The following is a 57,671-nucleotide window of genomic DNA, read 5'->3' on the forward strand; positions in this document are numbered from 1 at the left end:
GGAGTGCAAGCACTCCATCAAGTCCGCTCGACTTGCATGTATTAGGCACGCCGCCAGCGTTCGTCCTGAGCCAGGATCAAACTCTCCAATAAAGTGTTTGACTTGCTCATTTCAAAACTGACGAGAATTATTCATTCTCTATTTAATACTCACTCGTTGTTCAGTTTTCAAAGATCAACTTCGGTTCTTATTTCGTTACCACCTCATCAGCGGCAACTTTTATAATATATCACGTACTGCGAATCAATGCAACAACTTTTTTTCAAACAAGCTATTGAAAGTAATTTTATCCGTCGTTCTGCGCTTCGCAGCAGTGAATATTACTATACCTTATTCCTATAGGCAAAAGCAACCCCTAAGTCAAAACTTCTTCAATATAAAGATGCCTTGCCTGGGTCAAATTAATAATCTCGCCTTGAACCGCAACCATAGGTCTCGTAGGATATTGGCGATCGGAGAATACAATTTCACCAATCTTATCGTTGCTCAGTCTTACCCGCATTCCGGTATGGAATTGCGTCACCTTGTCAACAAAGGTCTGGACGATTGCCGGATCCAATTTGCCGAAGGCTTCGGATTTGATCTGTTCCAGCACCAAATAAGGCGATTGCGCCTTCTTATATCTCCGATTAAGTGTCATCGCATGGAAGATATCCGCCACCGCAACGATTTTGGCATAGATATGAATCTTATCTCCGTTCAGGCGGAACGGATAACCCGTGCCGTCCATCTTCTCATGATGCTGCAAGGCCGTTAATCGAACGCCTTCATTGATGGCGGAGGTTTTGCGCAGCTGCTGATAGCCATAGGTTGTGTGCATTCGCATCTCTTCCCGTTCTTCATCGGTCAAGGGATTTGGCTTGTACAATATGGCAGGATCAATCTTCGTATTTCCGATATCGTGAAGAAGGCCGGCAAAAGCAACCTGCATCCAATCCTTCTGAGGCAAGCCATGCCACTGAGCGATGCAATAAGCAGTTAAAGCAGAGAGAATCGCATTATGGAATAAATAATCATATTCGTTCATGTTCCGGGGAATGAAGGTGAGCACATTATAGCTCTTACTTTGCTTCAAGAGCTGTTCCAATTGATGGCGGAGCTCATAAATCGGCAGCTCTGCTGCCAACACCGACTGAAATGCGCTCTTAAGCAGATGAAGCATCCGCTCGTATTCCTTATGAAATTGGGCCGAGTTCGGCTGCTCTATTTCTGAAGCTCTGGAAGCGGCAGTATGATCCTCTGTTTCCTTTGACGATTTGCGGGCATCCAGTATCGGGGCTGAATCCGCTGAAAAATCAATCTCCACTTCATGAATCATAAAGGCCTTCAGAATATCGAGATCTCTTGGCAGCAACACCTTTCCTTTTTGCAAAAGGACACCGCCCAAGGGAGTATGTACATGACTTGCAGTCTTATAGCCTGGCTTTAATTCGATTACAGGGACGCTGAGCATTTTCTCCCTCTCCTTACTTTCCTTAAATCTAGAATGGTCTCTATTTAGTGAAAAAGAACTAATAGATTCATTATATTACGAGTCTTCGTACCCAACAATCTTTATATAAAAATAAAAGCAACCATCTGCCGTCTATACAGACTGGCGGCAAATGATTGCTCCATTCAAACAGGTTCTCTATTCTTCGGATTCGTTAGAGTCAGAAGGAGCATCCAATATTTCCAATGCGTTCTCTTCTGCTCCTTCCAAAGCATTCTCCGGCTCTTCCTCACTCTTGTCCGAGCGGCAAACTGTAGCTACAGAATCGTCCTCACGGATACTGATCAGCTTCACACCCTGGGTATTGCGGCCCATGGTAGAAATGCCGGACATGCTCGTCCGAATCAGTGTTCCACTGGAGGTAATGATCATCAGGTCCTCTTCATCCTTCACAACCTTAAGACTAACGACAGCCCCATTCTTGCCGGTGACATTAATTGTCTTGATGCCTTTACCTCCGCGGCTTTGAATCCGGTACTCGGACGCCGGGGTCCGCTTGCCGTAGCCATTCGTGGTTACAATCAGGATATCCTGCTCTGGAACAATAACATCCATCGCAATAACCTGGTCGCTGGCATCCAGCGTGATTCCCTTCACCCCGGTCGCAGCTCTGCCCATCGAACGCACATCGCTCTCCGAGAAGCGGATTGACATGCCTTGCGCTGTACCCATGATCACTTCCTGTTGACCATCTGTCAGCTTCACATCAATCAACGTATCATCCTCGCGCAAATGCACCGCAATCAAACCGCCCTTGCGGATATTGATATAATCCTCGATCGGTGTCTTCTTCACTACGCCGGAACGGGTCGCAAAGAACAAATATTTGTCTTCATCAAATCGTTCCACCGGAATAACCGCATTCACGGTCTCTCCTTGCTCGATCTGAATCAGATTAATAATCGGAGTTCCCCGCGCGGTACGTCCAAGCTCCGGAATCTCATAAGCTTTCAGACGGTACGCCTTCCCTCTATCGGTAAAGAACATCAGATAATGATGGGAGTTCGTCACGAACAGATGCTCCACGAAGTCATTATCCTTGGTGTCCATCCCGATAACACCGCGCCCGCCGCGTTTTTGGCTGCGGTAGGTGGTCAGCGGCAGGCGTTTGATATAACCGGTGTGAGTAATCGTAATAACGACTTCCTCTTGCGGAATCAGATCCTCGTCAAGGATGCTCTCCTCGCCCACGATAATTTCCGTACGGCGATCATCGGAGAAGCGGTCACGGATCTCTTGCAGTTCCTCGCTAATGATCTGGAGGACAAGGCCCTCATTAGCCAGAATCTCGCGATACTCTGCAATTTTAGCCAACAGTTCCTGATACTCGTTCTCGATCTTCTCACGTTCGAGACCCGTCAGGCGTTGCAGGCGCATATCAAGAATCGCCTGAGCCTGCTCATGGCTAAGCCCGAAGCGCTCCATCAAGCCATTACGCGCAATCTCGGTGGTCTGGGAGGCACGAATCAGGGCGATGACCTCATCCAGATAATCCAGGGCGATCCGCAGACCTTCGAGAATATGAGCTCTGGCCTCAGCCTTCTTCAGCTCAAACTCTGTCCGGCGCCGAATAACCTCAATCTGATGCTGGAGGTAATGGTGCAACACTTCCTTCAGCGTCAAAATCTTCGGTTCGTTGTTCACGATCGCGAGCATATTGATGCCAAACGTGCTTTGAAGGGCGGTATGCTTGTACAGATTGTTAAGCACCACGTTAGGATTTACATCCCGGCGCAGTTCGATGACAACCCGCATCCCGTTACGATCCGACTCATCGCGTAAATCGGTAATCCCGTCGATTCTCTTCTCCCGCACCAGTTCAGCAATCTTCTCAACCAGACGCGCCTTGTTCACTTGGTAAGGCAGCTCGTCCACGATAATCCGGGCTTTATTATTGTGCTCTTCTATCGTTGTCTTGGCCCGCATCGTAATCGAGCCGCGGCCTGTCGTATAGGCTTGGCGTATGCCGGTGCGCCCGATGATATAACCGGCTGTAGGAAAGTCAGGCCCTTTAATATAATCCATCAAATCCAGCGAATCGATGTCAGGGTTCTCAATCATGGCTTGAACCCCGTCGATCACTTCGCCGAGATTATGCGGAGGAATATTGGTCGCCATCCCGACAGCGATCCCGGATACTCCGTTGACCAGCAAATTCGGATAGCGGGCCGGCAGAACTACCGGTTCCTGTTCTTCCCCGTCATAGTTCGGCATAAAATCGATCGTTTCTTTATTGATATCTCGCAGCATTTCCATGGCTATCTTGGATAAGCGAGCTTCCGTATATCTCATTGCAGCCGCAAAGTCGCCGTCAATTGAACCGAAGTTGCCATGACCGTCGACCAGCATATACCGCATCGAAAAATCCTGAGCCATCCGCACCATCGTCTCATAGACCGCCGAATCCCCGTGAGGGTGATACTTACCGATCACTTCGCCGACGATTCTGGCCGATTTTTTAAACGGCTTGTCAGGATGCATGCCAAGCTCATTCATCGCGTACAAAATACGGCGGTGAACCGGCTTCAGTCCGTCCCTTACATCCGGCAAAGCACGGCTAACAATAATGCTCATCGCGTAGTCCATAAAAGATTCGCGCATTTCCACATTAATGTCCCGGTCTATGATTTGCGACATTTTTTCTTCCGCCATGCTGGACCTCCTTCAATAATCAATCCAAATGCCTATGTAAAGGGAACACTATATTACTTGCACAAAATCCGAACAAATAAACGTGCTCTGCTTACATCCCATTTTTTTACGATGGAGACAAAATAAATGGGGATACGTCCATTCCCATTGCAGACTTAGGTCATACACTAGGAATATAGGCATTTTGAGAGGTTGTAGTTAGGTTCGTTCAAAAAACTTATAAAATCCCCATATCTTATAATTATACCATTGTTTTTCTCTTCTGTCCTATGTTTTTCATACCTGCATCTATCCGCAGCCGGGATTTTCAGAAAGGATGATATTGGAGTTGGCGATCCAGCGTATCCAAAGCAAGTGGGAAAAAACACTCCTTTTAAACCAAAGGGAGAGCCTGCGTCCGTACCTTCCCGACACTCGCAAATATACGTACAATCACCTGCAGGATATGGTGGAATTGTACGGATTAGTCTTCATGAAGCCTGACCGCGGAACCTATGGCAACGGCGTGATGAGCATGGAGCCCTGGCAGGATGAGCTTGACCCTGACAACCCGCTTCGCTATAAGCTGAGGTTCGGAATAGAAAGCAAATATTTTACTACCTTGGAGGAGGCACATCAGAGTATTCAGCCTAGAATCGGCCAACAGACCTACCTGATCCAAAGGGGAATTCATATGCTCACCTACCGCCGCCGAAAGTTTGACCTCCGTGCCCTCGTGCAAAGGACCCCTTCGAAAAAGTGGGAGACGACCGGGTTCATCGGCCGAGTAGCCGCCCAGCAGAAGATTATCACCAACTATCATGGAGGCGGCATGATCAAGCCTATCGAGGAACTGCTCGGCCCGTACCTGGATCCGTATCAATTTAGCTTGCTGTATAAAGAAATGAAGACGATTGGAACAAGAACAGCCGCGCAAATGGCCCGCAAATTCCCGAATCTGAAAGAAATCGGTCTGGACCTGGCTATTGATGAACAGCTGCGCCCCTGGATTCTGGAAGTGAACACCTTGCCCGCACTGTTTCCCTTTAAGTATCTGAAAGACAAGGAAATCTATAAGAAAATTCGCCGCTACGCCGTTGCCTACGGCAGATACAAAAAGTAACGCCTTCCCCTCATAAAAAAAACTCCATGAAATTAACATCGTTCAAGATGCTTTCTTTCATGGAGATTCCTTTATTTATTTTATCGATTCTGCAATTTTTATAAGCTCTTCCTTGTTCAGACTCTGTCCTGTCTTATCTGCTGCTAAACTATAGAGAACCCCATCGGATTGCCAGTCTATCGAGGAGTTCCCGATCAAGGCGGCCGGCTGGCCGTTGATTTCGATTTCCTCTACCCGACTTTCCGTTGATAATCCATAGGCCGTTTCTTCGCTCGCTTCACGTTGAAACAACTTAAGTTCCTGACCTTGCGTATTTCGGTAGTACAGGTTGATATATTCAGGTGCAGGCAGCCCGTCGTCATTATTATATTGCTCCGCCCGTTCAAATTGGTACCCTTCCGGCAAATAGGCCGGAACCTTTACCTCAAAATTCGTATGATCGTTTAGCTTGGCAGCATCATGAATGGTTGTCATTCCGATTTCATTCAAGTCTCTTTCTGCATCCTGCTTCGTAATGATCACACCATCGCGATACTCCTCGATTTCTTCTCCATCGGCTGTGTAAACTTTTTGGGTCGACACTGACATTTGCGTCAACGCATTTCCATGCTCATCGAAAATCTTCCCTTGTAATTCATAAGGTACAGAGATATTTTCTCCTTCGAGCTGAGGCTCTACCTGTTGGATCTCAATGTAACCTAATGACAATGTTTTAATAATCTTTCCCATCCATTCACCGGCGATTGCAGGCGGGGAGAACATGACTCCTACAAAGAGGGAGACCGCGGCGGCAGCAATTGCCCCCTTGATGAACCAACGCTTCTGCCAGTTCGTTGCGCTGTCTGAAGCAGCTGAGGCGGCAAATACCTCTTCTCTAGCTTGTGCCTTATAAGCCTTGGCATCAAAATCTATCTCGGACAGCTTCTTTCCCAAAGCCAATAAATCTGCAACCTCCGGATCGTGCATTTCCGTTTCGGATGGCATTTTTCCGTGATTCAGGTAATCGTCCAAGCTATTCGTAAAGGCATTGGCTGAAGTGTTAGGCTTCATTGTAATCCTCCCTTTCCAGTTCCTTTTTTAATTTTTTCATAGACCTAAATAAAATGACGCCCACATTCGATTCGGAGCTATTCATGATCTTGGCGATCTCAACATTCTTAAGCCCGGCTCCAAACCGCAGCGCAATGATCTGCCTTTCTTTATCCGTCAATACGGATAAGGCCTGAATCAAGCTGAGTTCGGACTCCTTGTTGATGACAACCGCCTCAAGTCCGGATTGCTTCGAATCCTTCTCTTCGATGGCCTCCAAAGAACAAGTATTGTGTCTTTGAGAAGCTCGAAAGTGGTCAGTTAACGTGTTTTTGGCAATCGTGAAAATCCAGACTTCCAAAGGACGCCGGCCTGGCTGAAAGGTATGATATTTCGCCACGATTTTTTCAAAAACTTGACTGGTGATATCCTCCGCCGTAAAACGATTGCCGGTTCGGTAACTGACATAATTGAAAATTCGCTCGTAGTAGGCCTCAAAGACCTCGGAAATACTTATCTTTGATTGTTGTTTGCAAGTCATCTCGGGATTTGCAGCCTCCGTACGGAACCATGCGCGCTGCTGGTGCATTTTTTGCCTCCTTTGTTGCAAGGTGAGGGATTTGATCAAATCGCCAACACCTGTAAATACGTCGGCGGTCCCCGTTCATTACACCCAAGTATAAAAAAAACCGCCATATCGGCGGTTTCTTGAACTGCAAGTATGATATTAAATATCCAGATTCCTAACGTTACGAGCATGCTCGTTGATAAAATCGCGCCGCGGCTCGACATTGTCGCCCATCAGCGTATCAAAGATGGCATCTGCTTGAATCGCGTCCGAGATTGATACCTGCTGCATGGTGCGGCTCTCCGGATCCATAGTTGTCTCCCACAGCTGATCCGGATTCATTTCGCCCAGACCTTTATACCGCTGTACATTAAACTTGGCATTCTCGCCAAATTCAGCAATGATCTCGTCGCGTTCCTTCTCGGAACCGGCATAGCGGACCACCTTGTTGCGCTCTACTTTAAAGAGCGGCGGCTGTGCGATGTATACGTAGCCTGCCTCGATAATCTTGCGCATGTAGCGGAAGAAGAAGGTTAACAGCAAGGTACGAATATGCGCGCCATCGACGTCGGCATCCGTCATGATAATCACTTTGTGATAACGTGCCTTGGAGATATCGAACTCTTCGCCAATCCCTGTACCAAGCGCTGTAATAATCGCCCGAATCTCGGCATTGCCAAGGATCCGGTCCAGACGCGCCTTCTCTACGTTCAGAATTTTACCCCGCAGCGGCAAAATCGCCTGGAAATGACGATCACGGCCCTGCTTGGCGGATCCGCCCGCAGAGTCCCCTTCGACGATGTAAAGCTCACTGATGGAAGCATCCTTCGAGGAACAGTCCGCCAGCTTGCCCGGCAGGGCGCTGACTTCAAGGGCACTCTTGCGCCGTGTCAGTTCCCGCGCTTTACGAGCAGCTTCGCGCGCCCGGGACGCCTGAAGCGCCTTCTCAAGCACACGTCGCGAAACGGCCGGATTCTCTTCCATGAACTCCTGCAGCTTCTCTGCGAACAGCGATTCAACGACACCGCGTACTTCACTGTTGCCAAGCTTCGTCTTCGTCTGTCCTTCGAATTGCGGCTCCGGAATCTTCACCGAGATAATCGCGGTCAGACCTTCACGCGCGTCATCCCCGGTCAGGTTGGAGTCATTTTCCTTGATCATGTTATTTTTACGCGCATAATCATTAATAATCCGCGTCAGCGCACTCTTGAAGCCGGATTCATGCGTCCCGCCCTCATGCGTATTGATATTATTCGCAAAGGAGAAAATATTCTCCGTGTAGCTGTCATTGTATTGCAGTGCAATCTCTACTTGAATCATGTCCCGCGAGCCTTCAACATAAATTGGATCCTCATGAAGCAATTCGCGGTTCTGGTTCAAGAACTTCACGTATTCCTTGATGCCGCCCTCGTAGTGGAAGGACTCGGAGGTGCCGGTACGCTCATCGGTCAGCGAAATATTGATTCCCTTGTTCAGGAAAGCTAGCTCCCGAATCCGGCCCAGCAAGATATTGTAATCGAATACGGTGGTCTCTGTAAAAATTTCTTTATCCGGGTAGAAGGTGGTTGTTGTACCCGTCAATGTGGAATCGCCCACGATTTTGACATCGTACTGCGGAATTCCCCGGTGGTACTCCTGCTGATAAACATGGCCATCGCGTTGTACCTTGACCACGACCTTCTCGGACAGGGCGTTCACAACCGAGACACCTACGCCGTGCAGACCGCCGGACACTTTGTATCCGCCGCCGCCGAATTTCCCCCCCGCGTGAAGTACGGTCATAACCACTTCAAGGGTGGACTTTTTCAGTTTGGGATGCTCTCCGACCGGAATTCCCCGCCCGTTATCAATGACGGTAACGCTATTATCATGATGAACGAAAACATCGATTTTATTTGCAAAGCCTGCCAAGGCCTCGTCAATACTGTTATCGACGACTTCCCATACCAAGTGGTGCAATCCACGGGCACTGGTAGAACCGATGTACATACCAGGACGTTTGCGGACGGCCTCCAGGCCTTCCAGCACCTGTATCTGGCTCTCATCATAAGATTGCTCGTTCATAGACATGCCTTCACCTACTTCTCTATTTTCTGGTTCAACAGAATTACATCATCGACTGGATGCTGCTTTTCTTCTTCAATGTGGCCGAAGATATGGGCGAATAATAGACCATGGTCGGAGTCACGACGATGGATTTGGGCTCTTCCTCTCCGATTCGGAGCACCTGCTTCTCCTTCACTGCATGACTTACAAATAGCTTGGATACCTTCGAGGATTTCTCAATAGACACATCGAAAATGGCTATAACCTCGGAAGACAACACAACCTTCTCTCCGCCCAGATGAATGTACACCCGCAGCCCTCCATTCCTATCGATGAACTTGTCCTTCTTGAACATGAAAAATGCTGGCGTCCTGAAGACGACTGGCATTCAAACTCTCAATGCCGGTCGCTGTAATGAACGTCTGCACTTTGCTTTGAAAGGTCTCAATCAGTTGAGTCTGGCGATAGGGATCAAGCTCTGACAATACATCGTCAAGGAGCAGAATCGGGTATTCACCGATCTCCTCATGAATCAGCTCGATCTCTGCCAGCTTTAGTGACAATGCCGTCGTCCGCTGCTGCCCTTGGGAGCCAAAGCTCTGTGCTTCATTTCCATTGATATAAAAGGCCAAATCATCACGATGCGGCCCCGCAAGCGTCATTCCGCGGCGGATCTCCTGATCTCTCATCTGTGATAACTTTATCATAAATTGCTCCAATAGGACAGCTTCATCTTCTTCATCCGCAACTCCGAAGGAAGGCAGATAGGACAATTGAAGGGCTTCTCCGCCGCCGGTGATCCCCTCATGAATCTGCTGTGCCCACCGTTGCAGTTTTCTTATAAATTGTTTCCTTTTTCTGATAATTTTAACACCATGCTCTGCCAATTGCTCGTTCCATACCTCCAGCATGACCGTTAAATTGGAGCCGGAATGGAACGCTTGCTTAAGCAGATTATTCCGCTGGATGAGCACCTTCTGATACTGCTGAAGATGATATAGATAGCTGGGCTGCACCTGTCCGATCTCCATATCGAGAAAACGGCGCCTCACTCCGGGCGTTCCCTTCACGATCTCAAGGTCCTCCGGTGCAAACATGACCGCATTCAGGCTGCCGACAAAGTTGCTCAGCTTCCGTTGCTCCAATCCGTTCAGACTAGCCCGCTTGCCTTGCTGGGAGAAGCGAAGCTCCAGCTGGATTTTGCCGTATTTGCGCTCCACCTCAGCTTGAACGGAGGCGGAGTCCTTGCCGAAGCAGATGAGCTCCTTATCCTTCGACGTCCGGTGCGACTTCGTCAAGGCCAATACAAGTAATGCCTCCAGCAGATTTGTCTTGCCCTGGGCATTGCGCCCAATCAATAAATTGACGCTGCCGAAAGATTCCATGGACAGCGTCTCATAATTGCGGTAATTCGATAAGGTTAGTGAATTGACATACACGCGATTCCAAAGCCTCCTTCAGACACCGTATGCGACTTCGGATCCGATCTCTTATGCTTCCTCGCTGCGAACGACTTGAAAGGCTCCGGCATCTTCCACTTCTACCACATCACCGTTATAGAGCTTCCGGCCGCGGCGCAGCTCAGCTTCGCCATTTACTTTAACAGCACCATCCTGAATGAGCGCCTTAGCCATACCGCCCGTAGAAATGCAATCGGCCAGCTTGAGAAATTGATCCAGTTTGATATATTCGCTTGAAATTTGTACGCTCTGCATTGATGCCAGCTTCCTCTCTTAGTTGGTCGTCCGATAAGGGAGAATGAGATACAGGCTCTGGGTATCATCCATCGGCTTGATAATAATCGGGCTCATTGCCCCGGTAAATCCGATATGGAGCTGCTCGCTCTCTACGACCTTAAGCACATCCAGCATATATTTGGAGTTAAAGGAGATTCTTACCTGTTCCCCTGTGAACTCCGCCAGATCCAGTTGCTCGGTTACCTTGCCCAGCTCTGAAGAGCTTGAAGAAATCTCAACGGATCCATTGTCCATGGTCTGCAGACGAACGATATTGGTCTTCTCTTCGCGGGACAGGAGGTAGGCACGGTCGATCGAATCGCTTAGCTTCTTCGTATCCAGAACCAGTTCTGTCTTGTAGGTCGTCGGAATAATCTTGGAGGTATCCGGATAGGTTCCGTCCAGAATACGGGTATAGAACAGGACGCGGTCAATTTTGAACAGCACCTGGTTGTCGGCCACGACGATATCCACAATTGTATTTTGATCCGGAACGATCTTGCTCAGCTCATTGAGTGTTTTGCCGGAAATGACAATGTTGCTGAATCGAACCTGATCGTCATTGCTCAGTTCAGCGGTTCTGCTGGCAAGCCGGTGGCGGTCTGTAGCCACGAACTTGAACTGATTCTCGCTTAGGCTCCACAGGACCCCGGTCAGAATAGGGGAGGTCTCATTGGAGGAAATCGAGAAGACGGTCTGTTTGATCATATTCTTGAGCAGATCGCCCGGCATCGAAATGACTTGGTTCTCTTCAATGCTTGGCAGCACAGGAAACTCTTCCGGGTCCAGACCAACCATTTGAATATCGGTAGAGCCGGAACGGATTTGCGTCTTGAAGCCTTCCTGAACCTCCATCTCGATTTCGGCTGAAGGCAGCTTCTTAATCATTTCCACGAAAAACTTCGCAGGCAACACAACGCTACCCGGACGCTCTACTTGGACGATTTGTTTATTCTGGTCTTCCGCAGGAATAAAGGCTTGAATGGAAATGTCGGTATCGCTGGCTGTAAGCGTCATTCCCTGAAAATTAACCTCCAGCTTGATCCCGGTCAGAATCGGAATCGTTGTCCGGCTTGAGATGGCCTTGGCCACATGCTGGATGGATTCATTTAAATCATGCTTTAGTACGCGGATCTTCATAAATTCAACTCCTAAACATAATCTTATTCAATTTCCTCATAATTGCCGAGTGCCCGGCATAAGATGAAATATGTACTCAGGCTGGAGGCTTGTCCCTCCGTTTTTTTAGAGTGCGGCGAAAGCCGTGTTCTCATGATGATGTATATCTTTTAATTAATAGAAGAAGTAGTAGGGGCCCTGAATATGTGGATAAGAGGGCAGACTATATGAAATGAAGCCTATCCACATGTGAATATCATGTGCATAGGCTTATAGCTTATTCAGGATGAGTTTTTGATTTTCTCCGTCAAGTTGTTAATAACTTTATAGAGATCCTGATCGGATTTCAACTGCTGAGATATTTTCTCATGGGCATGAATGACGGTCGTATGGTCGCGCCCCCCGAACGCATCGCCAATCTTGGGCAGCGAGAAGTCCGTTAATTCCCGGGACAGATACATCGCAATTTGCCGCGGGAAGGCGATAGCCTTGGTTCTCTTGCGAGCCTTGAAGTCTTCCAGCCGCAGGTTGTAATATTCTCCGACGCGCTGCTGGATATCCTGAATGGTGATCATCTTCGGCCGGCTGGATGGAATAATATCCTTAAGCGCTTCGGCGGCCAGATGGGTCGTAATATCCTGATTGATCAGGGAGGAGTATGCGACGACGCGGATCAGCGCGCCTTCGAGCTCCCGAATGTTGGTATCGATCTGGTTCGCGATGTACATCATCGCTTCATTCGGAATGTCCAGATTTTCCGCCTTGGCCTTCTTGCGCAAAATGGCAATCCGCGTCTCCAGATCAGGAGGCTGAATATCGGTAATCAGTCCCCATTCAAACCGGGATCTGAGCCGCTCCTCAAGGGTTGGAATTTCTTTTGGCGGACGGTCACTGGAGATGATGATCTGCTTGCGTTCTTCATGGAGCGCATTGAAGGTATGGAAGAATTCCTCTTGCGTCGATTCTTTGCCGGCAATGAATTGAATATCGTCGATTAATAGAATATCAATATTGCGGTATTTGTTGCGGAAGCTCTCAGCGCGGTTATCTCGAATGGAATTGATGAATTCATTAGTGAATTTCTCGGATGAGATATAAAGGACTTTGCTGCTTGGATTGTGCTCAAGAATGTAATGCCCGATCGCATGCATCAAGTGAGTCTTGCCAAGACCTACGCCTCCATACAGGAATAACGGATTATACGCACGCGCAGGCGCCTCTGCGACAGCCAGGGAAGCCGCGTGAGCGAACCGGTTGCCGGAGCCGATGACGAAGGTATCGAACGTATATTTCGGATTCAGCATATTGGAACCGTTTTCCTCTACCTGGACGGGTGCAGGAGGCTCTTTGAATACGGGAGTTTGCTCAGGAATAGCGGATTCCTCGATCACAAAGGAAACCTCTACCTGCTTGCCAAGGTATTCAAAGACAGTGGTTGCAACAAGCTTCGTGTACCGGCTCTCCAGCCATTCTACCGCAAAGGTGGTGGGTGCCGAGATGACGATCGAACGGTCGTTTAACGAGACGATCTTAGTTGCTTTAAACCAGGTATCGAAGCTCGGCTTGCTGAGTTTGGTATTAATGATGGATAAAATATGCGGCCATATATCAGACGTATGGCTATCCACAGACGGTCACTCCTTTTACATCTTCCACTTGTGGCATAAGCCATGCAGAAAAGGGTCGAAAAAACAACAATAATGGGGATATTTATCCCCATAAGTCAGAAAAGTGGAATAATTATAAACATGGATAAACTCGAATTGTTCACAATCTTATCCACAGCCTGTTAATAATTATTCCGCTTTAATTTAGATATTCACAACAAAAGCAATATAATCATAGCAAAAGAAGGCCTATATTTCAATGAATTGCTGAACTTTATCCACAAATTCAATAACTTGTGTACAATTTTAATTCACACCACTACATATTGTTTATAAATTGTTTAATATTCGACAGAATCACTTCGGTTCTCAAAAATATTATGCACAGGTTGTCCGGAATTGTATAAAAAGAGGGAAGAACGATCCCAAGTACACCCGGGATGCGTTCTTCCCTCTTTGCTAGATCTACTAGCCGTTGGAGCTGCGCCGTTGAAATTCGGCGATCGCTTCATATTCTTCTTCCAATTTGCGTGAAATGCGGATAAAGATCGGCAGCAGCTCCTTATAGATCGCTGCGTGTTCCTTAGCCGGAATATGCTTGTAGGTGCTGCCCACCATAGAGGTGACGACATCCAGTGAATCGATATCGCCGAGGGCATAAAGGCCGAGAACGGCCGCTCCCAGGCAGGAGCTCTCAATTTCCTCCGGCACGGTGACCTGTTGATCGAAGATGTCCGCCATCAGTTGACGCCATAAGGGGGATCTCGCAAAACCGCCTGTGGCGAGAATCGCTTGAGGTCTGCCGATGATTTCCTCCATCGCAAGGAGAACGGTATATAAGTTGAAGATGACGCCTTCAAGCACAGCCCGAATCATATGCTCCTTATGATGATGTAGGGTGAGGCCGAAGAAGGACCCGCGGGCATCAGGATTCCATAAGGGAGCGCGTTCACCGGCGAGAAAAGGGTGAAATAGCAGCCCCTCGGAGCCGTGAGGAACATTTTCCGCAATTTTTGTAAGCACGTCGTAAGCACTGATGCCAAGACGTTTGGCCGTTTCTACTTCGGCGGAGGCAAATTCATCGCGAAGCCAGCGGAGCACGCTGCCGCCATTGTTCACCGGACCGCCGATCACCCAATGCTTATCGGTTAAGGCATAGCAGAAGATTCTGCCCTTCGGATCGGTCCGGGGTTGATCGACAACCGTTCGAATCGCTCCGCTGGTACCGATCGTGACCGCCACTTCTCCAGGACCAATCGCTCCGACTCCCAGATTGGACAAGACGCCATCGCTTGCACCGATTACAAAGGGGGTGGAAGGGAGAAGTCCCATTTTTTCCGCAAAAGACGGGTCGATGCCTCTGGAGATATGGGTAGTAGATACGATTTCGGATAAATGTCCGGCTGTGATTCCAGCCATATGCAAGGCCTCTTCATCCCATGCTTGCTGCTCCAGATTCAGCAGCCCCGTACAGGAGGCGATCGACAAGTCCACCAGATACTGTCCGAACAGCTTGAACCAGATATATTCTTTTAAGGAGATAAATTTGGAGGTCTGGCTGAAGAGCTCGGGAAGCTCATGACGCAGCCAGATCAGCTTGCACAGCGGAGACATGGGATGGATCGGTGTCCCTGTCCGCAGATATAGTTCATGCCCCTCCGGATTGTTCCTTAATTGCTTCGCCCAGGCGACACTGCGATTGTCCGCCCAGGTGAGACAGTTCATCAACGGTTTTCCGTTTTCATCCATAGGAATAACGCTGTGCATGGCCGAACTGAAGGATACGAGCCTCAATTGCTCGGGCGAAGCGCTGCTTTGCGCCATAACTTGACGTATGCAAGTCACTACAGCGCTGAATATGTCCTCCGGATCCTGCTCCGCCACGTCGGAAGAGGGGGTATGAAGCGGATAGCCCTCATTGGCAGAGGAGAGGATGGCTCCATTGACCTCGAATAAGACCGCTTTTGTGCTGGTTGTGCCGATATCTACACCGATCATCAACGAACGCTCATCAATCATATGTTTTCCCCATTTCTAACGGATGTTTCTTTAATTTATATAAGTTGAACTATTGAATTTTACGTTTTGAGGGCAACGTGTGAAGTGTTCTTACGATCGCTGTTGTTCGCGGATTTCTCTAATTGAACTAAGATATTATAAGGCAGAAATCCACTCACAAAGGCGAACGCTTGCGCTTCTACAGCACACTTCACACTTATGCCCTTTCTACGTAGTTTATATAGTTCAACTTATATAGCGATAAATGAATTAGAACATACTCTTTTTTTCTAATCCAATCATACCCAATTTCATCTTAAAATCCTCTTTATATAAGTTGAACTAATAATTGTATGCCGGTAGCAACGATCCGGCGCTTCAGAATATCTCCCGCTTATGCCCTTCTGCTTAACTTATATAGATCAACTTATTTTGCCAATGCTCATGCTTGTATACAAGATGATTCACCTTCATCATAAAGGCTTTATTAACAGGTGTAAACCGCGGAGAAGAGCATATTTTTACTTTTCCACATGTGCATAACTGTATATTATGAATGAAAACACTAATTAAGCTGTGGAAAACCTGATTTTTGACTATCCACAGAGGTTTTGGAGAGGGAGAAGATATGCCGGGATCAGTTGACTTTTTATGGGGGTTATGATTAAATGTATAAAGGCATTTTCTGTGGATATGAAAATGGTAAATATACAGTAAGTGATTCCTGCTTAAGGGGGTGCAATAAATGAAACCGACTTTCAAACCAAACGTGAGCAAGCGCAGCAAGGTTCATGGTTTCCGCAAAAGAATGAGCACGAAAAATGGCCGCAAGGTTCTCGCTGCTCGTCGTCAAAAAGGCAGAAAAGTATTGAGTGCGTAAAGCGTACGTGCATGAAGACCACTGCGGTGGTCTTTTTTTACATTATTAGAGGTAGTTCAAAAAGTCAGCTTTTGATCACGAAGTGTTCCAAGGGGGTGATTCAACATCGAATCTTGCGTTCACCCTCGAAGTCCGGTACTCATGTAGGGTCTGCCTACACTCCGTTCCTCCTTCTTCGGGTTCTCGCAACCTTCTCGGTGCTGAAAAGCTGATTTTTTGAACATTTACTGAAAAGAGGCAGTTCAAAAATGTTAATTTCCCCGGGGTCTTACGCGGCGTCGCATAAGGAATTGGTTTACCGGCCTATGCCGTTGGTCAATAATGATGGAAGGACGATCGGGCCGGCGGGTTGGGGTTGACTGACTTGAGGAGAATGACCTGTGCATAGAAAGCTCAGATTAAGGAATCGATCCGACTTCGGCCGGGTATACCGATACGGGAAATCGTTCGCCAATCGTCAGCTTGTTGTCTATTATTCGTCCAGGCATGATGTTGAACGGTTTCGGCTCGGGGTATCCGCCAGCAAGAAAATCGGCAATGCCGTGGTTCGGAACCGGATGAGACGCGTCCTGAAGGAGATTGTAAGATTGCATCAGCATGAGATTAAAGACCATGTCGATCTGATCTTGATTGTCCGGAACGGGGCTGTAGGAATGGAGTTCAAGGAGTTGGAAAAAAGCGTGCTGCACGTACTGCGAAAAGCCTCGCTGCTCAAGGCTTTCAGGCAGTAAGCATGCTTGTTTCTTTGTCCATGTAAATATGTTATGATTTACGAGTAATGGAAAGGTTAAGAGAGGGGTTTTCAAGTGTCGCGTATTTTGAAGAGCAACAGGAAGTGGCTTCTGCTCCTGCTTATGATCGGCCTGGTAGTTATGTTGTCGGGTTGCGGTCAACCTGCTGATTATGTCTCAACCACAGCAGACATGAAAGAAAGTACTTCATGGTGGACATCTAATGTAGTGTACTATTTTTCGTTGGCCCTGGATACGTTTGCAGATTGGTTCGGCGGAGCGTATGGACTAGCTATTCTAGTCATGGTACTTATCGTTCGTACTTTGATCCTGCCGCTTACGCTTAAGCAGGTGAAGAGCTCGAAGGCGATGCAGGCGATTCAGCCTGAGCTGAATAAGATCCGTGAAACGTATAAGGACAATCCTGAGAAGCAGCAGCAAGAGACGATGAAGCTGTTCCAGGAAAATAAAGTGAATCCGATGGCCGGCTGTTTTCCGTTGATTATACAGATGCCGGTATTCATTGCGCTATATAACTCTATTTACCATAACTCAGCGATTCGTGAGCACTCTTTCTTGTGGCTTCAGTTGGGTGAGCCGGACAAGCTCTATATTCTCCCGCTGATTGCGGCATTAACAACCTTTATCCAAACCAAGATGATGTCAAATATGCAGCCGCAAACCGGCAATATGCAGGGCATCAATCCGATGAAATTTATGATGTATGTGTACCCTGTGCTGATCTTCGTGATGGCATACAATTTTGCCGCGGCACTTCCGTTGTACTGGATCTTCAGTAACTTGTACACGATCGTACAAAACTTTTTCATTTATCGGAAGAAGAATCCGGTAGTAGCACTCAATAACGATGCGGCTGTAATTCATTCCGGCAACAAGTCCAAAAAGGGCGGTTCGAACTTAAAAGCCGGTCATCCCGGCAAAAGTGGTGCCAAGGAGGCCAAAAAATCGAAATGAGAACGATAGTGACGTCAGGAAAAACCGTTGAAGAAGCTGTAAGACAAGGGTTGGCCAAGCTCGGCGCTACCGAGGATCAAGTCACCGTGAATGTGTTAGAGCAGCCGTCAAAAGGATTCCTTGGACTGATCGGCGCGAAGGATGCAAAGGTTGAATTGACCTTGCAGTCCGAAGCGGTGCCGGGTTCAGTTCCGCCGCAAGTAAGAACACCGGAGACGGAGAAGGTCAGAAATTCTGATTTGGGTTCCAGAGAAGAGATTCGGTCTGGTCCAGAGGTTGACTCAGACCCTTATGAAGCGGCGGCGTCATTTATTCGTGACGTCAGTGATAGCATGGGCATTGAAACTGAGGTGGAGATAGTCCATCAGAAGGATATTACTGTATTAAACATTAGCGGCAACGATCTCGGCGTCCTAATAGGACGCCGGGGGCAGACGCTGGATTCCTTGCAATACCTGGCTAATATTATTGCTAACCGTTATTCGGACTCATATATCCGTATCATTCTGGATGCCGAGAATTTTCGGGAGCGGCGGAGAAAGACGCTGGAGGATCTGGCCGTGAGGCTTGCAGGGCGGGTCGTTCGCACCCGCAAGGATGTCGTGCTTGAACCGATGTCCCCTCAAGAGCGTAAGGTGATTCACTCCAAGCTCCAGGATCATCCAGAAGTAAAAACCTACAGTAAAGGCGAGGATCCGAACCGCCGAGTCATTATTACGCTGAAGCAGAGCAAATGATGAATGAGACGCAATGACGTTTTGCCCTGGCAAATGTCATTGCTTTTCTTTTAGTTGGGGACTCAACTATAAATTTTTGAATATTCGAGGTGACAACTATATGCTTAGCGATACAATCGCTGCGATTTCAACAGCGGTCGGCGAGAGCGGCATCGCCGTTATCCGGGTAAGCGGCCCGGAAGCCATCGACGCGGTGGGGCGTTTGTTTCGCTCCCGGTTACCGTTAACGGAGGCGGAAAGCCACACGGTACATTATGGCTTTATCATTCGTCCGAAGACCGGAGATAAGCTGGAAGAGGTGCTGGTCTCCGTATTTCGGGCTCCGCGTTCCTTTACGACCGAGGATGTCGTTGAGATCAGTACGCACGGCGGGATTATTTCAGTGAAGCGGGTCATGGACCTGCTGCTGGAGCAGCCCGACATCCGGCTGGCTGAGCCGGGAGAGTTTACGAAGAGAGCCTTCTTGAACGGAAGAATCGACTTGTCTCAAGCGGAGGCGGTCATTGATTTGATTCGTTCCAAGTCAGACCGGGCTTTCTCGGTTGCACTCAAGCAGGTGGATGGCGAATTGTCGCGTAAGATTCATCAGCTTCGGTATGCTTTAGTGGAGACGCTGGCGCATATTGAGGTGAACATCGATTATCCCGAGCATGATGTAGAGTCCATGACCACCGCGTTTATTAAAGCGAAGTGTGACGAGGTCACGCAAGGAATAGAAGGCTTGCTGCGGACGGCAGAACAAGGGAAGGTACTTCGCGAAGGGATTACGACAGCGATCGTGGGCCGGCCTAATGTAGGGAAGTCCTCCCTCCTGAATGCTCTTGCGCGTGAGAATAAAGCGATTGTGACGGATATCCCCGGAACGACGCGGGATGTCATTGAAGAATATGTTACAATTAACAATATTCCATTGAAATTGCTGGATACGGCGGGAATTCGGGAGACGATGGATATCGTCGAACAGATTGGCGTGGAGCGGTCCCGTGCCGCAGTGCTTGAAGCGGATTTGATTCTCCTGGTTCTGAATGGAGCCGAGCCGCTGCATGAGGATGAATTGCAATTAATGGAGCAGCTGCAAGGGCGCTCTGTGCTTGTGTTATTGAACAAAATCGATTTGCCGCAGCAGTTGGACCGGGCAAGGGTGTTGAATTATTTCCCGGAAAATGCAGTTGTGGAGCTGTCCGCGAAGCAGCTGGAGGGGCTGGATCATTTAGAGGATGCCATCTCCCGACTGTTCTTCGGCGGAGAGCTTGAATCCGGAGATCTGACGTATGTGAGCAATGTGCGCCACATCGCCCTGCTCAAGAAGGCGCGTCAATCGCTTGCGGATGCGTATGAGGCGGCCGATGCGGGCATACCAATTGATATTATGCAGATCGACGTAAGGTTGGCATGGGAGCAGTTGGGCGAAGTAATCGGAGATTCCGCTCCGGATGCGCTGATAGATCAAATTTTCTCCCAATTTTGTTTAGGAAAATAAGGATAGGTATGTTGAACTGAAAACTCTACGGTGAAAAGGCATAAGTGTGAAGTGTGCTGTAGAAGCGAAAGCGTTCGCCTTTGTGAGCGAATTTCTACCTTTTGATGGCTAAATTCAATCAGAGAAATTCGTGAACAACAGTAATCGTAAGCACACTTCACACGTTGCCTACTAGCTTAGAATCATCAGTTCAACTTAATGGATATTTATTTGAATTTGGAGGTTGATTGCATATGGGATATGTTGCCGGCAGCTATGATGTGATTGTCGTTGGTGCGGGACATGCCGGCTGTGAAGCTGCGTTGGCGGCTGCCCGGATGGGCTGCAGCACCTTAATGGTGACGATAAATCTGGACATGGTTGCCTTTATGCCATGTAATCCGTCGATTGGCGGACCTGCAAAGGGACATGTAGTACGTGAAATCGATGCGCTGGGTGGGGAAATGGGCCGGAATATCGATAAGACATTTATTCAAATGCGGATGCTGAATACCGGCAAAGGGCCGGCTGTACATGCTCTGCGGGCGCAAGCCGATAAGTTCTCCTATCAGCATGAGATGAAGGAGACGCTGGAGCGAGAGCCGAACCTGACGCTCCGTCAGGGAATGGTTGAGGAGCTGTTGGTCGAGGACGGCGTATGCGTGGGTGTGGAGACCAAGACAGGTGCTCAATACCGGGCTAAGGCGGTCGTTCTGACGACCGGAACCTATTTGCGCGGAAAAATTATTATGGGCGAGCTGATGTACGAGAGTGGACCGAACAATCAGCAACCTTCGCTGCGCCTTTCTCATCATTTGAAGGAGCTGGGCTTTGATCTGGTGCGCTTTAAGACTGGCACGCCGCCGCGGGTGCACGGGGACAGCATCGACTTTTCCCAGACCGAAATCCAGCCTGGCGATGAGAAGCCTAAATTTTTCTCTTATGAGACAAAGGGATCGGAAAATGAGCAATTGCCTTGCTGGCTGACTTACACGTCTGCCGAGACCCATGATATTATCAATGCAAATCTTCATCGCGCACCGATGTTCTCAGGCGTTATTGAAGGTACTGGACCGCGGTACTGTCCTTCTATCGAGGACAAAATTGTCCGCTTTGCCGATAAGGAAAAGCATCAGATTTTTCTTGAGCCAGAGGGTCTGAATACGAAGGAGTATTATGTGCAGGGCTTCTCGACAAGCATGCCGGAAGAGGTTCAGCTGAAAATGCTCCGTTCCGTTCCGGGCTTACAGAACGCCGAGATGATGCGCAACGGTTATGCCATTGAGTATGATGCGGTTGTGCCGACACAGCTATGGCCTTCACTGGAGACGAAGCGTCTGCCAGGACTGTTCACGGCCGGACAGATTAACGGAACGTCCGGTTATGAGGAGGCGGCCGGACAGGGGATTATGGCTGGGATTAATGCTGCCCGTAAGGTACAAGGTAAGGAGGCGGTTATTTTGGATCGCTCCCAGGGCTATATCGGCGTCCTGATCGATGATTTGGTTACCAAGGGCACCAATGAGCCTTACCGACTTCTGACCTCTAGAGCCGAATATCGTCTGCTGCTTCGCCATGATAATGCCGATCTGCGTTTGACCCCGCTGGGCCATGAGATTGGATTGATTACGGACGAACGGTACCATGCCTTTTTAGATAAAAAGGAGAAGGTTGAACGGGAGATTCAGCGGCTTCAAGTAACCAAGATCAAGCCGTCAGAGATTAATGATCTGCTGGAAGCGATCGGCTCGGCTCCGATTCAGGATGGCAGCAATCTGTTAACGATTCTCCGTCGTCCCGAAGTGGCTTATGATCTGATCGGCGAGCGTTTTCCATCAGAGACTCCTTTGGATGAGGAAATGCGTGAACAGGTAGAGATCCAGATCAAATATGCCGGTTATATAGAGAAGCAATTGATCCACGTAGAGAAATTACAAAAAATGGAAAAGAAAAGAATACCTGAATCGATTGTCTATGAGGATATTCAAGGCCTGGCAATGGAAGCCAGACAGAAGCTGACTAAGATTCGTCCGATCTCCATTGGGCAAGCTTCACGGATCTCCGGCGTTACTCCTGCGGATATATCCATTCTGCTGGTGTATCTGGAGCATTATAATCGGGTAACCGCGGCGGGAGGATAAGCTATTGGATGAGATTCAACTCCAATTTCAACAATTGCTGGCTAAGCAAGGGATTACATTAACAGAACTGCAATTCCGGCAATTTGAGGATTATTATCAGGAACTGGTTAGTTGGAATGAGAAAATGAACCTGACAGGAATCACTGAACGACAACAGGTATATATCAAGCATTTTTATGATTCCTTGTCGCTTTCCTTCTATTTAAATATGGACGAGGTTTCAAACCTGGCGGATATCGGTTCGGGGGCTGGCTTCCCTGGAATTCCGCTTAAGATCTGTTTCCCTCATATACAATTAACCATCGTGGATTCTCTGAACAAGCGGATTCAGTTCTTGCAGCATGTATGTGATAAGCTTGGACTCGAGCAAGTGCAGCTTCTGCATAGCCGGGCTGAGGATGCTGCGCGTCTGGACCATATGAGAGACCGCTTCGATCTGGTTACGGCCAGAGCGGTTGCACGGATGGCGGTACTGAATGAATTTTGTCTTCCTTTTGCCAAGAGTAACGGGGTATTTGCTGCCATGAAGGGAAGCGACCCTTCCGAGGAATTGCATGAGGCGAAACGCAGTCTTAAGGAATTGAACGCTAAGCTGCGTAAAACCTATTCATTCTTTTTACCCCTGGAAAATTCGGACCGCCATATTATTGTTATCGAAAAAAGTGGTGCAACCCCGAAAAAGTATCCCAGGAAAGCGGGAACACCGCTCAAGTCGCCGCTTGTATAATCCATTGAATCAGCCTCTTACCTAAATGTTCCACGTGAAACATCAGGGTAAGGGGTTTTATTTCTGTAATTAGGCATTCAAACCTATTTATTTATTTTTCATATAGAAGAGAATAGGATTATAGTGAAAAAAGTGGTAGAATAGAAGATAGCTGAAATCGATCTATTCTATAGAAGAATTTTGCAAGAATGTTGATTGCTAGACTCTTTAAAGAACTGGGATCGGTACAATAACAGACGATATTGCAACAGAGCAATCGGACGGCTTATGTCACTTTTAAATTAGGTGGTAATCTGTGGAATGAAAGAACAATTCACGAGACTGTTCGGCATGACCGAACGTGCGGAAGTCGATGAAGTAAAACAAATCCCGGTAGGGGACATCGTAGGAAGTCCCTATCAACCGCGGTCCATCTTTGATGATGAGAAAATTGATGAGCTGTGCCAGACGATCCGAACACATGGGGTTATTCAACCCATTGTAGTTCGCTTCCGGAATGACAAGTATGAGATCATTGCCGGAGAACGAAGATGGCGCGCTGTCAAAAAGCTGGGCTTAGCGACAATTCCAGCTATTCAGCGGGAATTCAACGATTCACAGGCTGCTTCCATTGCCTTGATCGAGAATTTGCAGCGTGAAGGTCTTACTGCAATCGAAGAGGCCTTGGCTTATCAAAACCTAATTGATCTGCACCAATTAACTCAAGAGAGCCTGGCACAGAGATTGGGCAAGAGCCAATCAACCATCGCCAACAAAATTCGGCTGCTTAATCTTCCTGAGGGAGTGAAGAACTCCTTAATGGAACGCAAAATCACAGAAAGGCATGCGAGAGCATTACTTTCTCTTGATTCGGAAGAACTGCAATTAAAGGTCCTTGAGGAAATTATCCAGAAGGAATTGAATGTGAAGCAAACAGAGGCGCGAATCGCTTTTTATAAGGAAGCAGCCAAGAACAAGAAAGCATCCAGACGCATTTCATTCACGAAGGATGTTCGGCTGGCCTTGAATACGATTCGTCAATCTATCGACATGGTATCCGGATCAGGAATGGCGATCAAGACATCCGAGAAGGATCATGAAGATCACTATGAAATTGTCATTCAAATTCCGAAAAGATAAATGAAGGACTACTGACCTTAACTTTGGGCTTGAAGGTCAGTTTCTTTTTTTGAAAACCGCATGAGACATCGCCAGGAATACTGTGGTCTTTTTGTAGCAACAGCTTGGTGATCGCATAATGAAATCTACAAGAAGATTCTTCTATTATACTGAGGTGAAATGGATTGTCTAAAATAATTGCCATAGCAAATCAGAAGGGTGGGGTCGGCAAAACGACGACCTCAGTCAATTTGGGTGCCGGCCTTGCGACAGTTGGAAAGCGGGTGCTTCTTATTGATATTGACCCTCAAGGGAATACGACAAGCGGTGTCGGGATTAATAAAGCCGATGTTCCAAATTGTATTTATGATGTGTTGATTAATGAAGTGCATCCGAAGGAAGCTATTATGCAAACAGAAATTGATGGGCTCGATATTATTCCGGCGACCATTCAATTGGCGGGTGCAGAAATTGAGCTTGTTCCTACGATTTCTCGTGAGGTTCGATTAAAGAAGTCCTTGCAGCAAGTCAGACATTTATATGATTACATTCTAATTGATTGCCCTCCTTCACTCGGAATCCTTACGATTAACTCGTTAACCGCAGCCGATTCGGTGCTTATTCCGATTCAGTGCGAATACTATGCGCTTGAAGGTCTGAGCCAATTATTGAATACGGTAAGACTCGTACAGAAGCATCTGAATACGTCGCTGCAAATTGAAGGTGTGCTGCTGACCATGTTCGATGCACGTACGAACCTGGGCATTCAGGTTATTGAAGAAGTGAAGAAGTATTTCCAACAAAAAGTCTACAAGACGGTCATACCAAGAAATGTACGCCTTAGTGAAGCTCCTTCTCACGGTCAATCAATTATTACTTATGATCCGAGATCCAAGGGCGCAGAGGTGTATTTAGAGCTGGCAAAGGAAGTGATTTCCTATGAGTAAGCGGTTGGGAAAAGGGCTGGATGCCTTAATTCCATCTCTATCCGTTCAGGATGATGACAAGGTGATCGAGATTCCTTTGAATCAACTTCGGGCGAATCCTTACCAACCTAGAAAGACTTTCGATGAAGAAGCTATTCGTGAATTGGCAGAATCGATTCGCCAGCACGGTGTAATTCAGCCCATCATTGTTCGCAGTGTACTCAAAGGGTATGAGATAATTGCAGGGGAGCGTCGTTTCCGGGCGTCGCAATATTGTGGAAATGCAACGATTCCTGCAGTCGTAAGAACATTTTCCGATCAACAGGTCATGGAAATTGCACTGATCGAGAATTTGCAGCGTGAAAACTTGAATGCCATGGAAGTCGCTGTGGCTTACCAGAACCTGATGGATACCTTCCAGCTTACGCAAGAGGAATTGTCGCTGAAGGTAGGCAAGTCCAGATCACATATCGCTAACTTTTTGAGACTCCTGTCATTACCGGACGAAGTGAAGGAATATGTTTCACGTGGAACATTGTCTATGGGTCATGCTAGGGCGTTGGTTGGAATAAAGGATAATGGAAAGATTAAACAGCTGGCGAAGCAATGTATCGAGCATGAGTGGAGTGTACGGGAGCTTGAGGATGCTGTCCAGCAGTTGGACAAGCATAAGCAAGATAAAGTGAAGGCTGTAAGCAAGAAGCGTGACCCTTACATGGAAGAAGTGGAAGAGAGCTTGCGGGAGCGCTATAAGACGACCGTAAAGATCAAGTCTAATAAAGAGAAAGGCAAGATTGAAATTAACTTTTATAGCAAACAGGATTTGCAGCGCTTGCTTGATTTATTAAATCTCAATTGAATCTGGATGTGAAAATGACATACTCACTTGATGGACATGTTAATGGAGTGTCTGTGAATGGGGGTATGTCATTGTTACGAATGAACCGATTAAAGGGTCCAAAAGGTGGGTAACGATATGAAAACTGGATCTCCCATATACCTTGATCATGCGGCCACTTCATGGCCCAAGCCAGAGCGTGTAAGTCAGAGTATGTTGGAAATACTAAACGGACCGGCAGCCAATTCCGGCAGGGGAAATTATCGGATGGCTATGAATGCGGGAAGATCCATCCTGCAGACCCGAACCGCACTGGCTCAATTACTGCAGGTTGATAATGCTAACGATATTGTATTTACCTCCAATACAACTGAAGCATTGAATTTGGCCATTAAAGGCTGTTTGCGTGAAGGAGACCATGTCGTCGCAACGATGATCGAGCACAACTCTGTACGCAGACCGTTAGAATATCTCAAGCGCATTAAAGGAATCCAAGTAGATTATATTCCGGTAAGCGCGCAAGGGATATTAGATTTAGCTGAACTGAAGGAACGGGTTACCTCGCAGACCAGACTCGTCGTCTGTGCTCATAGCTCTAATCTGCTGGGCTCGATTCTCCCCGTGGAAGAAATCGGAAAAATTGCTCATGCTGCAGGGGCGCTGCTGCTGATAGATGCTGCTCAGACCATTGGCTGTTATCCGGTGGATGTGAAGCAGACAGGTGCTGATATGATTGCTTTTCCAGGGCATAAGAGCTTGCTTGGTCCGCAGGGGACGGGAGGGCTGTACATTCGCCCGGATCTGGAATTGGAGCCATTGCTTCATGGCGGCACCGGGAGTCAGTCGGAGGCTGTAGAAATGCCAAAGGTGCGTCCAGACCAATATGAAGCCGGAACGCTCAATACGGTAGGTATTGCCGGCTTAGGCTCAGGCGTCAGGACGGTTATGGAGTACGGGATAGAGAAGATTTATCAGCATGAATGGCAGTTAACCCAACAGCTGATGCAGGGCTTGCTTGAGATTAAAGGACTAACGTGTTTGGGGCCGGAATTAGGCGTGCCGCGCACCGGACTGGTAGCCTTTACGCTGGAAGGATGGGATGCCGCCGAGGTCGCATTCCGTCTGGACCGGCAATATCAAATTTCCGTTCGGGCCGGATATCATTGTACTCCGCTTGGCCATATGAGCGCAGGGACTACAGGCCGCGGAGCGGTTCGGGCTAGTGTCGGGTATTCAACTACGGTGCAAGAGATAGAAGCACTGATATCAGCAATGAAGCAGATTGCACAGTGATATTTTAACTAGGGGAGATTCAAATGCAGGAGTGGAATGCACTTTTATTGGACCAAATGATCTGGATCGTAATGGGATTCGTAGTGATCCTCCTCTGGCTGCTACTCTGGAACCTGATTCAGGGCAGCAAGCTTCGGGGAATGCGTAAACGATACAATCAAATGATGGCTGGAACAGGGATTGAGGATCTGGAAGGCTTACTAATTGATCTGAAGAATCAGCAGGCTCTCCTTGAGGAGAATCAGAACGATCATAACCTGCAGCTTGAACGTATTAATCTATTGCTGCCGAAGCAAAAGGCGAAGATTGGAATCAAGCGCTATAATGCATTTGGTGAACGTGGAAATGAGTTGAGCTTCTCCGCCGCCTTCGTGGATGATCAGAAAAATGGAATCATTATCACCGGCCTATACAGCAGAGACGGTTCCTATGTCTATGCTAAACCGCTGGAGCATGGGCAGTCCAGCTATGCGCTCTCCTCGGAAGAAGAGGAAGCTATTGCCCTTGCCGGTAACGAGGCCTAAATCCGCGGTGCCATTCTTGGATCGCCGTATATAAGGAATTGGAAATTATTTCCGATAATCGCATAACTAGACTAAGCCGGGTATTTTGCAGCACAAAATACTCCATAAAGCCGCCGACATTGACGATGCCTGTTAGATGGATATCGCCGACCGGCGGTAATTCTTTATTAACGCCTGCTCCCGGGCGGAGAGGGCCTTGTACAACTTGAATGGAGCCAACGCTGGAGGTTTGACCCAGGCAGGCATCGATCCCTATAATGAAAGGATTCCGAAAGCTTTGATTGATTTTTTCCAAGGTATCTTTTAAATTCATAGCATGGACCGGTTCTTCAAGCGTCCCGAACAGATGAAACAGCTTGCCCGACTGATTCAGCTTCGCAAGTGAGGTTCCAACGAGGGGGCCGAGACAGTCGCCTGTGGAACGGTCTGTTCCAATGCAGATAACGATCATTTCTTGCCCATGACTAATCTTGGTAAAGTGAAGAAGAAGACGGTGAATGATCGCGGCATGGATATCCGGTTCGGTATGAGGCATTTTCAGATAAGGGATTTCTTGTGATGGTGCTGTTATGGCTGGTTGAATAGATGACATGGAATCTTCCTTCCTTAATCTAGAATGAAGTAGCCCTTGGAATATTAGTAGATAGTATATGGAAATCATTGAGAATATATACTCGGACTAAAGTCTCGGATTGAAACAGAGGAGGAGAATGGATGGAGAACAGCCTAGTGATGGCATTTGACTCCACACAGCAGGCGCTGCGGGCAGAGATGCTGTTAGAATATGCGGAAATTGAGATTGATCTGTGCCCTACGCCGAAGGAGATTACCGCAGGATGTGCCTTATCCATTCAGTTCGGTTCAGAGGATCTGAAGAGGGTCACGGAGATTGTTCATGACCAGTCCGTGGAGATCAGGGGAATTTTCAGACGATCCGCTTCCGGGTATGAAGAGCTATAAGTTGAACTATAAAAGCTACGTAAAAAGGGTAGTTCAGCTTAGATAGCTATGAAGGAGGAGAGGCGGAATGAGGCTTGCAAATTGGCGTTTTCAACAATCGACGGGTGTCATCGATGAGGCTATGAGCTTCAAAAATAAGGTCTGGGATTGGTTAACGAATACGGGCATGTGGGAAACTGTGCTGTTCTCAGCCCTTCGTATCTTACTGATCCTTATCCTGACCCGCTTTGCGATTAAACTGTTGTTCAGTGTAATAGACCGTTCCTTGGAACGTCAGGAGAAGGGGCGGATGCAGGTCAACCCTCGGAGATTTATAACGGTAGGGGAACTGCTGAAAAATGTGGTCTCGTTTGCAGGGAACTTTGTGATGGTCATGCTGATCCTGGGGGAGCTAGGCGTACAGCTGGCGCCGTTAATTGCCGGAGCCGGGGTGCTTGGGCTGGCGATTGGTTTTGGTGCGCAAAATCTGGTGAAGGATGTGATCACAGGCTTCTTTATCATCCTGGAGGATCAATTTGCCGTAGGTGATGTCGTTCAAATCGGCACGCTGAAGGGGACGGTTGAAATGATCGGCCTTCGCTCCACGAGACTGGTTAGCTGGACCGGGGAGGTGCATATTGTTCCGAACGGCTCGATTACGAATGTAACGAATTACTCGATTGGAACGGCGCTTGCTGTGGTCGATTTGCCCTTCAGCAATAGCCGAAAGCTGGAGGATACCATCGAGCTGCTAAAGAAGGCTATGCTGGAGCTGAAGGACAGCAGCAGCCTGGCTAATAGGGTTCCAACCGTACTAGGTGTACAATCGTTGACAGCAAGCGAGTATGTTATTCGTATAGCAGCGGACTGTCCGCCGGGAGTACGTGCTGATCTGGAGCGTGAGATTCAGATGTATGCGAAGGAAGCACTCGAAGAAGAGGAGGCTCTTCGTCTTACTGCCGAGGCCGAAAAGACGGCTGAATAGATCAACATATGGTACGCTGTATTTAAGGTTGTTAAATTGATGAGAAGGGGGAGAGGACGATGGAACGTAAAGTTTTTCAATTAGGTGACATTGTATTAATGAAGAAAAACCACCCTTGCGGGAGCAATGAAATGGAAATTATTCGAATGGGGATGGATATCCGGATTAAATGTGTCGGCTGCAAGCATAGCGTATTGGTGCCGCGGGCCAAGTTCGAAAAGAATATGCGGAAGGTAATCCGGTCTGCTGCCGAGTCCTCCGCGGATCCTTCTGACGCTGATGCCGGGACCGAAAACAGCTAATCCAACCATAAGTGTGAAGGGTTGTGAAGTAAAAGCTTTCTGCAAGAAAGGTTATTAGCAACTCTTCCCACTATTGCTAACGGACATTTTGAACGATTAGCCGACTTTTTCGTTACCATACGACTGGCGCTGACTATGAATTCAACTTGCAATCCTAAAAAAATCATGATACAATCATTCTTGCTTGCTGTGGAGAGGTACCCAAGAGGCCCAAGGGGGTTGACTCGAAATCAATTAGGCGTCGCAAGGCGTGCGTGGGTTCGAATCCCACCCTCTCCGCCATTTTACTTCTATATAAGAACATGACCTTTGCCGGTTAGGCAGGGTCTTTTTTATGTCTATGCAAGCCAAAAGGACCCTTTCGGGTCCTTTATGGTTGACGGTATGCTTAATGGGAATTCTTCTCTCACAACCCAAGAAACTTCGATGTGTGCGTATGCAGCTCGAATGAGTGAAGAGGGGTCTTCCTTATCCGAGATCTTGGCTTCTGTCACGAAGTGAATAAGACTCCAGAAATGATGTTACCATCGGACACCTCCAACGGAACCACACCTCTCTTTGCATCACCGTCTGATTGTATTATGTGCAGAATGCAGGGTTCTATACACGAAAGTTTTAAAAACAGTTCTTTCAGCAAACAGCTTAGTGTACGCGTGCTTTCTCGGCCTTTTTCCACTTTCTGTCCTTATTCGAGGTTTCCGGAAATGTCTCTCCGCGCTCCAAGGTAACCCGCTTGGGGTTCTGAATTTGGGTATGGAAGCTGCGCGCTTCACTGACTTCTACATAAACGCCCGGGTTCGGCGCTTTGTCGCCCGGCTCGAATTCCGTTTGCTCGCCCACTTTGTTGTTCCTCCTTTCTGCCCCGAGAGGGGAATCAAATATATTGTTTGTAATGCAGGGTTAATCATGTACAAGTAAGAACCGATAATTATTTACATACATAAATTTGGCAGAGGGGATGATTGGACATGGGAAAACGCACGAGGGGAATGATCATTATGGTCATCATAGCGCTCGTTATTCCGCTGATATCGGATAATCAGGTACAAGCCATTGGTGCAGGAATTGGAATCTTCGCTCAACGAAATGAAGACAACTCCATTCTGGTGGAAGGATTGGCTGAGGCCTCATCTTTGAATATCGAGTTAAGGGACGAGGATGAAAAGGCCTTCTTCTCCGCTACAGTACAGGTAAATAAAGAGGGGTATTATTACCTTGTCACGCCTGCTTTTAAAGAAGAGGTGTTCAAGGAATCCAGGCTCTCCAAATACAATTACGGTATAGGGGTTTATGTGACCATACCGGGAGGAGCACAGGCGGCGACGACTTTGCCGGATTACCGGGACCGTTACGAAACGCCAAGCCGTTATGAAAAATATCGAGAGGGCTATCAAGAACCAACACCCGTAAAGTTTGAACAATATGGAGTAGGGTCTCAAGCCATCATTGCCAAGGATCCAACCCAGTTGAAAGCTGTAGATTCACCCGTATCCGTAGCCGCCAGTGAAGCCCATACCTTGGCACTCGGGAAGGATGGTCAACTTTATGGTTGGGGGAAGAACACGAACCACGAAATTAGCGAAAGCGAAATGCCGGTTCTTCCGCCGACGCTCATTACCACCAACTCAAAGATCCGGAAAATCGAAGCGGGGGAGAAATTCTCCTTATATATTACAACGGATGGAGAACTATACGGTTGGGGAGATTTGAAGGATCTCGGGATAAAGACCGTTACCGGGACACCGACCAAGATTACTTTAATCAGTGAGCCGATTGCCGATATGAATGCTTTTAATCGAGGAGTAGCACTCCTGACTAATGACGGGAATGTTTATCAGTTAGGCGGAGTTGGTTGGGCTAATGAGGATGCGCGTGAATTCATACATAATCATTACAGGAAAATATTAATCCAGGATGCAGTATCGGTATCCATGAGCAACCTTAAAGGCTACGCTTTAAAGAAGGACGGAACCTTATGGAGTTGGGATAATTCCATTGTGGAAGGGCAGACGACCAAAGCTGAACAAATTGCCGGGTTCAAGGATATCCAAAAGTTTGATGCAGCCAATACAAATAATGAATATATCGTTGCCATAGACAAAAATGGCGAGTTATGGGGATATGGAGACAATTCAGCAAGACAGCTTGGACAGAAGGTTCCTTCCCAATTGAACAAACCGACGAATATTACGACTATGGCACTAAGATACAACAAGCAAACAGGCTGGAGCGCGGCCGGCAAAAGCCTGAATTATACCTCGGTTACATTAACGGTAAACGGCGTCCTGCTGCTTACCCAAAACAAGGAATTGTTGACGTACAATACTTATCCGCGGCTTGGGGACTTGAACAAAAACGTAAGCTTTATTGAAAATACGAGCCGGAATATCTTTTGGATCAGCGGAGGAAAATTATGGGTTTGGGGATATGACAATACGTATGGTCAACAAGGTATGGGAGTCAAAGTAAAGTAACTTTAAAGTAGAGATTTTCAGCAACCTAATCTAGGTTCTTGCACGGCGGTTCCCGATTTGATATACTACTATGGTGCGAGTTTAGACTCGCTCCTTGCTCCATGTGCAACAGGATGGGGCCATAGTCCATAAGGAGGTGAACCAAATGCGCAAATACGAATTGATGTACATTATTCGTCCTGATCTTGAACAAGAAGCTGTTCAAGCGGCAGTCGAAAAATTCCAAGGCATCATCCAAAACGGCGGCGAAATTACAAAGCATGACGTGATGGGCAAACGCCGGCTTGCGTATGAGATTAACAAGATCCGTGATGGAGTTTACGTTCTCGTAAACTTTACTGCAGCTCCAGAAGTAGTTGCTGAGCTTGAGCGGATTCTGAAGATTTCCGACGAGGTTATCCGTTATCTCATTACTAAAGACGTTGCCTAATCCGTAACTGAGTAATTTAATGCCCGAAGGAGGGGATTTGATTGTTGAACCGTGTCATTCTGATTGGACGACTTACCCGGGATCCGGAGCTGCGTTATACACCATCCGGTGTGGCTGTAACTCAGTTTACCATTGCGGTAGACAGACCGTTTACTTCGCAAGGCGGAGAACGTGAGGCGGATTTCATTCCGGTAGTTACCTGGAGACAGCTTGCGGAGACTTGCGCAAATTACTTGCGTAAAGGTCGCTTGACTGCTGTGGAAGGGCGAATTCAAGTTCGGAATTACGAAAATAACGAAGGTAAGCGTGTATACGTCACTGAGGTTATTGCTGATAATGTCCGTTTCTTGGAATCGAACCGCGAAGGTGCATCAGGTGGCGGAGGACCGCGTGAGGAAGCTCCATTTGCTGGCGGCGGCAATGCCGGGCGCAGCAATAATAATAACTCCTCCCGCAACAACGATCCATTCTCCGATGACGGGAAACCGATCGATATTTCGGATGACGATTTGCCATTTTAATTTGGAAAGGACTGAAAAGCATGAGCTTCAAACAAAGAGAAGGCGGAGACGACAAGAGACCGGCTCGCCGCGGCGGCCGTAACAAGCGTCGTAAAGTGTGCTACTTCACTGCGAACAAAATTACTCACATTGACTATAAAGACATCGAGCTGTTGAAGAAATTCATCAGCGAGCGTGGTAAGATTTTGCCACGTCGTGTAACAGGCACTAGCGCAAAATACCAACGTCTGTTGACCGTTGCTATCAAGCGTTCGCGTCAAATCGCATTGCTGCCATACACTACTGAATAGTATAAGCTGTTCAAATAAAAAGCTGACCTGTACAGAACGTACAAGGTCAGCTTTTTTGTGTTTAAAGCAACAGCTTTTAGAGGCTCAATCTGTTGCTCTCCGACGGACTCCTTACACTTTAATCCAAAACAGTATAAATTAATCACTTCAATATTCTAAGCCCATTTTGGTCGGTTTTTAACGTTAAAAAATGTCCTCCATACGTGGACTATCGTCACTTTAGAAGATCTAAAAATGAATGAATATACATTACATGAATTTTACAATTCAAGTAACCTTTTAAAGAGATAAATAAAAAAAGGTAGGCGATAAAGTGGAAAAGTACTTGGAATATTAGCTGACATAGAGTATATTATTTATTAAATTCAAGCAATCCCAAATTTTTACGTGATTATTTAGAACAAATCAATGTAAAAATTTTTTTAATTCAATTTTGACCAGTGGTTATTTATTCATATTATTGAATATTAATGAGCTATTGAATACCTCCTCTTATAGACATCCATCGGCTAATTACTACATCAAAACCTTAAATCTATTAATTATCGATTAAATTCGTCAAAATTCTTCTTTGTTAGGGTGATTAATTTGAGCGAAGAGTTGTTGAAAATTGAGAATTTAACCACCTCTTTTCGGATTGATGATGATTATTATGCAGCTGTGGATGACGTTTCACTCACGGTTAGAAAGAATGAAATCCTAGCGATTGTAGGAGAGTCGGGTTCTGGCAAAAGTGCGCTTGCCTACTCGATTATGGGCCTGCATACCCGGGCAAGAATGGAAGGGCGTATCTATTTCGGGAAGCAAAATCTCGTTGGAATGCCTGCGAATCAACTGAACAAATTGCGCGGGAAGGATATCAGCATGATTTTTCAAGACCCCTTATCTGCACTTAATCCTCTAATGACCGTCGGTAGACAAATTGAAGAAGTCATATTGCTTCATCAGCCTGCATCAGGTAAAGCGGAGCGCAAAAGGCAGGCGATTGAGCTGCTTGACAAGGTTGGCATTCCTCGTCCTGAAGTCACCTACCTGCAATATCCGCATGAGCTTTCCGGAGGGATGAGGCAGCGTATTGTCATAGCCATTGCTATCGCAAACGGACCGAAGCTGCTCATTGCTGACGAACCGACAACCGCACTCGATGTAACGATCCAATTGCAAATTCTCGATCTGATTCGAGAACTGAAGAATGACATGGAAGCCGGGATTATCTTAATCACTCATGATCTTGGGGTTGTCGCCGAAATGGCCGACCGTGTTGCGGTCATGTATGCCGGACAGATTGTTGAGGTAGCAGATATCTATACCCTGGTGACTAACGCAAAGCATCCCTATACCAGGTCTCTGCTGAACTCGATCCCGACCGTAAACGAAGTGAAGTCTAAATTACACGTTATTCAAGGGATTGTCCCGTCATTAAAAAATCTTCCTCGGGAAGGCTGCCGCTTTGCTCCGCGGATTCCCTGGATCGAGTCCGAGAAGCATGAAGCACATCCGGAAATGCATGAAATAGCGGAGGGACATTTTGTCCGCTGTACATGCTACAAGCATTTTTACTTTCCGGCTCATTCGGAGGAGGATAGCGAACATGTCAATTCTTGAAATCAAAGATTTGAAGGTGCACTATCCGATTCGGGGAGGCATCTTTAGAACTGTTGTTGATCATGTAAGAGCGGTGGATGGCGTTAATATGACGATTGAGGCAGGTCAAACCTACGGCTTGGTAGGAGAGTCGGGCTCCGGGAAAACAACGATGGGCCGGGCTGTGATCGGACTAAATCATATTTCCAGCGGAAGCATCAAATTTGAAGGCAAGGAAATTGGGCATATCAAAGGCCGTAGCCGCTTTGGACGAGATATTCAGATGATATTCCAGGATCCATACTCGTCTTTAAACCCGAAGAAGCGGGTAGGGGATATCATTGCAGAGCCGCTGCGCAATTTTGAAAAGCTGTCTCCGCAAGAGGAGAAGAAGCGCGTCCACGAGTTGTTGGAGCAAGTGGGACTAAGCCCGGAATCCTTTTTAAAGTATCCCTATCAGTTCTCGGGAGGGCAGCGACAACGTATCGGGATTGCAAGAGCGATTGCCTTAAGGCCCAAGTTGATCATCGCCGACGAACCCGTCTCTGCTCTGGATGTATCGGTGCAAGCGCAGGTCCTGAACTTTATGAGGGAGATTCAAAGGGAACTCAACCTGACCTTTTTATTTATAAGCCATGATCTAGGGATTATCCGACATATGTGCGACAAAATCGGGATTATGTACAAGGGACGATATGTGGAGGAGGGGACGGCCAATGATATCTTTGAAAGTCCTCAGCACATCTATACCAAGCGTTTGATCGCAGCGATTCCAGATATTGATCCTAGCCATCGGGAGCAGCAGGTAGAGTTCCGTCGCTCTGTCCAAGAGGAGTACAAGGAAGCTCACCGGAGATATTTTGACGAGAACGGATTGGTTTATCCCTTAAAGCCGGTTTCGGACACACATTTCGTGGCGCTGCCTCAGAAAGGTTGAAAGCTATGTGGAAGACAATTGTTCGAAGAGTACTCATTATGATCCCTCAGATCTTCATTTTAAGTATCGTTCTTTTCTTAATGGCAAAGGCCATGCCGGGGGATGCCCTTACCGGATTGATTGATCCGAGCCTCGACCCGGATGCTCTTGCGGCGATGCGAGAGAAGCTGGGGCTGAATAATCCGTGGTATGTGCAGTATTGGGACTGGATATCGAATGCGGCGCAAGGCGACCTGGGCAACTCGTTCAAGTATAAAATGCCGGTTACCGAGCTGATTTCCCAGCGTGTCTCCAATACGTTGTGGCTGGCGCTTGCAACGCTCATTCTGACCTATTTGATCGCCATTCCTCTCGGCATCATTAGCGGCCGCTACAATGATACTTTTTTCGATCGCATTATTTCGGGATACACCTATATCGGCTTCGCAATGCCGCTGTTCATATTTGGCTTACTGATGCTGTGGTTCTTCGGATTTTACTTGGGATGGTTCCCTACTGGAGGCTCTGTGAATCCTAGAGCAACGGAAGGGATTGGGTATGTCTTAAGCAAGATTTATCATCTGCTGTTGCCTGCACTGAGTATGGCGCTGATCGGAGTAGTTAGTACCGTGCAATATCTCAGGAACGAAATCATTGACACGAAGCAGAAGGATTTTATTATCACCGCCAGAGCAAAGGGAGCCTCCGAATCCCGTGTCTACAACCGTCATATTTTTAGAAATTCCTTGCTCCCGATCGCCGCATTTCTAGGCTTTGAAATTACCGGACTTATTGGGGGAACGGTATTTATCGAGTCCATATTTGCCTATCCGGGAATGGGGCAGCTCTTTATCCAATCGATTGTGGGGCGCGACTTTAGTGTAGTTATAGCCGTTGCATTGTTGTTTGGGATAGCATCAATCGTTGGTGCGCTGATATCGGATATTATTCTAAACATTGTGGATCCTCGTATTCGCATAAAATAATTTAGGAAAAATTCGGGGTGAAAGAAATGGCGAATGCAAATGCGGAATTGATCCAGCCAGAGGACTATAGCAAGAGCCCGTCAGGCTGGCGCGTACTGTGGCGAGAATTGGTTCGGGATAAGGTAGCCCTAGTCTCTTTACTATTTTTGGGCCTCATTATTGTGGTGGTCTATGGGGTATCCCTATTCCTTGATCAGAAGGAAGTGGTAAAGGTAGACCTCTTCGCCCTATACCAGCCGCCTTCCGCAGATTTCTGGCTAGGTACGGATTACGGCGGACGGGATGTATTCGGGCAATTGATCATCGGTGCCCGCAATTCCATCACGATCGGTGTAGTAGTCACCTTGCTGGCAGGATTAATCGGACTTGTGGTTGGACTTGTAGCCGGTTATTTCGGTGGTCATGTAGACAACGGGATCATGAGAGTGGTGGACTTCTTCATTATTCTCCCTTTCACCATGATCGTTATTATCTTCGTAACCATCGTTCCCAAATATAATATTATTCAATTTTGCTTGATTATGACCAGCTTCTTATGGATGAGCAAGGCGAGGTTAATTCGTTCCAAAACCTTGCAGGAAAGAGAACTGGAATATGTACAGGCATCAAGAACCTTAGGCTCTTCTAATTTAAGAATTATGGTCATGGAGGTGCTGCCGAATTTAACCTCGATTATCATTGTTTCAATGACTCTGAGTTTGGCGGGAAATATTGGACTTGAATCAGGACTTTCCTTCCTTGGATTTGGTTTCCCTGAAAGCACGCCAAGTCTGGGAACCCTGGTTGGCTATGCCAGAAATCCTCAGACACTGGAGTCCAGATGGTGGATTTGGTTACCTGCATCATTACTGATCTTGGCAATGATGTTGAGTATAAATAATGTCGGCCAAGCGCTGAAGCGCGCGACAGATGCAAGACAAAGAAAAGGATAAAAAGGGAGGAATCTATCCATGAAAAAGTCGAGTTGGTCAAGGTCATGGCAAGTCGTGTTAATGCTAACCTTAGTGTTGGCTTTGGCGGCATGCAGCTCCAATGGGGGCAACAATTCAGCAAACCCGGGAACTGGAAATAACACGCCTTCAGAGAATACGTCCAATCAAGGTGAGAACAGCACCGACGATGGCAAGCCAAAGGCGGATGCTGACGGCAATTTTAATATCGCTGATTTTACCAATGTGAAGACAAACCGCGGAGAGCCGATTCAAGGCGGAAGCATCACCTTCGGTTTGGTAGGGGACTCCCCGTTTGAAGGCACGCTTAATTTCAACTTCTATTCCGGAGCTCCGGATGCGGAAGTCCTTGAATGGTTCGATGAAGGCTTGCTGACTTGGGATTCCAACTATGTGTATACCAATGATGGAGCTGCTACCTATGAAGTATCGGAAGACGGACGGACCTTCACCTTCACCATCCGCGACAACGTGAACTGGCATGACGGTGTTCCGGTAACGGCTGAAGACTGGGAGTTCGCCCATGAGGTCATTTCCCATCCGGATTACAATGGCCCTCGCTATGGTTCTGATTTCACCAATATCGAAGGGGTTGTAGAGTATCATGAAGGCAAGGCAGACAAGATTTCAGGGATTAAGGTGCTTAATGACAAGCAACTTCAAATCACCTACATTAAATCTACGCCTTCCTTGCTGACAGGCGGGGTTTGGATTTATCCATTAGCCAAGCATATCTTCAAGGATATTCCAGTAGCTGATATGGCCGCTTCTCCACAAATTCGTCAGAACCCGATCGGTATTGGCCCGTTCAAGGTGGAGAGCATTGTTCCGGGCGAATCGGTTGTCTATAAGAAGAATACCGATTACTGGCGCGGCGAGCCGCTCCTGGATGAAGTGATTCTGAAAGTAATCCCTGCAACGACTGTTGTTCAAGAGTTGAAGAGCGGCGGGGTTGACCTCGTAAGTGATTTCCCGGTTGACCAATATCCGGATAACGCGGATATGTCCAACGTCGAATTCCTGGGTATTATCGACCGTGCCTATTCCTATATCGGCTTTAAACTTGGAACATGGGATGCCGAGAAAAAAGAAATTGCTATGAATCCAAATGCAAAAATGGCGGATGTAAACTTGCGTAAAGCCATGTGGCAGGCGGTCGACAATGACCAGGTAGGCAAGAAATTCTACAAAGGTCTTCGTTGGGGCGGAACGACACTAATTCCACCTTCACATCCTGATTTCCACGATGCTTCCAATCCAGGCGTAACCTTTGATATTGAAGCCGCGAAAAAAACCTTGGACGATGCGGGCTATGCCTATGACGGCGAATGGCGTACAAAACCGGACGGATCTCCGCTGGAAATCAATTTTATTTCGATGACAGGCAGTGACATTTCCGAGCCGTTGGCTCAATACTATGTACAGTCCTGGGCTGCCATTGGTCTGAAGGTTAACCTTGAAATGGTAGAATTTAATACGTTCTATACCAAGGTTGGCTCGGAAGGTACAGATGACCCGAACGTAGATGTGTACATGGGTGCATGGACAGTAGGTATTGACGTGGATCCAACAGGTCTGTACGGACACGATGCGCTGTATAACTTCCCGCGTTGGGAATCTGAAGAAAATGATCGTTTGCTGGCAGAGGGCGTATCTGAGAAAGCTTTTGATGTTGAATATCGGAAACAAGTTTATAAAGAATGGCAGCAATATATGGTAGAACAAATTCCGGTATTCCCTACCTTATATCGTTCCCTCTTGTCTCCGGTGAATGAACGAATCGTCAACTATGCGATTGGCGATGGAACCGGCTTCTATCGTTACAACATCGGTGTAACTGAAGATAAGCCTGTTGTCGCAAAATAATTTTTCGTTCAACTCATTTAGAACCCTTCAAGGGTACTGAAAAGGGGCTGTCCCAAAGACTTGATCTGCGGGAGGGCCCCTTCGGCATGCAAGCAGGAGACTATGCACAGCCTGGGCTAAGCGCGAATGGAAGCTTTCGCGATAGCTTATGCACGACGTCATGACCTACCGCGCCTAAAGTTGCGCCTCCCCTCACGATGCTTCGACCTTGCGCCGAAACTTTGTCTGTCCTGCCAGTACGGAAGTTTTTCTCCGAAATTAACTGTCCCACGGGCATTCCGGTTTTTCTCCAAACTTCAATCGCCTACAGGACGGTATGACTACTTCATTCTGCTCATGCTCATCCGGCCGCAATATCGCAATTTAATGAAATCACTTCCCTTAAAATCTTCATTCGACGCACGAACCCACTTTTAGTGAAAAAACTTACCTTAGATCGCCAGTAACTAGCCAAACCCGTGTATTAGTCAACTTTAAGTACAAAAATTTCACTATATCCTCATTTCTATTATTTCCACTGAATTTAAGGTAAGTTTTTTCACTGCATGCGTAAGAACCACATTTTCATACGATCGACCGATCAAAGAGCAACGCAGAATCATCAGCTTGCCTGCTTTGTATTTCTGTGCTCTAGTGGAATTAGGGGCCGTCATTTAGGGATTTGACCCCTGCACTGCCAATATCCGACGCGGTAACTTTGTTGAATCGAAAATCGTCTGTATGGTATAGTACGAAACGGTAGGATATTTACATGTGAGGACCATATCAGATTCTTCATGAGATACATTACCTGGATGGAGGCATATATATGAAAGAAAGCAAAAAACGGACGTCCCCGAAGAAGAGAAGCGGCATGCAAAAAGCGTTGATCGTGCTGCTCGTTCTCGTAATTGCCGGGGCAGGCGCATTTGTATTCCGCAAGCCGCTTGCTGTTATGGCATTTGATTTGTTCTTATCCGGTCAGGTGGAGAAGAAGCTGGAGCAATCCTACTCTCCGCTTGAAGAAGAGCAGCAGCAGCCGGTGATTGTGGTAAAAGAGGAGAAAATGGAGCCGTTCAGCATGCTCTTGCTTGGGGTAGACCAACGGGCAAATGAACCGGCCCGCTCAGATACGATGATCTATGCGGTTGTCCGGCCGGAGGAGTCGAAGGTGCTGTTGGTGTCGATTCCGCGGGATACGTATACCGAGATTATCGGCAAGGATAAGGAAGACAAGATTAATCATGCTTACGCCTTTGGCGGCGAGAAGATGACGAAGGATACGGTAGAGAATTTCCTTGGCAGCCCGGTAGATTATTATGCGGCGATCAATTTTGAAGGCTTAAAGCAGGTTGTCGATGCATTAGGCGGTATAGAGCTTCCGATTACGAAGGACATTGTGAACAAGCAGAAGGATCATGAGAAATTCACGATTAAAGCAAATAAACCATTGTATGAAGGACAAGAGGCGCTTAACTACGTTCGATACCGGGAGGACAGCGACTTCAATCGGACCAAGCGGCACCAGATCTTCCTGAATGCGATTGTGGACCGGATGCTGAAGCTGGATCAAGTGTCCAAAATCCCAAGCTTGATGGATATGATGGGTGAGAACTTCAAGACGGATATGCTGCCAAGCGACATTATTGAACTGTCGAAGAAGGTGCTGCTGGGCCCATCTCCGACGATTGAGGGCTTTACTATTATGGGAGAAGGCTTCCGTAAGAATGGGATATACTATGATGCGGCTGACGAAGAAGATCTGGAATTCGCAAAGCAAATGATCGCCAGCTGGAGCAATCCGGACACCGAGCCGCAGGAGTTGCTGCTCCCTGCAGATGCGGAGAAGGATGCAGCATCTTCGAGCACAAACAATGCGAGCAATACGTCAGCGACGGACACAACCAGTCAATAATCGGCAACATTCGAAATCCCCTATACAGGCCTTGATATGTTAGACTGAATATAGCACTTATCTAAATAAATGATCTCTCGGCAGTCCGGTATACCGGCTGCCGATTTCGCGCCATGGCCTCAAGCGCCGCTCATATGCAGAACAGGCACGCGAATTAAATGAGGAGGGCTTTTTAAATGAATATTGCGTTTTTCTTACTTCCGAAGAATGATGTTGTGACCGTTACAATGGATTCGACATTGAGGCAAACGCTCGAACGGATGGAGTTCCACAGGTACACAGCCGTACCTATTCTGGGACGGGATGGAGTCTACGTCGGGACCGTCACCGAAGGCGATCTCCTGTGGTACATGAAAAATTCTGACGGCAAGGTGACATTTGAGAACGCTTCAAAATTTTATCTGCGGGAAATCCCGCTGAAGCTGAACATCAAGCCGGTATCCATTGATGCCGATATGGAGGACCTGATCAATCTGGCGAAGGTTCAGAACTTTGTGCCCGTCGTTGACGATATGGGCCGGTTCATCGGCATTGTCCGCCGCAGTCAGATTATTGAGTACTGTGAGCGATTTGTGTCCAGAAATACCGGAGTGCCCGGGATGTAATATTCGGTGTGTAATCGGCCCCTCGTTGCTTCTCTTGAGGGGCATGCTTTATGCTATAATGTAGAATAATGCTTTTTTGGGAGGGTGAAGGCTGCCGTCTATGCAAAAGGAAATGGATATCGCCAAGCGTGCGAAAGTGATTGAATGGTTGAAGACCGAGGTTGTCGATCACGTATCCCGATTATTCAAGGCCTTGTGGGAAGGCAGCACGACACGCATCATGGACAGCCTTGCCAGCCTGATGGTTAGCAGTTACATACTGGGACGCCGGCTGGGTATATCTTATCGGGATCTGGATGAAGCGATTCTGGATAAGCTGAAGAAGCATAAGCAAGAAGGACACCAGTTGGAAGACTGGTATCAGGATATCTCCACACTGGAAGAACATATGCGTAAGAGGTGAACCCACTTGAAATTCCGCTGGACATCGGTGGCCTGGAGCATCGTGTATTTGCTGCTTCTGCTGTCACTGGCAACACCGCTGACGGTCGTCACGACTTTCTTTTTGATTGTGCCGGTCGTCGTGCTTTATGCGACACTATCTTTTCGGGGACTGGCGCTGCATCTTGTTCCGGTCTGGCTGATCGCTGCGCTGATCTTCGGTCCGGCCATATTGCTGCAGGCGGTCTATTTCCTGATTCCTGCCGTCATTATGGGGCACCTCTATAAAAAAAGGACCTCCGCGCTCAAGGTCTTATTCATCGGGACGGGCTCCATTACGGCCTTGTTCCTGCTGCTGCTGCTGATTACGACCATCTGGTTTGATTTCAATCTGGCAGTCATGATCGAGGAAATGCTGAATTTAGCCATGGCGCCTTTGCAAAATATGACGGACACTTCGCTTGCCGGCGGGGCAGTTTGGACTCCGGAGCTGAGCCAGCAGCTTTCGGTATTTACGGTCCGCATGATTCCGTTCACGATTATTGTATGCTCGCTGGTGCTGGCAAGCCTCACCCATGCGATTGTCCGTCCGACCCTGGCAAGTATGGGACATATTGTTCCCAAGCTGCCGCCGCTTCGCGACTGGCGTTTCCCGCGCTCCTTGATCTGGTATTACTTGGTTGGATTGATTCTTCAGCTATTTTCAGGCTCGTCCATCCCGAATACCTTTATAGGTACAATCCTGCTGAATATGATGCCTTTGCTGCAGTTCTTGTTCTTGATTCAGTCGGCCAGCCTGTTCTTCTTCTTGGCGTACCACAAGAAGTGGAATCCTGCGATTCCGGTTTTGCTTGTCATAGCGGCTTTATTCCTTGCACCGTTGCGCATTGCCGGGATGCTTGATATTGCATTTCCGCTGCGAGAGAAGCTCACGAGACCAAAATGATAGGGTGAAAAGGCATGCCAAGTTTACTGCAAAAACGCTGGCACGGATACCAGACCGTATGGATGTTCCTGCTCCAGCTTCTGCTCGTCATTTTCGTCAGCTTCTACAACTGGATTCTCGGACTTGTTGCACTCTGTCTGGTCGGAGCACTGGCGTATTTTATGCTGCAGGCGGAGCGCCGCTTCCGCAAGGAGCTGGTGAAGTACGTCACGGATTTGACGTACAGGATCAAACGGGTGGAGGGCGAAGCGATCGGACGCCTGCCATTCGGTATCCTGCTGTTCAGCGACGATCGGGTCGTCGAATGGCACAATCACTATGTCGCGGGAGTCTTCGGCAAGGACACCGTTGTCGGCCAGCCTTTGCCTGAGCTGCTGCCCAGCTTGCCGTTTCCGGCAAGAGATAAGAAGGATATCAAGCCCGGCAAGCATACGATTGAGGTCGTGGCGGGCGGACGTTACTACGAATTGTCGGTGGATCATGAGGAACGCTTGATCTACTTCCACGATATTACCGAGCTTGCGCTTCTGCGGGAGCGGTATGAGAATGAGCGCGTGGCGCTGGGGATTATTCTGCTGGATAATCTCGACGAGGCTGCGCAAGGCATGGACGATCAGCAGCGGACCGCGCTGATCGCCCGCGTCGCACAGGCGATCACGGAATGGGGGAAGCAGTATCGGATTTATCTGCGCCGACTGTCTTCCGAGCGGTATCTGATGATCCTGAATCAGAGATCGCTGAACGAACTGGAGCAGAGCCGGTTCGTGATCCTGGACGAGGTCCGCGAGATGACCGCGGACCTGAAGGTGCCGATGACGCTCAGCATCGGCCTTGCCTTTGGCACCGAGCGCTTCAGCGAGCTGGGCGAGCTGGCCCAGTCGAGTCTGGACATGGCGCTTGGGCGCGGGGGTGACCAGGCCGCTGTGAAGGCTGGTCAGCGGCTCTCGTTCTACGGCGGCAAGACGGGCGCCGTAGAGAAGCGGACGCGCGTGCGTGCGCGCGTCATTGCGCATGCGCTGCGCGATCTGATGCAGGAGAGCGATCGCGTGATCATTATGGGCCATCGGATGCCCGATCTCGACGTGATCGGGGCATCCATCGGCGTCATGAAGGCCGCCGATATGTACAAGGTGGAGGCCCATATTGTGCTGGATGAGTCGAATCCAGGCATCGAGCGCTTGATGGAGCGGATCCGCCAGGAAGAACCGCTGATGCGCCGGTTCATCTCGCCGGAGCAGGCGCTCGGCATGATGACCCCGCATACGCTGCTGGTGGTCGTGGATACCCATAAGGGCTCGATCACGATGGAGCCGAGGCTGGTTGATGTGGCCCGCCGGGTGGTGGTCGTCGATCATCATCGGCGCGGAGAAGAATTTATCAATGATGCTGTGCTCGTCTACCTGGAGCCATATGCTTCATCCGCATGCGAGCTGGTCACCGAGCTGCTGCAATACATTCATGAGAAGGTGGAATTAAGCCCGCTTGAAGCTACGACGCTGCTTGCGGGGATTACCATCGATACGAAGCATTTTGCTCTGCATACCGGATCGCGGACCTTTGAGGCCGCCGGATTCCTGCGCCGCATGGGCGCCGATACGGCCTTGGTGCAGCGGGTGCTCAAGGAGGATTTGCAGGAGTATATTGCTAAGGCGGATATTATCAAGCATGCCCGCATGATTCATAACCATATTGCGCTCGCCGTGACCGAGGAGAACCGTAAAATTCCGCAGCTATTGATCGCTCAGGTCGCAGACACGCTGCTTAACATGACTAATGTGCTCGCTTCGTTTGTCATTAGCGAGCGTCCTGACGGATTGATCGGGATCAGCGCCCGTTCACTCGGCAGCATGAATGTACAGGTAGTCATGGAACGCCTTGGCGGAGGCGGGCATTTAACGAATGCCGCAGTACAACTGGAGGGTACCCAGGCGGAAGCAGAGCAGAAGCTTCTGGCCGTTCTGGATGAAATTGAGAAGGAAGAGGGGTTATTCGAATGAAGGTTATCTTTTTGAAGGATGTTAAAGGACAAGGCAAGAAGGGTGAGATCAAGGAGGTATCGGAGGGCTACGCACAGAACTTCCTGATCCCGCGCGGGCTGGTTCGTCCGGCTACCGATGGCAACGTGAAGACACTGGAGAACCAGACTGCCGCAGAGGCCAAGCGCAAGGAGCGCGAGAAGGAAGAAGCAGCGGAATTGGGCAAGAAGCTGGAAGAGATGACGGTAACCTTGAAGGCAAAGGCTGGAGAGGGCGGCCGCCTGTTCGGAGCGATTACGAGCAAGCAAGTGGCGGAAGCGCTCGAAAAGGCCGGTGTCAAAATCGATAAACGGAAGATTGAAATGCACGATCCGATTCGTTCGCTTGGCGTTACTCAAGTACCGGTGAAGCTTCATCCGGAAGTGAAATCGACGGTCAAGGTTCAGGTCACGGAGGAATAAGATGAGCGTAGATCCTTATTACGACCGCATCCCTCCGCAGAATCTGGAAGCAGAACAAGCGGTGCTTGGCGCGATCCTGCTTCAATCCGAAGCGCTTATTACGGCCATGGAGCGGGTTCGTACCGAGGATTTCTACGATAAGCCTCACCAGCTCATTTATGAAGCGATGGTGCAGCTGGGGGAGGAAGGGCAGCCGATTGATCTGGTCACGCTGACCTCTCGTCTGCAGGATCGCGGCGAGCTGGAGGAGACGGGCGGGGTCAGTTATTTGGCCAAGCTTGCACATGCTGTTCCGACTGCGGCAAACGTGGATTACTATGCCCGAATCATCGAAGAGAAATCGATGCTCCGGCGCTTGATTCGTACAGCAACACAGATTGTCAGCGACGGCTACACGGGAGGCGAGGACGTCTCCGGTATGCTCAGCGATGCCGAGCGCCGGATTCTGGAGATCTCCAACCGCCGCTCCGGCAGCGGCTTTATTGCCATACGCGATGTATTGATGGAGGTGTTCGACCGGGTCGAGCAGCTTCACCAGAACAAGGGGAACACCACCGGCATTCCGTCAGGGTTCGTCGATCTGGACAAAATGACGTCCGGCTTTCAGCGGAATGACCTGATTATCGTAGCCGCACGGCCATCCGTGGGTAAGACCGCCTTTGCGCTGAATATCGCGCAGAACGTTGCGGTGCGTGCCAAAGAGACCGTGGCGATCTTTAGTCTGGAAATGTCGGCGCCCCAGCTGGTACAGCGGATGATCTGTGCCGAGGCCAATCTGGACGCCGGCGTGATGCGGACCGGTGATTTCAAGAACGATGATGATTGGTCCAAGCTGACGATGGGCATCGCGGCCTTGTCCGAAGCGGAGATTTACATTGACGATACACCTGGTGTCACCGTGGCCGATATTCGGGCCAAGTGCAGACGGCTTAAGAAGGAGAAGGGGCTAGGCATGATCGTGATCGACTACCTTCAGCTCATTCACGGCCGCGGCAAGCCCGGCGAGAACCGTCAGCAGGAGGTCTCGGAAATATCCCGGACGCTCAAGCAGATTGCCCGTGAGCTGGAAGTGCCGGTTATCGCCTTGTCCCAGCTCAGCCGGGGCGTAGAGCAGCGGCAGGACAAGCGTCCAATGATGTCCGACCTGCGGGAATCCGGTTCGATCGAGCAGGATGCCGATATCGTCGCCTTCCTGTACCGGGACGATTATTATAACCAGGAGACCGAGAAGAAGAACATTATCGAGATCATTATCGCCAAGCAGCGGAATGGTCCGGTAGGTACCGTAGAGCTGGTCTTCCTGAAGAACTTCAATAAATTTGCCAATTATGAACGGGCACATAGCGATGCTTTCGCCGGATAGTCTATTTTTCCGAACAAATCGATATTTATCCCTTAATTTCCGAACAATCATTCACGCCAGTGGGTGATTGTTCGTTTTTTAATTTGACTTTAAAAATGGAGACTGGTAAACTGGTATTGCTGCTTTGATGCGCTAAATTAATGCAAATGGTCAGAGCGGCAGGATTCAGTTGCAGTCACAATTACGGGTGAAGCGGCCAAGCGGCACAGCGTCATCTTAATTCAAGCAAATACAGGTGCGAAGGCACCGGGCGGGGGAATGTACATGTCAACGGTAGTTGTTGTAGGAACCCAATGGGGAGACGAAGGTAAAGGTAAAATCACGGATTATCTGGCGGAGAGCGCAGATGTGGTGGCCCGTTATCAAGGCGGTAACAACGCCGGTCACACCATACTTATCGATGGCAAGAAGTACAAGCTCAGCCTGATTCCTTCGGGCGTGTTCTATTCAGATAAGAAGTGCGTAATCGGCAACGGGATGGTTGTGAATCCGTCCGCGTTGATCGATGAAATAAACTACATTCACGAAAATGGCTTTACGACAAAGAATCTGGTAATCAGTGACCGTGCTCATGTCATCATGCCGTATCATATGGTGCTGGATGCCCTGGAGGAAGACCGCAAGGGACCGAACAAGATCGGTACGACTCGCAAGGGAATCGGCCCGGCTTATATGGATAAGGCGGCTCGCAGCGGTATCCGGATTGCCGACCTGATGGATCCGGAGGAATTCGAGCTCAAGATGCGTCACCTGATGAACGAGAAGAATCATGTGATTCAGCAGGTCTACGGCGCAGAGCCGCTGGATGTTGAAGAAGTGCTGCAGAAGTATCTGGAATATGCGGAAGTGCTTCGTCCTTATGTCACCGATACCTCTGTAGTATTGAATGAGGCGATTGACGCGGATAAAAAGGTGCTGTTCGAAGGGGCGCAGGGCGTGATGCTGGACATCGACCAAGGCACCTATCCGTTCGTTACCTCATCCAATCCATCGGCTGGCGGCGTCTGCATCGGCTCCGGGGTAGGGCCTTCCAAGATCGATCAGGTGATCGGGGTGGCAAAATCCTATACGACCCGCGTCGGGGACGGACCTTTCCCAACCGAGCTGAACGATGAGATCGGCGATTTCATCCGCGAGACGGGCCATGAATACGGCACCATAACCGGACGCCCGCGCCGGGTCGGCTGGTTCGACAGCGTCGTTGTCCGCCATGCCCGTCGTGTGAGCGGGTTGACCGGACTGTCATTGAACTCGCTTGACGTGCTTACAGGTCTCAAGACGGTTAAAATCTGCACCGGCTATAAATACCGCGGTGAAGTTATCACTCACTATCCGGCAAGCCTTAAGATGCTGGCGGAATGTGAAGCCGTGTACGAAGAGCTTCCGGGCTGGAGCGAGGACATCTCCGATGCGAAGACGCTGGAGGACTTGCCGGAGACGACACGCAACTATGTGAAGCGCGTATCTGAACTGACCGGTATTCCGATTGCGATCTTCTCGGTAGGCCGCAACCGCAGCCAGACGAATCAGGTTCTGCCAATCTACGAATAATAAAGTAACCATCATAGGCCGCTTCCTGCGAACCGTTATTTTCTACGGTATGCAGGAAGCGGCCTTTTTGCTGTATTTCACATCTGCTCTGCTCGTAGTCGGATGGGAGAAGTAGTAGAAAGAGTCTATCTTTCTGACTAGCCTGCTCATTTACTCTTAGGGGAGGTTATATCTCCACTTTGCCGTCCATACTGGAAATAGAGTAGACAGATGCGCAGCCGAATCACTAGCATCCGTTCTATCAAGCGGATGCTTGGAAGCTAGAATGAACCGGCTGACGGCGGGATTGCAGAAGGAGGAAAGTTAGTGAAATGGTTGCTTAAATTCGCAAGACTGGGGCTGGTTGTGGTTATGGTCACACTGCTGACCGTGCTCACGACGGGGTATGTGGTAAATACGTACATTCAAACGCTGCTTGGCAGCTATAATCTGCCTATAGCCGGCCAGGCGCCAAGCCTGGGCAGTATGATGAAGGGAATGCTGGGATTCGACTCGCAGGGTGCTCCTGATCCGAAGGATCAACCCGCACCGGACAGTAACGGACAGACAGGACTGGATGCGGCAGGAGCTTCGGGAACAGACCGCTTGGGAGAGGACAGCACCTCGGAGAATCAAGAGGAAAACAGGGATACCGACAGCTCGCCGGTGGAGGGCGAGGCAGAGGAGGAGGCTCCAGAGGGCTCCGTCCCGGTCATGGGCGGCATTGCAGGGGAGGCAGCAGGTGCGGGACAAGACCAGCAGGTATTGGTAAGCCCGGACGATCTGCTCGCGAAGAAGGACGAGCTAAGCGACAGTGAGAAGGAAGAGGTATTTGCCACCTTGATGAGCAAGCTTCCTCAGGAGGAAATGCTGAGAATGAGCGAGCTGATCGAAGGGGGATTAACGGAGACGGAAATGATCGAGATCGAACAGATCCTGTCCAAGCATTTAAGTAAAGAAGAATATGCCAAAATCTTGAATTTATTAAAAAAATAGCGTTCACATTCACAGGATTGTAAATAAAGAATCAACGGAAGAATTTGCATAAAAAGCCGGGGGCCTAAGTATAATAAAGGCTTCCGGCCTTCTTGGCATGAGTTGAAATGTTAAAGCTGACTGTGTTACTCTTAACAAGGATATAAAAGGTTAAAATTTTGACATCATTTCATGTCGATTTCAGTTGAATTGTAAAGGAGAACAGCAATGAAAGGTTTCAGGGGGATGCGCTGGCAGCTATGGCGCAAGGATAAAGACACCGATCAAAATAATCAAAGCCACCCGGACAGCCAACAAAGCAAGTTCAGACCGATATCAGAACTGACAAGACGCTTGAACATGACTCCCAAGCTTCGGACGATTGCAATCAGTGCGGTTGCCGTTTTTGTACTGGGCGGCGGGGGTTATTTTGCAACAGTAGAATATGTGGAAGCACATACGGTAGCTTTTTACCGTGTATACGTCGGAGAACAAGAAATAGGGACTATAGAAGAGGAGCAGCAGCTTCAGGCGTTGTTCCAGGAGAAGCAAGAGGAATACAGCGAGAAATATCCGGAAGTGGAGATGGCCGTACATACGGAGGGCATCAAGGCGGTTCCGGATCAGGCTTATAAGGCTGAGGTCAACAGTGAAGAGACGCTGGACAAGCTCTATGGCATGCTTACCGGCTATGCCAAGGGTGTTGAACTGAAGGTGGACGGCAAGACGATTGCCATTGTTAAGGACCAAGAGACCGCTGATCAGATTCTAGAGCAGATTAAGACCAAGTATGCTCCCGAGCTGAAAACGGCCTCTGTTCCTGCGTTCGTAAGTAAGGTGGCCAAGACGGGCGGCAATAGTGCGGCCTTATCAAATGCTGCCGCAGATACCGGGGCAACAGAGGATCCGGACAATGCGCTGGAGAAGGTCTCGATCAAGGAGCAAGTGAATGTCCAGGAGGTGGATACCGCTCCCAATAAAGTGATGGCGGCCAGTGATGTGGTAGCAAAAATTTTAGAGGGCGACGAAGCTGCGATTACGTACGAGGTGCGCGAGGGAGATACGATTTCTTCGATTGCAGCAAAATACGGAGTAACACAGCAGGAGCTGTTCAACCGCAATCCCGGGGTAAAGGAGCGTACGCTTCAAATCGGCACAGAGCTTCAGATCCAGGCGGTACAACCGGCGCTTACGGTTACTACGGTAGAGCGAGTCTCTGAGCAGCTGGTAACCGAGCCGCAGGTCATCATCCAGAAGAGCGATGAGATGCGTGCAGGCGAGACAAAGGTACTGTCGCTAGGCGAGAGCGGGCTTAAGACGATGAAGTATCGTGTGACGAAGGAAAACGGGGAAGTCGTCGAAGAGGAATGGCTGGGCCAAGAGGTGATCAAGGAATCGAAGCCGAAGGTTGTTCTGGCCGGTACGAAGATTGTTCGGGGAATCGGTACGGGTGATTTTTCCTGGCCGGTGTCCGGGGCGAAGCTGACGAGCAGCTACGGCAAGCGCTGGGGCAGGACGCATAAAGGCATTGATCTTGTCTCCTCGAACAAGAGCATTCTATCCGCCGATGATGGGATTGTTACCTTTGCCGGCACGAAGTCCGGATACGGCAATTGCATTATTGTCGATCATCAGAACGGGTATCAGACCCTGTACGGCCATTTGAGCAAAATCTCGGTCAAGAAGGGGCAGATCGTGGAGAAGGGCACCAAGCTGGGCGTCATGGGCAATACGGGACGCTCGACGGGTACGCATCTGCATTTTGAAATCCATAAGGATGGCAGTGTTCAGAACCCGTTGAAATACTTGTAATCAATAGGCAGATAGCACCTGGCCCGAGCCCCCGCGTCCGTGAAAAGGACGGGGAGCTCGGGCCAGTTTTTTGTATGAACGGCAGCGTTGTGCTTATTTTGCAGGCACGGCGTTCACAGCCTGTTGATCCTTCAGTTGATGTTGTCCCGAGACAACCACCTGTTCATCTTGCTTCAAGCCATCGGTGACCTCCTGGTACATTCCGTTCAGGCGGCCCAATTGTACATGCCGTTTCTCCACCTTGCCGTCGGCGAAGGTGAAGACGAAGGTATTGCTCTCTTCCCGAATGATTGCGGTGGTCGGGATGGTAAGCACCTCTTGCTCCACTTCATCAGTAAGCCGCAGCTGAACCTTGGTTCCCGGTTTCAACGCCAGCTTTGCATTATCGCTCTGCAATTCCAGTGTATAGGTCCGCAACTGGGTGTCCATAATGTCAGCGAGATAGACGATCTTGCCCGTATACAGCTGTCCTGGCATGTCGGGAGCATAAAATGCCAATTCTTCTTTGCCCTCGATCAGTTTGCGGTTCTCTTCGGTGATGCTTGCCGTCAGCTTGATCGGGTTGATTTGCTGAATCTTCCCGACAATCCCTTGACTGACTGTCATGCCCGATTCCACTGAGAAGTCGGTCAGGACCCCGCTAATAGGGGCGGTGACCTTATAGTTCTTTAGCGTACGCTCCAGTTGTTGCATATCAATTTGGGCCAGTTGAATTTGATCCTTTAACGGCTGTAAGGCCTCGGGATCGTTCTGGTTAGCAAAATTGGCGTCTTTCAAGCTTTGTTGTGCTGTGCGCAGCGCAATCTGGGCCTTCTGCTGCTGCAGCTTCACGTCAGTGGGGTCCAGCTCAAACAGTAATTCACCCTTTGTTATCTGATCGCCCCGCTTTTTTAACGATTCCAGCACTTCGCCGCTAGCTTTAACGACAATATCCCGCTCTTCCGAGGAGATGACCAGGGCAATCGTCTCCTGGGGTTCCCCGATACTTCTTACATCAGCTTGGCTGATCTTTACGGACGGCGTTTGCACGATCTGCTGAGCTTCTGTTTCAGGACTCTCTGATTGGGTGCATCCCGCTATGGCGATGGACCCAAGAGCCAGCAAGACACATCCTATGACGAGTTTATTCCACTTGGTTCTATTCATCGGCGGTCAATCCCTCCTCGTTGTTAGCGATTGATGCGGTATCCCGATTTCTGTGGAACAAGCGCCCAATCGATTGTTTAGTTGCCTCGATGATTTCATAAATGACAGGAACAACAACCAGCGTCAGCAGCGTTGATGAGACCAGCCCGCCGATAACGACAACAGCCATTCCTTTGGAAATAATCGCGCCCCCTTCGGTTAGACCGAGGGCGAGCGGCAGCATGGCGACCATGGTCACAACAGCGGTCATGATAATCGGCCGCAGGCGTAGCCCCCCGGCTTCAATCAGCGCATGCCGAACGGTGTATCCGTCCTCGCGCAACTGCTGCGTCCGGTCGATCAAGAGAATGGCATTGGTGACGACAATCCCGATCAGCATCATGAAGCCGATTAATGAAGTAATACTGATAGATTCGCCGGTGACAAGCAATCCGATAAGCCCGCCGATGACAGCCAGCGGCAGCGAGAACAGAATGACGAAAGGAGCGCTCGTATTGCCGAAGGAGATGACCATGATCAAGTAAACGATAAATACGGAGGCTGCCATCGCTACAAATAATTGAGAGAAGCTCTCCATAATATCCTCATTGACCCCGCCAAGTTCTCGGGATACACCGTCTGGAAGCGGCACTTGATCCAGAGCCGCAGCAACCTGTGAACTGATCCCGCCTTTGTTCTTACTGTCAATCTTGGCCGAAATGGTCACAACTTGTTCCTGATTATTGCGCTGAATGCTGGAAGCTGCATCGATGATATTCAAGCTCGCTATTTCTTTCAAATATACGATCGATCCATTTGTCGATGGGAAAGGGATATCACCAAGCTTAGACAAGGTGTCCAGTCCGGTTTTCTCCAACTCCACCGTCGTCGTATAAAGCGTGTTATCCAGCTTCAGCTCGCCGATTTTATCCTTCATCAGCCAGCTGCCAACCATTTGCTGTACACTTGAGGCGCTTAGCCCGTATCGCCAAGCTTTATCCTGGTCAACTTCTATTTCCAGTTCTTGTTTGGCATCGCTTAACGAGTCCGTAACCTCGGTCAGTTCGGGGAATTCCTGCAGCTTCTCTGTTAATAAAGCAGCAGCCTCCGTTAACTGGTTCAGGTCGTCCCCTTTCAGCGAGTACGCAAAGTCTGAGGTTCCTCCTCCGCTTTCCAGCGATCTTACGTCAAGCTCGGCCTCTTCAGGCAACTCAGCGAGCAGAATCGCTTTATAGTCTTCCTGGACTTCCTTCACCTTACTGCCTTCGCTAACCTCGGTGAAGATCTGCGCGCGGTAAGGAACCGGATCGGATGAATTGTTATACCCGATGAGTGATTCAATAAACGTAAATTGCGGTTCTCCACTGGCATCCCTGGCTTCTTGCAGGATGTCTTCCAGATTCTTCACCTTGACATTCATTGTGTCCAGCGAGGTTTCATAAGGCATTTTAACAACATAGTAAAAAGCCCGTGGGGGTTCTTCCTCTGGAATCAAGGTAACCGATAGGAACGGTATTGTGCCGACAATCGACGCAATAAACAGAAAACCCGCTGCCAGCAAGGTTTTGATCCGGTGGTGCAGCGACCACTCCAGAACCCTGCGGTAAATCACCGACAAGCGTCCTCCGTTGTTTTCGGCATGTTTGATTGTCGCTCCGCGCAGAACCATCAGTTTGGCCAGCATGGGAATTACAGTCAGGGCCACGAGCAGGGAGGACAGCATAGCGGTGGACAAGGTGATGGCAAACGGCTGAAACAGCTGGCCAACCATGCCGCTGATCATCCCCAGCGGAGCAAATACACCGACAGTAGTCAGCGTAGAGGAAGTAATGGCTGCTCCAACTTCGCGTGTAGCCAGCTTGATTACGGATTCATCTCGCTCCTGCGCCTTTTGCAGGTGGGAATATATATTTTCGATAACCACGATACTATCGTCTACGACCCGGCCGATTGCAATGAACATACCGCCCAGTGTCAGAATGTTCAAGGAAATGTCCAGAAGATGCATGACGATCAGTGTAATCAAAATGGATAATGGAATTGAAACCAATACAATCAGCGTCATGCGGATATTGCGCAAGAACAGCATAATGATTAATGCGGCGAGCAGCGCGCCAGCCAGTCCCTCATGTACCATACCGCTAATGGAAGAGCTGACTTGCACCGAATCATCGTAGACTGTTTTGAACTGGATGTCCGGAAGCTCCTGCTCCCACTTTTCAATCAGGGCTTTAATTTCACCAGCAAATTCCACGACATTGGCATCGCTCGTCTTATAAAGCTGAACCCCGATGGCCGGTTGTCCGTTAAGGCGGGCCACAAAGTTCGATTCAGATATCGACTCAATTTGGCCGAGCTGACCTAGCCGTACACGGGTTCCCTGTGGGGTGAGCAGGTCCATATTCTTCAGCGTATATATGCTGTTGGTATTGCTTGTTACCCGGGCCATCAGCGGGCTGCCGTCAATTTCTACCGCCCCGGCAGGCAAGGAAGTCATATTCTGGCGCATTTGGGCTGATACCTGAGCGGGAGACAGTCCAAAGGCATTCAGCTTGTCTGCATCCAGGCTGATGCTAAGGGTTGTCTCTCGCGACCCGATTTCGTCCATATGATCATAGCCATCGATGGCTTCAAACCCTGGCTTGATCTCATTGGCGAACCATTGATCCAGCTCGGTTTGACTCATACCGTTCTCCGCAGAGAGCGCCAGATAATAAGCCGGAATGGAGGCGAAGCCATAGGTAGCTGCTTGCGGGGCTCCAGCAGCATCAGGGAGGCTAACCTCTTCAAGCAAGCTGTCGATATCCAGCTTCTTCTGTTCAGGATCAGCGTTTTCGGTCAAATAAACAATAATTGTCGAGAAGTTGTCGCTGGAGGTGGAGTCAATGGACGTGACTCCATCCATGCCAGCAATCCTCTTCTCTATGGGCTTGGTAACTTGCTCCATGACATCACTGGGGGAGCCTGGATATTGCGTTGTTATAAAGACAACGGGAACGGAAATATCCGGCATCACCTCTGTTTTTAATTGCCCAGTAGAATACAGGCCCCCGATGAACAACATAAGGATCATGATGATCAGGGCGCCTGTATTTTTCATGGAGAAGCTGGTGAGTTTGTTCATGGCAATCCTCCTATCTTGGGATAGACTACCAAATAAATATGAACTGAATGTGAATAATGAGGGTTGAAAGTTCAGGGGCTATAATAGGGAAGGATTACAGTGATCTCCGTTCCTCCTCCGGGTTCACTCTGAACGTTGATATGGCCGTGATGCAGGTCAATAATTTTTTTGGCGATGGCCAGTCCAAGGCCGTTGCCTTGATGAGCGCGGTTGCGAGAACGATCCGCTTTATAAAACCTTTCAAAGATTTGTTGTTGATCCTCTGCAGAAATACCGATACCTGTATCTTTGAATGTGATGGAGACGTGGTGGAAGCCCATAACAGCGGAAATAGTAATTGCTCCACCTTCGGGGGTAAACCGGATGCAATTCCCGATCAGGTTAATCCATACTTGATTCAACTGGTCGTGATCGCCGTAAATTTTGATGAGCGGCAAATGTAAGGTGATGCCGATCTGCTTAGCCGACCACTGAGGTTCAAAGGCAACGACAGCTTGTCGGATTTGTTCATCCAGACGGAATGTTTCAGGGTGGAAGGGATGATGCCTGGATTCAAGGGAAGCCAGCTTCAGCAAATTTTCGCTCATGCGCGACATTCGCTCGCTTTCCGAAATAATGATATTTAAATAGCGGTTTCGCGCTTCCTCATCCACTTGCTCTTCTCTCAGCGCTTTGGCAAAGCCTCGAATCGAGGTGAGCGGCGACTGAATTTCATGAGATACGTTGGATACAAAGTCCTGCCGCATCTGCTCTATCTGCCAGAGTTGCTTGCGCATTTCGTCAAAGCTCTGAACCAGGACGCCAAGCTCATCTTTGCGTCTAACTTTCAAGTCCGTACTGAAGTCGCCCTTGGCCATCCTCCGGGTAGCTTCTGTCATTTTGCGCAGGGGATAGATTAAAAAGCCGGCCTCCACAATAAAGAACAAGCTGCCGCCCACCAGGAAAATGGCCATCATGGTCAGAAGCATGCCCCCCAGCGGGTAGCCAAGCTGATTGTTAGCAAAGGACTCCAGGAACATGGCGTATGCTTGACCCTCATGTTCGAAGCTTAACCCGACATAGGAGAGGCCGCCGCTATCTTCATCTTCCCCCCGGACAATTTGTCCTTGCTGGACCTCACGAATCTGCTCCTCGCTGACGGGAATATTATGCTGGTCGCCGTACCTTTCAACCTGCAATTGCTCATCATAAATCTGCACGCTAATCATGTTGACCATCTCTCGAATATCTTCCATCACCAAAGCCCGGTTCTCCAGTCCGACACGTTCGAAGAGGCGAATCAAGCTTTGTCCTATCGTAATCATGTATTTCTCGGATTGTTCCTGGAACGACCGATTATAAAGATAGCCGGTAATCATGGCCGAGGCGAGCAAGCTGACCATGATAGCCGTCAGGAACATGGCGACGATACGGATATATAACGATTTAATCATTTTCCACCACAAGCCGATAACCCAGGCCGTAGACGGTGCCGATCTGGAACGCCGGAGGGATATCGCCACTGCTGCCGGCAAAGCGCTCCCGCAGCCTTTTGATATGGACATCGATCGTACGGTCA

General features: G+C 48.7%; 52 protein-coding genes, 1 tRNA gene and 1 rRNA gene (1 of these 54 running past the window's edge). 36 read left to right on the top strand and 18 right to left on the bottom strand.

Annotated features, from left to right (window positions below; translation table 11 throughout):
- The 3 genes from KI362_RS21030 to gyrA all read right to left on the bottom strand — a co-directional run.
- A 16S ribosomal RNA gene (locus tag KI362_RS21030) occupies nucleotides 1-92 on the bottom strand; the annotation flags it as partial.
- Between the two features lie 263 nt (nucleotides 93-355).
- Entirely contained in the window at nucleotides 356-1,453 is a 1,098-nt protein-coding gene (locus KI362_RS21035) for an HD-GYP domain-containing protein (protein ID WP_301630219.1), read from the bottom strand.
- Between the two features lie 177 nt (nucleotides 1,454-1,630).
- Entirely contained in the window at nucleotides 1,631-4,144 is a 2,514-nt protein-coding gene (gyrA, locus tag KI362_RS21040) for a DNA gyrase subunit A (RefSeq protein ID WP_301630221.1), read from the bottom strand.
- A gap of 328 nt (nucleotides 4,145-4,472) precedes the next feature.
- On the opposite strand from gyrA, the gene KI362_RS21045 reads away from it, so the two are divergent.
- Nucleotides 4,473-5,246 carry a YheC/YheD family protein gene (locus KI362_RS21045; protein ID WP_301630222.1) on the top strand — a complete coding sequence of 258 codons (774 nt, stop codon included), beginning with the start codon at nucleotides 4,473-4,475 and terminating at the stop codon, nucleotides 5,244-5,246.
- Between the two features lie 75 nt (nucleotides 5,247-5,321).
- Here the strand turns inward: KI362_RS21045 and KI362_RS21050 are convergent, their stop codons facing one another.
- From KI362_RS21050 to gntK, 9 genes are all read right to left on the bottom strand, one after another.
- Nucleotides 5,322-6,296 carry a DUF4367 domain-containing protein gene (locus KI362_RS21050; protein ID WP_301630223.1) on the bottom strand — a complete coding sequence of 325 codons (975 nt, stop codon included), beginning with the start codon at nucleotides 6,294-6,296 and terminating at the stop codon, nucleotides 5,322-5,324.
- Nucleotides 6,286-6,864, bottom strand: coding sequence for a sigma-70 family RNA polymerase sigma factor (locus KI362_RS21055; RefSeq protein ID WP_301630225.1), 579 nt, complete (start codon nucleotides 6,862-6,864; stop codon nucleotides 6,286-6,288). The genes KI362_RS21050 and KI362_RS21055 overlap by 11 nt, the downstream gene beginning before the upstream one ends.
- 138 nt (nucleotides 6,865-7,002) lie before the next feature.
- Nucleotides 7,003-8,913 carry a DNA topoisomerase (ATP-hydrolyzing) subunit B gene (gene gyrB / locus KI362_RS21060; RefSeq protein WP_301630227.1) on the bottom strand — a complete coding sequence of 637 codons (1,911 nt, stop codon included), beginning with the start codon at nucleotides 8,911-8,913 and terminating at the stop codon, nucleotides 7,003-7,005.
- Between the two features lie 37 nt (nucleotides 8,914-8,950).
- A complete protein-coding gene (remB, locus tag KI362_RS21065; protein WP_044481592.1) occupies nucleotides 8,951-9,199 on the bottom strand; it encodes an extracellular matrix regulator RemB in 249 nt (82 codons plus the stop codon).
- A 16-nt stretch (nucleotides 9,200-9,215) separates the two neighbouring features.
- On the bottom strand, nucleotides 9,216-10,328 hold the full coding sequence (recF, locus tag KI362_RS21070; RefSeq protein ID WP_044481591.1) for a DNA replication/repair protein RecF: 1,113 nt from the start codon (nucleotides 10,326-10,328) through the stop codon (nucleotides 9,216-9,218).
- 51 nt (nucleotides 10,329-10,379) lie between these two features.
- On the bottom strand, nucleotides 10,380-10,604 hold the full coding sequence (gene yaaA, locus KI362_RS21075; protein ID WP_044481590.1) for a S4 domain-containing protein YaaA: 225 nt from the start codon (nucleotides 10,602-10,604) through the stop codon (nucleotides 10,380-10,382).
- A gap of 18 nt (nucleotides 10,605-10,622) precedes the next feature.
- Nucleotides 10,623-11,765, bottom strand: coding sequence for a DNA polymerase III subunit beta (gene dnaN, locus KI362_RS21080; RefSeq protein ID WP_044481588.1), 1,143 nt, complete (start codon nucleotides 11,763-11,765; stop codon nucleotides 10,623-10,625).
- A gap of 260 nt (nucleotides 11,766-12,025) precedes the next feature.
- Nucleotides 12,026-13,372, bottom strand: a complete 1,347-nt coding sequence (dnaA, locus tag KI362_RS21085) for a chromosomal replication initiator protein DnaA (RefSeq protein ID WP_301630229.1) — start codon at nucleotides 13,370-13,372, stop codon at nucleotides 12,026-12,028.
- A 447-nt stretch (nucleotides 13,373-13,819) separates the two neighbouring features.
- The gene (gene gntK, locus KI362_RS21090; RefSeq protein ID WP_301630230.1) at nucleotides 13,820-15,370 is read right to left on the bottom strand and encodes a gluconokinase; all 1,551 of its coding nucleotides are present in this window, start codon (nucleotides 15,368-15,370) and stop codon (nucleotides 13,820-13,822) included.
- Between the two features lie 724 nt (nucleotides 15,371-16,094).
- Between gntK and rpmH the strand changes: the two genes are divergently transcribed.
- From rpmH to KI362_RS21150, 12 genes are all read left to right on the top strand, one after another.
- Nucleotides 16,095-16,229, top strand: coding sequence for a 50S ribosomal protein L34 (gene rpmH, locus KI362_RS21095; protein WP_044481584.1), 135 nt, complete (start codon nucleotides 16,095-16,097; stop codon nucleotides 16,227-16,229).
- A gap of 380 nt (nucleotides 16,230-16,609) precedes the next feature.
- Complete coding sequence (gene rnpA, locus KI362_RS21100; protein WP_044481582.1) at nucleotides 16,610-16,960, top strand: ribonuclease P protein component; 351 nt, start codon at nucleotides 16,610-16,612, stop codon at nucleotides 16,958-16,960.
- Between the two features lie 75 nt (nucleotides 16,961-17,035).
- Nucleotides 17,036-17,935, top strand: coding sequence for a YidC/Oxa1 family membrane protein insertase (locus KI362_RS21105; RefSeq protein ID WP_374705696.1), 900 nt, complete (start codon nucleotides 17,036-17,038; stop codon nucleotides 17,933-17,935).
- Nucleotides 17,932-18,672 carry an RNA-binding cell elongation regulator Jag/EloR gene (gene jag, locus KI362_RS21110; protein WP_044481580.1) on the top strand — a complete coding sequence of 247 codons (741 nt, stop codon included), beginning with the start codon at nucleotides 17,932-17,934 and terminating at the stop codon, nucleotides 18,670-18,672. Before KI362_RS21105 ends, jag begins: the two co-directional genes overlap by 4 nt.
- A 100-nt stretch (nucleotides 18,673-18,772) precedes the next feature.
- Nucleotides 18,773-20,152, top strand: a complete 1,380-nt coding sequence (mnmE, locus tag KI362_RS21115) for a tRNA uridine-5-carboxymethylaminomethyl(34) synthesis GTPase MnmE (RefSeq protein ID WP_301630236.1) — start codon at nucleotides 18,773-18,775, stop codon at nucleotides 20,150-20,152.
- 233 nt (nucleotides 20,153-20,385) lie between these two features.
- The gene (gene mnmG / locus KI362_RS21120) at nucleotides 20,386-22,272 is read left to right on the top strand and encodes a tRNA uridine-5-carboxymethylaminomethyl(34) synthesis enzyme MnmG (protein WP_301630238.1); all 1,887 of its coding nucleotides are present in this window, start codon (nucleotides 20,386-20,388) and stop codon (nucleotides 22,270-22,272) included.
- A gap of 4 nt (nucleotides 22,273-22,276) precedes the next feature.
- Nucleotides 22,277-22,999, top strand: a complete 723-nt coding sequence (gene rsmG, locus KI362_RS21125; protein WP_301630240.1) for a 16S rRNA (guanine(527)-N(7))-methyltransferase RsmG — start codon at nucleotides 22,277-22,279, stop codon at nucleotides 22,997-22,999.
- 300 nt (nucleotides 23,000-23,299) lie between these two features.
- A complete protein-coding gene (noc, locus tag KI362_RS21130) occupies nucleotides 23,300-24,118 on the top strand; it encodes a nucleoid occlusion protein (protein ID WP_301630242.1) in 819 nt (272 codons plus the stop codon).
- 164 nt (nucleotides 24,119-24,282) lie between these two features.
- Nucleotides 24,283-25,044, top strand: coding sequence for a ParA family protein (locus KI362_RS21135; protein ID WP_044481574.1), 762 nt, complete (start codon nucleotides 24,283-24,285; stop codon nucleotides 25,042-25,044).
- Nucleotides 25,037-25,882: a ParB/RepB/Spo0J family partition protein gene (locus tag KI362_RS21140; RefSeq protein ID WP_044481573.1), complete on the top strand. Its 846-nt coding sequence runs from the start codon at nucleotides 25,037-25,039 to the stop codon at nucleotides 25,880-25,882. The genes KI362_RS21135 and KI362_RS21140 overlap by 8 nt, the downstream gene beginning before the upstream one ends.
- A 117-nt stretch (nucleotides 25,883-25,999) precedes the next feature.
- On the top strand, nucleotides 26,000-27,154 hold the full coding sequence (locus KI362_RS21145) for an aminotransferase class V-fold PLP-dependent enzyme (protein ID WP_301630246.1): 1,155 nt from the start codon (nucleotides 26,000-26,002) through the stop codon (nucleotides 27,152-27,154).
- A gap of 23 nt (nucleotides 27,155-27,177) precedes the next feature.
- Nucleotides 27,178-27,678 (top strand): DUF4446 family protein, encoded by a 501-nt coding sequence (locus KI362_RS21150; RefSeq protein ID WP_301630250.1) that lies wholly within the window; start codon nucleotides 27,178-27,180, stop codon nucleotides 27,676-27,678.
- Here KI362_RS21150 and yyaC read toward each other — a convergent pair.
- Nucleotides 27,650-28,270 (bottom strand): spore protease YyaC, encoded by a 621-nt coding sequence (yyaC, locus tag KI362_RS21155; RefSeq protein ID WP_301630252.1) that lies wholly within the window; start codon nucleotides 28,268-28,270, stop codon nucleotides 27,650-27,652. The two genes, KI362_RS21150 and yyaC, sit on opposite strands and share 29 nt — an antisense overlap.
- 122 nt (nucleotides 28,271-28,392) lie before the next feature.
- Here yyaC and KI362_RS21160 point away from each other — a divergent pair, with 122 nt between their 5' ends.
- The 4 genes from KI362_RS21160 (at nucleotide 28,393) to KI362_RS21175 (ending at nucleotide 30,186) form a co-directional block, all read left to right on the top strand.
- Nucleotides 28,393-28,638, top strand: coding sequence for a DUF3343 domain-containing protein (locus KI362_RS21160; protein WP_301630254.1), 246 nt, complete (start codon nucleotides 28,393-28,395; stop codon nucleotides 28,636-28,638).
- 67 nt (nucleotides 28,639-28,705) lie between these two features.
- A complete protein-coding gene (locus KI362_RS21165) occupies nucleotides 28,706-29,602 on the top strand; it encodes a mechanosensitive ion channel family protein (RefSeq protein ID WP_301630256.1) in 897 nt (298 codons plus the stop codon).
- A 59-nt stretch (nucleotides 29,603-29,661) separates the two neighbouring features.
- Nucleotides 29,662-29,904 (top strand): DUF951 domain-containing protein, encoded by a 243-nt coding sequence (locus tag KI362_RS21170; protein WP_044481566.1) that lies wholly within the window; start codon nucleotides 29,662-29,664, stop codon nucleotides 29,902-29,904.
- 191 nt (nucleotides 29,905-30,095) lie between these two features.
- Nucleotides 30,096-30,186: transfer RNA gene (locus KI362_RS21175), tRNA-Ser, on the top strand.
- A 360-nt stretch (nucleotides 30,187-30,546) separates the two neighbouring features.
- Here KI362_RS21175 and KI362_RS21180 read toward each other — a convergent pair.
- Nucleotides 30,547-30,744 carry a YjzC family protein gene (locus KI362_RS21180; RefSeq protein ID WP_044481565.1) on the bottom strand — a complete coding sequence of 66 codons (198 nt, stop codon included), beginning with the start codon at nucleotides 30,742-30,744 and terminating at the stop codon, nucleotides 30,547-30,549.
- Between the two features lie 128 nt (nucleotides 30,745-30,872).
- Here KI362_RS21180 and KI362_RS21185 point away from each other — a divergent pair, with 128 nt between their 5' ends.
- From KI362_RS21185 to KI362_RS21275, 19 genes are all read left to right on the top strand, one after another.
- Nucleotides 30,873-32,378: an RCC1 domain-containing protein gene (locus KI362_RS21185; protein ID WP_301630260.1), complete on the top strand. Its 1,506-nt coding sequence runs from the start codon at nucleotides 30,873-30,875 to the stop codon at nucleotides 32,376-32,378.
- A 145-nt stretch (nucleotides 32,379-32,523) separates the two neighbouring features.
- Nucleotides 32,524-32,808, top strand: coding sequence for a 30S ribosomal protein S6 (rpsF, locus tag KI362_RS21190; protein ID WP_044481563.1), 285 nt, complete (start codon nucleotides 32,524-32,526; stop codon nucleotides 32,806-32,808).
- A gap of 41 nt (nucleotides 32,809-32,849) precedes the next feature.
- Nucleotides 32,850-33,329, top strand: coding sequence for a single-stranded DNA-binding protein (gene ssb / locus KI362_RS21195; protein ID WP_044481561.1), 480 nt, complete (start codon nucleotides 32,850-32,852; stop codon nucleotides 33,327-33,329).
- Nucleotides 33,330-33,349: 20 nt separating this feature from the next.
- A complete protein-coding gene (gene rpsR / locus KI362_RS21200; protein WP_044481560.1) occupies nucleotides 33,350-33,619 on the top strand; it encodes a 30S ribosomal protein S18 in 270 nt (89 codons plus the stop codon).
- A 588-nt stretch (nucleotides 33,620-34,207) separates the two neighbouring features.
- Nucleotides 34,208-35,224: an ABC transporter ATP-binding protein gene (locus tag KI362_RS21205; RefSeq protein ID WP_301630263.1), complete on the top strand. Its 1,017-nt coding sequence runs from the start codon at nucleotides 34,208-34,210 to the stop codon at nucleotides 35,222-35,224.
- The gene (locus KI362_RS21210) at nucleotides 35,211-36,140 is read left to right on the top strand and encodes an ABC transporter ATP-binding protein (RefSeq protein ID WP_044481557.1); all 930 of its coding nucleotides are present in this window, start codon (nucleotides 35,211-35,213) and stop codon (nucleotides 36,138-36,140) included. Before KI362_RS21205 ends, KI362_RS21210 begins: the two co-directional genes overlap by 14 nt.
- Nucleotides 36,141-36,145: 5 nt before the next feature.
- On the top strand, nucleotides 36,146-37,105 hold the full coding sequence (gene opp4B, locus KI362_RS21215; RefSeq protein ID WP_301630265.1) for an oligopeptide ABC transporter permease: 960 nt from the start codon (nucleotides 36,146-36,148) through the stop codon (nucleotides 37,103-37,105).
- Nucleotides 37,106-37,131: 26 nt separating this feature from the next.
- Nucleotides 37,132-38,037, top strand: coding sequence for an ABC transporter permease (locus tag KI362_RS21220; protein ID WP_044481713.1), 906 nt, complete (start codon nucleotides 37,132-37,134; stop codon nucleotides 38,035-38,037).
- Between the two features lie 18 nt (nucleotides 38,038-38,055).
- Entirely contained in the window at nucleotides 38,056-39,921 is a 1,866-nt protein-coding gene (locus KI362_RS21225; protein ID WP_301630267.1) for an oligopeptide ABC transporter substrate-binding protein, read from the top strand.
- An 808-nt stretch (nucleotides 39,922-40,729) separates the two neighbouring features.
- A complete protein-coding gene (locus tag KI362_RS21230; protein ID WP_049895113.1) occupies nucleotides 40,730-41,815 on the top strand; it encodes an LCP family protein in 1,086 nt (361 codons plus the stop codon).
- Between the two features lie 176 nt (nucleotides 41,816-41,991).
- The gene (locus tag KI362_RS21235; protein ID WP_044481554.1) at nucleotides 41,992-42,420 is read left to right on the top strand and encodes a CBS domain-containing protein; all 429 of its coding nucleotides are present in this window, start codon (nucleotides 41,992-41,994) and stop codon (nucleotides 42,418-42,420) included.
- A 100-nt stretch (nucleotides 42,421-42,520) separates the two neighbouring features.
- Complete coding sequence (locus tag KI362_RS21240; protein ID WP_301630270.1) at nucleotides 42,521-42,823, top strand: MazG-like family protein; 303 nt, start codon at nucleotides 42,521-42,523, stop codon at nucleotides 42,821-42,823.
- A gap of 6 nt (nucleotides 42,824-42,829) precedes the next feature.
- Complete coding sequence (locus KI362_RS21245; protein WP_301630272.1) at nucleotides 42,830-43,747, top strand: DUF2232 domain-containing protein; 918 nt, start codon at nucleotides 42,830-42,832, stop codon at nucleotides 43,745-43,747.
- 14 nt (nucleotides 43,748-43,761) lie between these two features.
- Nucleotides 43,762-45,744, top strand: a complete 1,983-nt coding sequence (locus KI362_RS21250) for a DHH family phosphoesterase (RefSeq protein WP_301630274.1) — start codon at nucleotides 43,762-43,764, stop codon at nucleotides 45,742-45,744.
- Nucleotides 45,741-46,184, top strand: coding sequence for a 50S ribosomal protein L9 (gene rplI, locus KI362_RS21255; RefSeq protein ID WP_044481549.1), 444 nt, complete (start codon nucleotides 45,741-45,743; stop codon nucleotides 46,182-46,184). The genes KI362_RS21250 and rplI overlap by 4 nt, the downstream gene beginning before the upstream one ends.
- Before the next feature lies 1 nt (nucleotide 46,185).
- The gene (gene dnaB, locus KI362_RS21260; protein WP_044481547.1) at nucleotides 46,186-47,547 is read left to right on the top strand and encodes a replicative DNA helicase; all 1,362 of its coding nucleotides are present in this window, start codon (nucleotides 46,186-46,188) and stop codon (nucleotides 47,545-47,547) included.
- 264 nt (nucleotides 47,548-47,811) lie between these two features.
- Entirely contained in the window at nucleotides 47,812-49,098 is a 1,287-nt protein-coding gene (locus KI362_RS21265) for an adenylosuccinate synthase (protein ID WP_301630277.1), read from the top strand.
- A 306-nt stretch (nucleotides 49,099-49,404) separates the two neighbouring features.
- Entirely contained in the window at nucleotides 49,405-50,073 is a 669-nt protein-coding gene (locus tag KI362_RS21270) for a hypothetical protein (protein WP_301630279.1), read from the top strand.
- Nucleotides 50,074-50,280: 207 nt separating this feature from the next.
- Nucleotides 50,281-51,864 (top strand): peptidoglycan DD-metalloendopeptidase family protein, encoded by a 1,584-nt coding sequence (locus KI362_RS21275; RefSeq protein ID WP_301630281.1) that lies wholly within the window; start codon nucleotides 50,281-50,283, stop codon nucleotides 51,862-51,864.
- 93 nt (nucleotides 51,865-51,957) lie between these two features.
- Here KI362_RS21275 and KI362_RS21280 read toward each other — a convergent pair whose 3' ends face one another.
- From KI362_RS21280 to KI362_RS21295, 4 genes are all read right to left on the bottom strand, one after another.
- Nucleotides 51,958-53,010, bottom strand: coding sequence for an efflux RND transporter periplasmic adaptor subunit (locus KI362_RS21280; protein WP_301630283.1), 1,053 nt, complete (start codon nucleotides 53,008-53,010; stop codon nucleotides 51,958-51,960).
- On the bottom strand, nucleotides 53,003-56,113 hold the full coding sequence (locus KI362_RS21285) for an efflux RND transporter permease subunit (protein ID WP_301630285.1): 3,111 nt from the start codon (nucleotides 56,111-56,113) through the stop codon (nucleotides 53,003-53,005). The genes KI362_RS21280 and KI362_RS21285 overlap by 8 nt, the downstream gene beginning before the upstream one ends.
- A 71-nt stretch (nucleotides 56,114-56,184) precedes the next feature.
- On the bottom strand, nucleotides 56,185-57,657 hold the full coding sequence (locus KI362_RS21290) for a sensor histidine kinase (protein WP_301630286.1): 1,473 nt from the start codon (nucleotides 57,655-57,657) through the stop codon (nucleotides 56,185-56,187).
- Nucleotides 57,539-57,671, bottom strand: the 3' end of a protein-coding gene (locus tag KI362_RS21295) for a response regulator transcription factor (protein WP_301630288.1). Its footprint extends 560 nt past the window's final position; 133 of the gene's 693 nt are visible here — the last part of the coding sequence; the start codon falls outside the window, past its right edge — the gene reads right to left on this strand; the stop codon is at nucleotides 57,539-57,541. The genes KI362_RS21290 and KI362_RS21295 overlap by 119 nt, the downstream gene beginning before the upstream one ends.

This window comes from Paenibacillus apis (assembly GCF_018333295.1).
Taxonomy (GTDB): domain Bacteria; phylum Bacillota; class Bacilli; order Paenibacillales; family Paenibacillaceae; genus Fontibacillus; species Fontibacillus antibioticophila.

Excerpts from the sequence above, each read along its gene's own strand:
- KI362_RS21035 (WP_301630219.1), bottom strand. The coding sequence starts at position 1,453 with ATGCTCAGCGTCCCTGTAATCGAATTAAAGCCAGGCTATAAGACTGCA.
- gyrA (WP_301630221.1), bottom strand. The coding sequence starts at position 4,144 with ATGGCGGAAGAAAAAATGTCGCAAATCATAGACCGGGACATTAATGTG.
- KI362_RS21050 (WP_301630223.1), bottom strand. The coding sequence starts at position 6,296 with ATGAAGCCTAACACTTCAGCCAATGCCTTTACGAATAGCTTGGACGAT.
- KI362_RS21055 (WP_301630225.1), bottom strand. The coding sequence starts at position 6,864 with ATGCACCAGCAGCGCGCATGGTTCCGTACGGAGGCTGCAAATCCCGAG.
- gyrB (WP_301630227.1), bottom strand. The coding sequence starts at position 8,913 with ATGTCTATGAACGAGCAATCTTATGATGAGAGCCAGATACAGGTGCTG.
- yaaA (WP_044481590.1), bottom strand. The coding sequence starts at position 10,604 with ATGCAGAGCGTACAAATTTCAAGCGAATATATCAAACTGGATCAATTT.
- dnaN (WP_044481588.1), bottom strand. The coding sequence starts at position 11,765 with ATGAAGATCCGCGTACTAAAGCATGATTTAAATGAATCCATCCAGCAT.
- gntK (WP_301630230.1), bottom strand. The coding sequence starts at position 15,370 with ATGATTGATGAGCGTTCGTTGATGATCGGTGTAGATATCGGCACAACC.
- rpmH (WP_044481584.1), top strand. The coding sequence starts at position 16,095 with ATGAAACCGACTTTCAAACCAAACGTGAGCAAGCGCAGCAAGGTTCAT.
- jag (WP_044481580.1), top strand. The coding sequence starts at position 17,932 with ATGAGAACGATAGTGACGTCAGGAAAAACCGTTGAAGAAGCTGTAAGA.
- mnmE (WP_301630236.1), top strand. The coding sequence starts at position 18,773 with ATGCTTAGCGATACAATCGCTGCGATTTCAACAGCGGTCGGCGAGAGC.
- mnmG (WP_301630238.1), top strand. The coding sequence starts at position 20,386 with ATGGGATATGTTGCCGGCAGCTATGATGTGATTGTCGTTGGTGCGGGA.
- noc (WP_301630242.1), top strand. The coding sequence starts at position 23,300 with ATGAAAGAACAATTCACGAGACTGTTCGGCATGACCGAACGTGCGGAA.
- KI362_RS21140 (WP_044481573.1), top strand. The coding sequence starts at position 25,037 with ATGAGTAAGCGGTTGGGAAAAGGGCTGGATGCCTTAATTCCATCTCTA.
- KI362_RS21145 (WP_301630246.1), top strand. The coding sequence starts at position 26,000 with ATGAAAACTGGATCTCCCATATACCTTGATCATGCGGCCACTTCATGG.
- KI362_RS21150 (WP_301630250.1), top strand. The coding sequence starts at position 27,178 with ATGCAGGAGTGGAATGCACTTTTATTGGACCAAATGATCTGGATCGTA.
- yyaC (WP_301630252.1), bottom strand. The coding sequence starts at position 28,270 with ATGTCATCTATTCAACCAGCCATAACAGCACCATCACAAGAAATCCCT.
- KI362_RS21160 (WP_301630254.1), top strand. The coding sequence starts at position 28,393 with ATGGAGAACAGCCTAGTGATGGCATTTGACTCCACACAGCAGGCGCTG.
- KI362_RS21165 (WP_301630256.1), top strand. The coding sequence starts at position 28,706 with ATGAGGCTTGCAAATTGGCGTTTTCAACAATCGACGGGTGTCATCGAT.
- KI362_RS21170 (WP_044481566.1), top strand. The coding sequence starts at position 29,662 with ATGGAACGTAAAGTTTTTCAATTAGGTGACATTGTATTAATGAAGAAA.
- KI362_RS21185 (WP_301630260.1), top strand. The coding sequence starts at position 30,873 with ATGGGAAAACGCACGAGGGGAATGATCATTATGGTCATCATAGCGCTC.
- rpsF (WP_044481563.1), top strand. The coding sequence starts at position 32,524 with ATGCGCAAATACGAATTGATGTACATTATTCGTCCTGATCTTGAACAA.
- rpsR (WP_044481560.1), top strand. The coding sequence starts at position 33,350 with ATGAGCTTCAAACAAAGAGAAGGCGGAGACGACAAGAGACCGGCTCGC.
- KI362_RS21210 (WP_044481557.1), top strand. The coding sequence starts at position 35,211 with ATGTCAATTCTTGAAATCAAAGATTTGAAGGTGCACTATCCGATTCGG.
- opp4B (WP_301630265.1), top strand. The coding sequence starts at position 36,146 with ATGTGGAAGACAATTGTTCGAAGAGTACTCATTATGATCCCTCAGATC.
- KI362_RS21220 (WP_044481713.1), top strand. The coding sequence starts at position 37,132 with ATGGCGAATGCAAATGCGGAATTGATCCAGCCAGAGGACTATAGCAAG.
- KI362_RS21225 (WP_301630267.1), top strand. The coding sequence starts at position 38,056 with ATGAAAAAGTCGAGTTGGTCAAGGTCATGGCAAGTCGTGTTAATGCTA.
- KI362_RS21230 (WP_049895113.1), top strand. The coding sequence starts at position 40,730 with ATGAAAGAAAGCAAAAAACGGACGTCCCCGAAGAAGAGAAGCGGCATG.
- KI362_RS21235 (WP_044481554.1), top strand. The coding sequence starts at position 41,992 with ATGAATATTGCGTTTTTCTTACTTCCGAAGAATGATGTTGTGACCGTT.
- KI362_RS21240 (WP_301630270.1), top strand. The coding sequence starts at position 42,521 with ATGCAAAAGGAAATGGATATCGCCAAGCGTGCGAAAGTGATTGAATGG.
- KI362_RS21250 (WP_301630274.1), top strand. The coding sequence starts at position 43,762 with ATGCCAAGTTTACTGCAAAAACGCTGGCACGGATACCAGACCGTATGG.
- rplI (WP_044481549.1), top strand. The coding sequence starts at position 45,741 with ATGAAGGTTATCTTTTTGAAGGATGTTAAAGGACAAGGCAAGAAGGGT.
- dnaB (WP_044481547.1), top strand. The coding sequence starts at position 46,186 with ATGAGCGTAGATCCTTATTACGACCGCATCCCTCCGCAGAATCTGGAA.
- KI362_RS21265 (WP_301630277.1), top strand. The coding sequence starts at position 47,812 with ATGTCAACGGTAGTTGTTGTAGGAACCCAATGGGGAGACGAAGGTAAA.
- KI362_RS21275 (WP_301630281.1), top strand. The coding sequence starts at position 50,281 with ATGAAAGGTTTCAGGGGGATGCGCTGGCAGCTATGGCGCAAGGATAAA.
- KI362_RS21280 (WP_301630283.1), bottom strand. The coding sequence starts at position 53,010 with ATGAATAGAACCAAGTGGAATAAACTCGTCATAGGATGTGTCTTGCTG.
- KI362_RS21285 (WP_301630285.1), bottom strand. The coding sequence starts at position 56,113 with ATGAACAAACTCACCAGCTTCTCCATGAAAAATACAGGCGCCCTGATC.
- KI362_RS21290 (WP_301630286.1), bottom strand. The coding sequence starts at position 57,657 with ATGTCCATATCAAAAGGCTGCGGGAGCGCTTTGCCGGCAGCAGTGGCG.